Source organism: Nocardia aurantia, from assembly GCF_009604425.1.
Taxonomy (GTDB): domain Bacteria; phylum Actinomycetota; class Actinomycetes; order Mycobacteriales; family Mycobacteriaceae; genus Nocardia; species Nocardia aurantia.
This window is the reverse complement of record NZ_WEGI01000008.1, coordinates 115,344-173,014: the sequence shown is the minus strand read 5'-3', so window position 1 is coordinate 173,014 and position 57,671 is coordinate 115,344. Positions and strand designations below refer to the sequence as shown.

Below are 57,671 nucleotides of genomic sequence, written 5' to 3'. Positions count from 1 at the left end.
CGGGAGCGGGACACCGTAGGCCCGTCGATAGAATTCGCGCCGACGATGCAGCGTGATGACCTGATCGGCCCAGCGCCGCACCGGGTTCCGGGCCTCGGGACCGGCAACCCACACCAGCACGGCGGTGTTCTCGCCGGCCTCGTCGGCCGCCTGCCGCAGCGCGGATCGCACCGCGTCCGCGGGGACGTTCGGGGCCGCCGGATCGACGATCAGCACACGCAGCCGGGGCGCCCGCTCGAGGTCACCGTAGGCCAGCGCGGTACCGCCGCCTGCGTCCAGCGCGTACAGGGAACCGGGCGTGGCGCTGTTCCGGTTCTCCTCGGAGAGCACATGATTCGCCAGAGCGACCTGTCCCGGCAGCATCCGCGCCGCCGACTCGATGTCGCCGTGGTCGGCAGAGGTGAGAATCGATCGGAGGTGGGATTCCAGCAGCAGTCCTCGGACATCCACGGAATCGCTTGCGCTCCACGACCGTTGCGGCCACACTTCGTCGTCGTCCATCGCCGCGAACGCGGCGACGGCGTATGAAAGCCGTTGGTGCAGAACGCGATCGCGCCACCCGGCCGGCAGCATGTCCAGCACCCAGTCGGGCGCGTCGCGCGCGAACACCGCACGGCCGGCCTCGTCGAGGTTGAGAAACGCACGGAGGGTGTGCCATTCGTCCTCCGGACCGGCGGCCTCCGGCACCGGCTCGTGACGCCATCGATGGCCCGGCAGCTCGGCCCGTTGCCCCGCCGGCAGCGCACTGGACCGGATCGCCGCCAGCGCGGCGGGCCAGTCCGCCGGGGGCGCACCCTGCGCCCGAGCCAGTGCCGCGCGGATCGTGCGCAGCCACCGTGTCCGCTGCGCATCGGACACGGACAGCCACATCCGCGCGTCGTGGTCCCGCAGATCGCCGAGCAGCCGGTCGACCTCGGCGGCGGACCCGGCGCGGGCGACGAGTTGCGCGGTACAAGCCACCACCATGGCCGCGTCGCGCGGATCCATCGCCCAGTCGGCCAACCGGAGCCGGGTGGCGCGCTCGACCGACTCACGCCGCCGGCCGCGCAGCAATTCGGGATGTTCCCGTCGGAGCGAATCGAGCAGGTCCGGCGCGACGGCACCGGAATCACGCAGGATTTCGTCCAATCGGTCCATCGCCCGGTACAGCGAGTCGTACCCCGGTTCGCGCGCGGTCGCGGCCCCGTCGGCGAAATCGCTTGCCTGCCATTCGGTGAGGTGGATGGAACCGTCGGCGTCGACGTCCACCCGCTGATGGACGATGCGCCGAACCCCGTTACGGGCCAGGCCCGGCAATGCGGCGGCCGGGAACAGGTCCCAGGCCGCGGCCCGCGGCGCGACCACCCGCAGCGTGCCGTCCTCGGTCAGCGCGGCGAAGCGCGACGTCCACACCGGTGGATGTTCCGCCACGGACACCCGCAGCAATCGCGCGGCCTCGACCATCGCCGCCATCGTCCGCGACGGACCGCGGGCATCCAGGAGCGCCTCCAGTTCGGCCAATTCCAGCCGGACCGTGCGCTGCTCCGCGGTTGTCCAATGCTCCGGACTCGGCAAGCCGGCGCGGATCCGGCGCACCCGTTCCGCGACCGTGCGCAGGGTGTCCTCGAGGATCGTCACCTGCGCCGACCGCGGCGCGACGGGCCCGGCGGGGCGGCCGTCCGACCGTGTCCAGAACTCCGTGCCGTCGGGTGGCGGTGCCGCGCGGCCGAATTCGGGAACCCCACCGGATTCGGCCGCGCGCACCGAGCTGTAGAGGCGAGCCCATTGATCTCGCTGGAACAGCAGCAGATTCGCCAGGGCGGTTTCGGACGTCGCCGCGGGCACGGTCCGGATCTCGCCGTTCTCGATCCGCACCTGGTACACGATGACAGACAGTCCCCGCACGGCCAGCGTCTCCAGCAATTCCGCGTGGGTGCCGTCCGGCGCACCGGCGGTGTACACCTCGAGCCGGGGTGTACCGGCGACGAACACCCAGCTGTCGGCCGTACCGGAGTCGATCGGAATGCCGCCGCGCCGGGCGGCGGCGACCGCCACCGCCGCCCGCGGATCGCTGGAAACGTCTGCGGCGAGCCCGGTTTCGGCACCCGCTCCGGGCTCGGGAAATTCGCGGTTCAGATCCTCGCGCAGTGCCCCGAACCAGGCCGCGGACTCCATTTCCGGCAAGGCGCCGTACGTGGCATCGGTCTCGTCCCAGAGGTCGGCGGCAGTGCGCCCGGCCGCTTCGCCGATTTCGGTGACCACCGTCCACAGGACGGCGTGCAGTTCCGGCCGCATCGAGTCGATCGCCGCGCTGCCGGCGCGGGTCGCCCGCGCGGCGACTTCGCGTTGCGCGGTCTCCAGATACTTGTCCCGTACGCCGCGGCGGGAGCGGAGTTGCCGGTCCGGACGGGGGAGGCCGTGGCGGTGGACGCGGTCGAGATGCGGTGCCAGGATCTCGTCCAGCCGCCGACCGGCGCCGGCGCGGTCGAGTGCCGGTGCCGCGGCCGGAACGTCACTGTCCCATTCGGTGATCCGCACCGTGCCGTCCGCTGCCACGTCCGTGCGGGTGAATTCGATCCGCCGAATTCCGTAGGCCGCCAAGCTCGCTCGCGCGGCAGCGGTGGTGAACACGATCCACGGGTACGCCAGCGGTACGGACACGCGCAGTACGCCGTCCGCGGTGATATGCGTGAAACGGGCGCCCGGCGCGTCCAGCACGGTCCCGGCGGCGGCCGCCGCGGCCTGCGTCCGCGCCTCGACGCGATACCGCTGCAACGTCTCCAGGCGATGCAGCAGTTCCCGGCTCCGGCGCTCCTGCGTGAGCGACCACGACGGCGCCGCGAGCAGATCGTCCAGCGTCGCACCGTATTCGGTGATGAAGGAGCGAATCCCGTTCTCCACGGCGACGACCCACGCCGCGCGCGCCGGATCGACGTGACCGGGCGCTGCGGGCGATTCGGTCCATTCGCCGGAGGCGGTCGATTCGGTGCTCTCCCAAGGCATTCGATCGAGCTGTTCCCGAGCCCGGGTCAGCCGCCGCACCTGTTCCCGCTGCCGGATGTGGGTCGCCGGATCGTCGGACACCAGTACCCGGCCGCGGCCGTCGCCGTCGAACCGGATGTCGATCCGGCGCTCCACCACCTCGAATCCGTTCTCGGCGAGACGTTCCCGGGCCCGGCCGGACAGCGGTGACGCCACGCCGACGGGCACGAACATCTCCAGCCGGGGCGAGACCCCGTCGGCGAGCACCCATCCGGGCCGCAGCTGTCGGCCGCCCTGTTCCACCGTCGCCGCCACCAGCTCCGCCGCCGCGCGCTCGGCGACCAAACGCCGTGCGGCCGAAGCTGATTCCGTGCTCTGTCCGGCCACATGCCGGAGGGCGGCGACCGCGTCGGCCAGCTCCGCGGACGGTTCGAACTCGCTCCACCCGTCCGGCATCTCCGAACCGGAGACCGGTGTTCCCCCGTCGTCACCGCCGCCTCCGGCGCCGGACCGCGGCGGGCTGGCGTCCGAATCGGCCTGTTCCGCAGCCGATCCGGGCCCCACCGGATCCGGTTCCGCCGCGCGGGCATCGTCCGCCGCCGCGGACACCGAGGAGCCCGCCAGCGCCGCCGCGATATCGCCGAAGATCCCCCCGCCGGTGATCACCGGCGGCCGGCCGGTGATCTTGCCTTCGCGTGGTCTCGCACCCGAGTCGGATCGGTACTCGCTCGGTACGAGATTGTCCTCGTCGTCGACGGTGAAGTAGGCGACGAAGGCCTCTTCGATGTGCCCGAAGGATTGTTTCCACGGGATGTGTGCCTCCGCGCCCTCCTCGCCCTCCGCGCCCTCCGCGCCGGCTCCCGCGAGCGGGTCGTGGATGCGGACTCGCGGAATGCGACGTGGTTCGTCCGCGGCGGCGTCGCGGTCTCCGGAGGCGGCACGCTCGGGTTCCTCGACATTGGTATCGAAGACGACGACCTCGTCTGCCACCCTGGTGACGAAATACGAATGCATGGTGTCACCGTGCTCGACGCCGCTGTCGAGCAGGACGACAGCGGCCTCCGCGTGACCGGCCCGGACCTCCTCGATGATGTGGGCGAGCGGGTCGGGACCGGGACGCAGGTCGGTCGCGATGAATCGGGCGCGGGTGGCGAGCTCGGCGCCGGGTGTGAGAGCGTTCCGGAGATGGCGCCAATTGTCTTGCCCCGGTTCCAGTTTCGCCGCACCGCGGATACCGACCGCGGCTGCCACCTCCGCGACCTGCTCCATACAGGTCAGCAATGCCTCGGTGATCTTCCGCCGCCGGCGGAACAGGCTCCGGAGACGCTCCGCCACCTGGTATTGCCGTGCCATGGTGGCCGCCGCGACGGTGCCGAAGGTCGCGGCGATGGTCCAGCCCACCGGCTGGGCGCCCATGATCGACAGCATGGCGCCGGCGAAGCCGCCGCCCACCGCCGCGGCGGCCCGGTTGCCCACGGTGTTGAGGGCAGTTGCCCGCCCCCACACCTCCGCCGGGATGGCGGTGGCGCGGTAGGTACTCACGGCGACACCGCCCGCGCCGAGCGTCATCCACCCGGCGCTCAGCGCTCCCGCGGCCAACCAGGGATTCGTGGTGGTCGCCTGTGTCACGGCCGTCCCCACCAAGCCGAGCAGTCGGACGGACATCATCGTCCGGATCGAGGCCTTCGCCAGCCACTTCGTCGGTACCGAGCTCCCGGCCAGACCTCCGACGGGAATCAGCAGCAATGCCGCCCCGACCTGCCAACCGGGAATGCCGGAATTCGTTATCGTCGAGTTCAGGTAGAGCGATCCCATTCCCAGGTACAGATTGGAAACGGTCTGGTTGATGCTGGTGTCCTGCAGCACCCGGTTGCTGCGAATGGTTTCGGCGCCGACGCGAAGACTGTTACGGAAACCGGTCCAGAGTTTCTCGCTGTCGGGCCTGCTCGCGACCGGAATACTTCGCAAATTCGCCAACGTTGCCAGATTCCATACGTAGGACGCCCCGTTGAGCACGAAGGGAAGATAGTTGGCCGCCCGCAGCAGGATGGGGCCGAGACTCGTCCCCGCGATTCGCGTCAGTTCCTGCTGGTTGTAGATGAAGCGAGCGTGACCCCGCTGTAGTTCCTCGTCCTCGCCCAGAATCGCTTTGCGAGCCCGGGAGGCACCGGCGGTATAGAGAGTGGTGGCGAACGCCTCGACAATTCCCGTGCCGACAAGTATCGGGACCATGTACGCAGAACCGGTGGCCACAGCGGTGATGGCTGTCGACGTGGCCGCCAGTCCCATCAGCTGACTGGCACGCAGCGTCCGCCGGATCTCGTAGAAATCCACCGCATATCCGGAGACCGGCGCGGCGAACATATGCGCGAACTGGTTCGCCATCGCGACCGCGCCGGCCACCCCCGGACCGGCCTGCTCCAGGAGCAGCAACGGCATGGACGTCTCCATGATCCGGTCACCCGCATCCGTGACCAGGCCCGCACTCAAGAGCCGGCGGAAGTTCCGGTCGCTCCGCACGAAACGCCGGAACGCCGAACCGCCTTCCGAATCGGGCGCCCCCGCGATCGTGCTGATCTCCGGTTCACGGATTCGCGGTACGAACTCCCCTTCCCGCTCGGGAACATGAGCGAGCACACCGTCGGTGGTCCGGTAGCGGGCGACGAAGGCATTCCGGAAATTCCGGTAACGAGGTTGCCAGGCATCCTCACCCGTCTCGCCACCGTCGTAGTCGCGGACGCTCGGGATGTCCGGATCCGGCCGATCGATGAGGGTGTCGAAAACCAGCAGGGCGCCCTCGGCGTTCGTGATGACGTAGGCGTGGGCTTTCCGGCCGTCGTCGACGACGATGACGGCGGTGTCCGCGCCGTCCTTCCCCGCCCGGATGTCCTCCGCGATACCGGCCATCGGATCGGCACTACCGGGCCGCGGCCGCAACCCGACCTCCGCGAGCTGAGCACCGATACCGGCCTCGAAGATCCGCCAGTTACCGTCCGCGGCCCACGCGGGATCGGTGTCATCGGGTTCGGGCGTGGTGAGGGCCGTGCCGTGCAGGGCACGCAGCACCCGGGCGACCTGGATCGCGCAATTCCGGACGACCTCCGCCGACACCGGGGCCGCCTGTTCCCGATACAACGGAGGCAGCCGATCCAGGCTCAGATGGCCGCCGGCGATCGCCGCCAGAACGGATTGATGCCCGTTGCGGGTGCCGAGCGTCGTCCTGATCTTCCGCAGTCTGTGCTGGGCGGACAGCCCGAGCCGCGTGTCGATGGCGGCGGCCGGCCAGCCGCGGGCGAGCAGCCCGAGGACAGCCAGATCGGATTCCGAGAGCGGCGTCCCGGGCTGCGCGGCCGGGACGGACTCCCCCGGTGAACCCGGAAGCGCCGGCGCGCTCACCTCGAGCAGCCCCAGCCGCAGGGCTTCCACCACCATCGCGGTCCGTCCCGGGGCGCCGAGTTTCGTGGCGACGCGTTCCGAGACGGAACGGACGGCCCGCGTGGTGGTGCCGAACCGGGTCGCGATCTGCGCGAAGGTCAGATCCTCGGCCACCAGCCGGAGAAACTCGATCTCCGGCTCGGACAGCAGCGGATCGGGTGTTCCCTCGCGGCGCACGGACACCGTCGGCGGCGCGGTGGCGGAATCGGATGTCCCGGCGGGCGATTCCGCCGGGTCGCTCAGTTCGAGCAGGTCCCAGCTGAGGGCGGTCAGCACCGCGGCGGTGCGGTTCTCCGTGCCCAGCCTTTCCGAGATACGGGTGAAATGCCGGGTCACGGTCTTCCACGCGAGGCCGAGCTGTGCCCCGATCTCCTTGTTCGACATGCCGCGGCCCGCCAGCGCGATGACTTCGAGTTCGCGATCGGAAGGAATCGCGCCCCGGTCGGCGGGGCGATGTCCGTAGAGCGAGCGGAGGTACTCCACGTCGATGATCTGCCAGCGCAGAGCCTCGACGACCACGGCCGTCCGGTCACGGGTCCGCAGGATCTCGAAGATGGTCGACATGCGCGACTTCACCGTCTCGCGCGAGATCTGGAGTTCGCGAGCGATATCGGAATTGGGCATCCCCTGCGCCAGCAACTCGATCACCTCGATGTGCTTGCGCGTGAGGCCGACCGGCGAAGCGGCCGGCACCGCACCGCCCAGCCGATTCGCTACGTCCTCGATCGCCTGTTTCCGCAGCGCATCGATCACGTCGCGATCGTCGGCGGCGACCGATTCATCGATCCTCCGGCGCGTCACCTCGTCCAGATCGGCGAAAGTCCGCAGCCAGTCCTCGAAATCCGCCGCTTGCAGGACCTCGACGCGCGGATCCACCCGATAATGCGCGAGGAATCGCGCGAAGACGGGCTCCGATTTCGATGCCAGATTCCGTACGGCGCGAGGCCGGATCGTCTCCGTGGCGACCAGATGGGCCAGCACCAATCGCCGCCGCTGCCACCGGAACTTCCGCTCGGCCGCGCCCATCGCCGACTCCGTCGCCGCCGGTATATCGTCCGGGCCGAAGTATCCCGTATTCATCGCGACGTATACCGCCGCCGCCCGGTTGTGTACGCCGAGCTTGTGGAAGGCGCTCTTCAGCAGCGTCCGCACCGCACGCTCCGACAGATCGCCCAGCCACGCGACGACCACGGTCTCGTGCCCCGCGGCGATCAGGCGAAGCAGGCCGGCTTCGGCATCGGTCAGCTGCCCCTCGGCGGGTATCGGGCGGTGTTCGAGTTCCAGATATCCGCGGCGTACGGAAGCCACCACGGCGGCCGCCCGGTTGGGGACATCCAATTTCGCGAAGATGCGGCGGAGATTCTGATGGACGAAAACCGGAGTGACCCCGAGCATCTCGCTCATGGCCATTCTCGTCACGCCGGTGGCGAGCAACCGGATCATCCGGATCTCGGGCGCGGACAGATTGGTGTCCCGGAACAGGGGAGCGCCGTCCGCGTCGAGATAGCCCAGGGCCTTCGCCACCGCCACCGCCGCGGCCGGGCTCAGCACACCCAGGCGTTCCGAGATTCGCCGGAGCCGGCCGTGGACCTCGGGCACCGGGATTCCGAGCAGCGCGCCGATCTGTTCCGGGGTCCGCCCCGACGCGTACGCGCTCAACGCCTCGATCTGAGAGTTGCGCAATTCACCGACCTCGTCGGTATCGGACGGACCGGCGGTATCCGCCTGCCCGCCCCGCACGAGTTCGACCAACGCGTCCAGTGCGGCTCGCTGCGACTCGTCCGCCGCCCGGCCCTCGGCGGCCGCGCGTTCGAGCGCGGCGCGCTGCCGCCGGTCCAGCGCGGCATACGCCTCGTAGAGGGTCGATTCGGCGACCGCCGACAAGAGCTGTGCCGTCGTCGCGAGGTCACCGGCGGTCACCGTCGCGAGCACCGCACGGAACTCGGTGTCCGCCGAATCCGGTGCGAGCAGTGCCTCGTCCACCGGCACACCGTTGCCCACGAGATACGCGAGGGTGATCCCGCGCCGCCGTCGGCGGAATTCGTGGTCGGCGGTGCCGGCATACGTGGCGTCGCCGGCGTCCGCCGATTCCGGTTCCACCCCGCGCGCGCTCCCCAGCGCTCCGGACTCCGGCCTGTCGGCATCCGCCGCATGCGCCAGCGCCCACGGTGGGATGTTCCTCGGCAGCACGGCGACCGCCGGGTTCAGCATTCCCGCGATTCTGCTGATCTCCGGATCACCACGGCGCGGCTCGAATTCCCCGGGCCGCTCGGCGACGTGCGTGAGTTTCCCGCCGGTGGTCCGGTAGCGGGCGACGTAGGCTTTCCCGGCCCCGGCATGGCGGGGCTGCCAGGCGTTGTCCCCGTTACCGTCACCGTCGTAACTTCGGACGCGTGGGATGTCCGGATCGGGCGCGTCGATGAGGGTGTCGAAAACCAGCAGGGCGCCCTCGGCGTTCGTGATGACGTAGGCGTGGGCTTTCCGGCCGTCGTCGACGACGATGACGGCGGTGTCCGCGCCGTCCTTCCCGGCCCGGATGTCCTCGGCGATACCGGCCATCGGATCGGTGCTACCCGGGCGCGGGCGCAACCCGACCTCCGCGAGCTGAGCACCGATACCGGCCTCGAAGATCCGCCAGTTACCGTCCGCGGCCCAGGCGGGATCGGTGTCATCGGGTTCGGGCGTGGTGAGGGCCGTGCCGTGCAGGGCACGCAGCACCCGGGCGACCTGGATCGCGCAATTCCGGACGACCTCCGGCGACACCGGGCCGGAGCTCCGCGCGTTGTCGCCGGGAGGGACCTCTCTCGAATTCGACTCTCCGGCAGACACTGTCGACTCGACGGAACCTACCCGGGTACCGGCGGGCAGTTTCCGGGTCGTCGCGGCCAGGCGCTCCCGGACGGTTTCGGCGACTGCTCCGAGTTGCTCCGCGACCTCTGCCGCGGTCATGTCCTGTGCGGCCATGGCCAGGATCACGAAATCCGCTGCGGGCAGCGCCTCGATGACCGGGCGGGCCGTCTCCGACGCGTGCACGTGCAGCAGACCCCGTGCCAACGTGGCGGCGGCCGCGGCGGGGCGGTCGGGTGACCCCCCGAGTTCGCGGGTCGCCGCCGCCAGCATGCTCGGCAGGGCGGCGATCGTCGCCGACGGGTCCGGAGCGGATCGGGTCTGCGCCGTGGCCTGTTCGGGGGCGGGCAGTAGCCCGTCGAAGAGACCGGCGGCGGCGGTGACGGCGACCGAATGCACCAGGTGCCGGGTTTCCAGCTTCCGCTCGATCTCGGCCGTGTGGGCCCGGAGCAGCTGCGGAGAGGTACCGAGCGCCCGCGCCACCTCCGCGCCGGACGCGCCCTGGGCGAACATCGCCAGAATCGCGAATTCCTCGGCGGACAGTTCCTGGGCGGCCCGGCGTGTCGGCTCCGGCACCGCGACGTGCAGGCGGCCGCGTTGTACCGCGGCGGCGGCTAGCGCGGGGCGGGTGGGGCGGGTACCGAGCCGGTAGGCGAACGACTCGATGATGTTGCGCAGTTCGGCGAGGGTTATTCCCAGCTGTGCCGCCAGCTCGGTGTCCTGGGTGGGTTCCAGGAGCGCGCCGAGGATTTCGAGGTCGGCGATCGGCGACGTCTCGACCGGCACACCGGCGGGTGCGTTGCCGATCAGGGTCGAAACATCGACAGCGGCACCGGCTTCCGGGTCGTCCGGATGCGCCCCGTCCGGCTCGGCCGGGACACCGGTAGCGGCGACCACCGTGTCCTCCGGTGCGGATGTGTCCACCACCAGCCGGAAATCCCCCGGACCGGTACCCGCCGTCACGGTGATCCGAGGTCCGCCGGGCTGTGCGAGGTCCGCCGCGGCGGCTTCGAGCGTGGCCGGAATTTGTTCGGGCGCATCGCGTTCCGGAGTTTCCGATTCGGGCGTCGGCTCACCGGACGCGGGCAACGCGGACGTGGCCGTTGTGCCCGTGGTCAGCGCTGTCGGATCATCTTTCGGCGCGGCATTCGAAACTTGCTGTGCCGCACTATCCAGGGGTTCACCGAGCCGGCCGGTACCGTGCTCGGCTCGTGGGTCCGGCGACCCGGGGTTCTCGACCTCGCCGTTCGGGCTGCCCGAGTTCGCTGCGAACGCATCGGTTTCCGGTCGGCCCGCCACCGTCGGCGATGTGTCCCGGACCGCTTGCGCACCGGGTACCGGGGTTCCGCTGTTCGCCGACATATTGTGCGGCACAGCCGATTCCGTCGATTCGTCCGCTCGATCCGGAACGGCGGCAGCGGACGTCACGGGCGGCGGGGTCGGGAGTTGCCGATCGGTCACCGGGGCAGCGGGTGTCGCGATCGGCGGCGCGTTGGGTTGTCGTGGATCGGTCACGGCGGCAGCGGGTGTCGCGGTCGGTGGCGCGTTGGGTTGTTGCCGGTCGGCTCCGGTGAGCAGCGGAAGTGTGTGCTCGACATCCGGATTGATCGTCGGCACCAGCTTCCGCACGCCGAGTTCCCCCGCTTCCAGGCCTTGGCGGGCCTCCCGGGTCGGATCGACGGCGTATTCCGTTGCCGCGTCGGCGTATCGGATGACCGCCACCTGCACGTTCGGGTCGGGAGACAGGTACAGATCCTCCTTCGACATGTACACCTGCACGCTGCCGTTGCCCCCGTTGCGCGCGGTGCGGTAGGCGGCCTGGATGAAATTCGTCTTGGCGAGCACCGGGTCGGTGGCCGACCAGCTGGTGATCATCACGTGCAGCCCGCCGAGCGCGTTCACCTCGGCGGACACCGGGATGTCCACCCCGCGCGCGCCCTGCAGGTTGATGATCAGGACCTTGCCCCGGCCACCGGCCTCGTCGAAGATCGCCTGCAGATCCGTTTCCCAGGTGGCGTGGTGCTCGAGGAACCAGTCGCCGTCGACGGCGACGCTCTCCACGCCCAGCGCGTCGAGTCCCGACTTGTACCTCGCGACATCGCTGTTGCGCGGGCAGATCGCCAGGATCGGCCGATCGCTCTCGTGCATGAGCTGGATGTCGGCGGTGACGAGAGCTGTTTTCTCCGCGTGCGTCTCGACCGCCCACGGCACCGCCTCCAGCAGCTGGGAGGCCTGATGCGCGGGGATCTTGACGACATCCTTGGTGCCGTAGTCGTTCACGAGGTTCGGCTGCACGTCCTCGTTCGTGCCCGATGCCCCCACCTTCGTCTCCATGCGCGCCATCAACTCGGGCACCGTACGGCTCTGCGAGGATTCGGAATCGGCCCGGATCTGCACGCCGGCGGCGCTCTCCTCGGCCTCGACCGCCTGCGCCAGCCCGTTGTTCCATCGGCTCTCGGAGGATTTCGCGACATCGATCATCGGTTTGCCGGACTCGTTCAGGATGACGATCATCTTGCCGCGTTCCGGATGGTCGAACACCAGGTAGTGGTCGCCCTTCACGAACTCCCATTTGGCCGAGGCGGCCATCGCCAGCCGATGCTGCTCGGCCGGGGTCATCTCCCGCCCGAGGTGTTCCTCGACCTTGGCGGTGCCCTCCGGGGTCAGCCGGGCGGGACCACCCACCTGTCCCGGCGCGCGCCCGAAATCGGCCTCGGTCAGGATCTTCTCGGCGTTCGGGGTCCGCGCGCCGTCCGCGTCGTTGCCGAGCAATTGCTCCAGGAACTTCCTGGCCGTCACCACCTGATGCTTCGTCGCCGCGTCGGCCTGCGCGCCGACCCCCTCGGAGATGATGAAGCTGGATCGGCTGTGTACCAGCGCCGCGTCCATCTCATCGATCAGGACATGTTCGCCGGAGACCGGATAACCCTTCATCTCGGCGAACGCCAGTTCCTCGAGCAGGCCGATGACGATGCCCGGATGTCCTTCCCGGGGTGCGACATTGGGCGCGTCGCTCTGCATCCGCGAGACGTCGAAGCCGTATTTGCCCAGGACGCGGGCGAAATGCTGGAAGTCCCGGCCGGCCAGGGAATCCAGGGTGGTGTACACGTGCACGAATCCGGTCCGCCGGGCCGTCATCGCCCCGGCCGCCAGGAACACCAGCGATTTGCCCTCGCCGGCCCGCATGTCGATGGGGTGCCCGTCCACCATCGCGAGCGTGCCCATCACCTGGGTCCATCGCAGCACCTTGCCGTCCTCGCGCCGGATGGCCTCCAGGACGGCCAGCATCGCCTCGTGCTCGTCGCCGTGCAGCAGCATGTCGGACAACTGTTCGTCGGACACCGACTCCCAGTCCCGCGCGCCGAACTCCTCGAGCACCTCTTCGGCCCGCTGCCGGTAGTGGTCGGCGAGCGCTTCGGGCGAACCCGGCTCGTCCGGATCCGGGTGGTCGCCCGGGACCGTCCCGGTCTCGGAATCGGCCCGCTCGTGCTCCGGACTCGTCGGCTCCTCGGGTTGGTTCCGCGGCGAACCGACATCGGCCGTACCGTCATCCCGCCCCCCGGCATGCTCCGGATGCGTTCGGGCGCCGGGGGTTTCGTCGCCACCGGAGCCGGCGTGGCCGTGCCCGGGATCGGAACCGCTCTCGTGCCCGGGCCGCACACCGGGATTCTCCGGGCCGGGGGTGCGTGGCCGAGCCGCCGCGACCTCGTGACCGAGCGCACCGTCCTCGACGCGGACCGGGTCGGCGCCCCCGCCCGTCACCGGTGGGGCATCACCGGCCGCCGCGACCCGGTCGCGCGCCGGCGCCGGGTTGTGCGGATCGCCGGCCGTCTCCGCGCCCACTCCGGCCGGAACGCGTTGCCGCTCCGAAACCTCTGCCCGCGTGCGTGTTTCGACGGCCGACTGAGCCTCTACGGCGGACCGAGCGGGCTTCGCCGGGCGCTGTTCGCTCAGCCCGGCCGATCGCTCCGCGTCGGATACCAGGACCGCCGCCGCGGGCACCCGCCCGGCCTCGTCGGCATCGCCCACCGGATGTTCGCGGCCGTTCTCCTCGGAACCCGGCCGCGGCCCACGAGTCGGCGCCACACCGTCGTCCTCGGTCCTGGTGTGCTGGGCCGGCAGATCGGGATCGCCGCGCCGCGCCCCGGCATCCGGCGGGACGGACGCCTCGCCCACCTCTTCGGCCGGTGCGGTGGAGGGCGACTTTTCCTGCGGGACAGCGACATTCGTATCCCGGTCGGCGGACCGAAGAGCCGCCGCGCCGTCTCGCACGACATCCGCGTCTGGCACGACCTCTCCGGCCCGGCTACCCGGCGGTATCGAATCGGTTGTCGTGGAACCACTTTCGCGCTCACTCGGCGGAACCCGGGCGAAGAAACCCTCGTCGATCGACGACTCGTCCGGGATCGTGATCCGTCCGCCGGCCGGTTCCGAACCCCGCGCCGCCACCGTCGCCGGGACACTCGCCGCGTCCGTGGAATCGGCCGTGCCCCGGGCACTCACGGGAATCGCGGTGCCGCCGTCGCCCGCGCTCGCCGTATGTGCCGCACCCCCGGCGTGCACCGAGGCACCGACCACACCGCCGGCGAAGCCGGTCATCAGCAGGTGCAGCGTCTCCTTGCTCCAGAAGGATTCGAGCTGCCCGGTCTTCACCTCGACCGCCGCCATCGCGACCGCACCACCGACACCGCCGAGGGCCGCCACCATCAGCGTCGACAGCACCGTCGCGAGCACCGGGCGCTCGATCCGGCTCGCCACGAGGCGCATCAGGGTCGGTCCCGCCAGCATGCCCACCGCCGCGCCGCCGAGGCCGCCCGCGGCGCCGGCGAGCATTCCCTGCCAGACCGGCTTCATGTCCAGGTGGTCGCGGTGCCCCTCCAGGATCTGGATCTCCTCCGCGCCCAGTTGGACCGCGCCCATCCAGACTCCGCCGGCCACCGTGGCGTGCACGAGCATGCCCGCGCGGGTGGCCTGGTAGGTCAGCCCTTTGCCGAAGATCCGATCCAGTAGCTGTACGAGGAATCGCTGCCAACCGGCCCGGGCCGCCGCGCGATCGGCCTGCGCTTTCAGCACGCCCGCGTTCAGCATCAGCGCGTCGACCGCCAGGTTGGTGACGATCACGATCGCCATACCGTCCCAGGTCAGCAGGCCGAATTCGATATCGGTGGCGGTCTCGTAGCATTGCCTCGCCATGCTGTCGGCATAGTCGGCGAGTGTGCGGATCTCCCGCGCCTGCTGCCGGGCCGTCGAGGCGATCGCGGTCACCGTGTCACCCGTGCCCGCCGAGGTCACCGCGGCGGCCGCGGATTCCAGCTCCTCGGCGTGCGCCTTCAGCGACTCCGCCGAGGCCGACCACCCGTCGCCCACTCCCCGGAGCCCGTTCGGGTGCCCGTGCAGCCGCGGCCCCAGCACCGCCTCCGCCAGATCCATCGGGAAATCGGCGGGCATGGTCATGGCGAGTCGATCGGTGCGCGCCCGATCAGGCTGCGACAGTGGCGAACTGGGAGGCGAGATTGGTCGCGTTCGCCATCCGCTGATTACGCGAGGTGCCGGCGCTGCGTTCGTAGTACTGGTCGAAGGCGGCCGCGGCGGCCGCGGGTGTACCCGCCGACTGCAATGCCGACCACGCCTGCGATTCGCCGCCGTGCATCTCGCTCATCATGAAATCCACCTGGGTCTTCATATCGGTGATCGGCTGGTTGTGCGCCTTGGCATAGGCCTTCAGCGCGGTCAGCCGGCCGCCCTCCCACTGGCACAGGCCCAGCGCGCCCTCCCTGGAATTCCACGCACCGGTGTTGAAACTGGATTCGGTCTGCATATTGCCGACGATGCCCGCCGCCTGCGCGGGTGTCAGATGGTAGTGGTCGATCAGGTAGTCGTAGATCGCCTTGGCCGTGACCTTCTGCCCGCCGGAGATCTCCTCGGCGGTGACCGGACCGCCCGTCGGTGCACCCGAGGCGTCCACGGGCGGCGCCGGGGAGCCGCCGTGGCTCTCGGGGTTGGCGTCGGCCATGGCCTGGGCGTACGCCTGGAATTTGTTCCAGGCGGTGTCGAGATCGTCGGAGACATCCGTGACACACGTGAGCAAGGCGGTCTGCAGCTTCGTCTCGGTCGAAACCGGCAGGTACCACTTGTGCGAGTCCGGGTCCTGCACCATCTCGTTGTTCTTCGGATCGCCCAGGATGCCCTGCAGGTGATCGATCCGGCCCTTGATCGTCGTCCAGGTGTCGTTCGCGATCTGCCCGGCCTCGTAGGTCTTGGTGCGGACCCCGTTGTCGTCGGCCGTCATCTTGTCGGCCAGTTCCGTGAGCTTCGTGTTCTTGTCGCCGTAGTCACTGGCCATCTGGGCCTGCCCGGCGCTCTCGGTCGCCAGCTTCTTGTCCACGAGATCCCCGATGAGATCCGGGGGTTTCCTCGGTTCGTCGCGGCCGAGCAGGTCGACCGCATCCTGCAGCCATACCTGCACCAGGTGGGTCAGCGACTTCAGACCCGCCGACGCGTGCGACGGCGGCACGAGCTTCACCTCGTGAAAGTGCGGATCGTTCGCACCCATCCGCGCAACACCCACCTTCGCCGAGTCGTCCCGTTCAGACCGAGTATCGGCCATTCCCAAGCCTGGGGAATTCCCCTGCATTGAACCTACATTCGATGTACCGTTACCTGACGGCACGATGAACGGCTCGGGAACACCGATTCCGAGCCCGGCCGGCACCGCACGAGGAAGAAGCAGTCATGGCCCTCTCGAACAGAGCCAAGAAAATCGCAGTCGCCACCGCCATCGCCGGTTCCCTGGTGATCGTTCCCGCCGGCTTCAAGGGCGTTTCGTTCGCCACCGGGGGTTTCGGGGGCGGACACGGCAACGTGGGCAACAGTGGCGGCTACAGCGTGGGCGACAGCCACGGCAACAGCCACGCTGTCGGCGACAGCAACGGCAACAGCCACACCGTGGGTGACAGCAACGGCAACAGCCACGTGATCGGCGACAGCAACGGCACCGTCCACGGCGGTGGCGTCGGCAACCGCGACCGCAGCACGGCCGGTCACGGCACCGGCAACGGCTACGACAACGGCCAGCCGGTCGTCCCGCAGCCGGTCGCCCCGCCCCCGCCGCCGAGCAATCCGGTCGACGCGGCGCTGAACAACCTCCACGAGTTCTTTCTCGGCAACCACTGACGGCGGGGTAGCGGGTGCTAGCCGGTCCCGGCGCGCCGGGTACCCCGGCGGGGCCGGCGCTGCGCCTCCAGCCGCATCCGCTCGGCCAGATCCGCGGGCACATATCCCACGATCTCGGTGCGCGAGTTGATCATCAGCTTCTGCCGGATGGTGGCCACCTGAGCGTCGACCGTGCGCACGGAGCTGCGGCGGCGGGCCGCGATGGCGCTGTTGGACCAGCCCGCCGCGGCCAGGATCGCGACATCGCGCTCGGCCCGGGACAGCACCGTCCAGCGGGTGGGCTCGTCGGGGGTGAACGTCTCGTCGGCGGACTGCGCCTGCAGCCCGTACTGCCGCAGCTGGTCGAATTCCGGCCGCAGCCGGGCGCCCTGATTCTCCGCCGCCGCGTAGGCCGGCGCGCCGAGCAGTGCCGCGGAAACCTGTGCGGCCAGCTCGATTTCGATCGAGAGCAACGGGATCTGATCGATCGCCACACCCATCACCCGATGGCAGGTGCGCAGTGCGCCCACCAGCTGGGCCACCCGGGCCGCCACCCGCAGCGCCTCCGGCCCGCCGCCGTCGCCGGCCGACAGATGACCCGCCAGCCGGGCCGTCATCGCCGCGATGCGCGCGCCGACCGCGAGGCTGGCCGTCCACATGTCGCCCTCGATCAGATGGTGTTCCAGGACGTCGCCGGTGAGTTCGAAAGCCTCGTCGGTGCGGCCGTTCTTGGCCAGTGCGATCGCGCGGGCCAGCATCGCCCACGCCCGGGTCAGATCCGAGCCCGACGACCGTGACCGCTCCAGATAGTTCGCGGTGGCCGCCAGCGCCACCGGGCCCTCGGCGGTGAAGGCCGAGGCGATGGCGACCAGCATGGCGCTGACCTCGGACCCGGTCCGGTCGCCGGACACCGTGAACTTGTCCCGGGCCCGGGCGAGCACCGCGACGGCCCGCGGATCGCGGCGGGTGAGCATCAGCTCGGTGCCCCACATCCACTCCACCGGCGCGGGCAGGCCCATGTCCCGTTCGGGCGCCTCGCGCCAGTCCGGCGGCAGCGGCCCGCAGGCCGCGGCGGCCGCGTCGAGCAACCGGCCCGCGGCGCCGACCCGGCCCTCCCACAACGCGATCCAGCCCAGCACGGCCATCGCGCCGAGCCGCAGATCCAGCGACGCCAGGCCGGCCGGCGCGGTCGCGGTCAGGGCGTGCTCGGTGAGCCGGGTGAGCGCCGGGCCGTCGACCGTCACGAACGGCACCCACATCCACAGCAGTGCGGTGGCTATCTCCAGCCCGACCACCGCCTCGACCGGATCGGACAGTCCGCTCTCGACGGCCACGAAGATGTCGTCCCAGCCGGACTGCGAGCGGTCGAGCCAGGTCTGATCCTGTGGCTTGTCCCAGACAAACTGTCCCGCAACGAGTTTGTCGCGCCAGTAGCGGCGGTGCCGGGCGGCGGTGCGGGCGACGTCGTCCGGGTCGCGCCGGGACATCCGGTCCCGTGCGAACACTCGCACGCTCTCCACCAGATACCACTGCGCGACATCGGAACTCAGATGCGTGGACAGCAGCGAACATTCGGCGAGCCGTTCCAGCAGCGACTGCACCACCGCCGCGGGCAGGTCCGCGTCCGCGCACACCGCGATGGCGGCGTCGGCGGTGATGCCGTTGCGCAGGGTCTGCTCGTCGTCGGTGACGTATCCGGCCGCGAAGGTCGACAACCGTTCCAGCAGCAGCTGTTCCTGCGGACCGCACAGGTCGAAGGACCAGGCCACCACGTCGTAGACGCCGCGATGCCGGGGCTCGACCCCCAGCCGCGGCCCGTGCGACCAGCGCAACCGCTGATCGTCGCGATCGCCGCTGAGTTCGCGCAGCACCGTCTGCGGCGGCTGATAGCGCAGCCGGGCCGCGGCGAGCCGGATGAACAGCGGATTGTGATCGACGCGGCGGCAGATCTCCTCGATGATCTCCCACTGGTCCTCGTCGGTGACGGTGCGGCCGGTGAGCTGCATCCGCTGCTGGAACAACTGCACCGAATGCGGAACCGACAACGGCGGCACCGCGACCAGATACTCGTCGACCCAGCCGATCGGCTCCCGGCTGGTGGCCAGCACGGTCAGGCCGGGCACCGCCTCCAGCAGCGCGGTGATGGTCGCGCCGACCTCGTAGAGGACGTGTTCGCAGTTGTCCAGCACCAGGATTCGATGATCCTCGGGGTCGCCGCCGGTGACCGACGGGACACCGGACTCCATCCGATGCCCGGCCGCGGGATCGATGGACGCCGCCGAGCGCACCGTCTCCTCGATGCCGGCGCCGGCCACGAGTTCGGCCAGCGCGGCCCAGAACACGGGGACGTGATCGCGCCGGTGTAACCGGCCCGCGGCCTCCGCGGCCAGCCGGGTCTTGCCGATGCCGCCGGGGCCGGTGAGGGTGATCAGCCGGGCGCCCCCGGACAGCAGGGCGTCGACCCGGTCCAATTCCGGTCTCCTGCCGATGAATCCACCGGTCGCCGCCGAGGGAATGTCATCACCACCTACTGCCACAACTAACCGAAGTTAGTCGACGCGCGACCCGCACGCCCGCGAATAGTCGTTTCACACCACGCCTTCCGACCGGCCGCGCCGCGGGGCCACAGTGATCATCCAGCCGTTCCGGCCGCCGTACCGGTGCCCGCGGCCCGATCCGGGCGACGGCCGAGAACCGCTATGCCGCGGAAACCGGCTGCCGATAGTGCATTCCGACCACCGCGCTGTCGAAGGTGGTGACGTCGACGAGCCGCAAACCGGTGGTGTCGACGGTGGACGGGAACAGCGGCACCCCACCGCCGAGCCGGATCGGGTGGACGAACAGCCGGTACTCGTCGACCAGGCCGTGCCGCAGGAACACCGAGGCGATCTCGGCGCCGCCGAACAGCACCATCCGCAGATCGGATTCGGCCCGCAGCGCCGCCACCTCCGCCACCGGCCGGTCGGCGACGATCCGGGTGTTCCACTCCGCCCGGCGCAGGGTGCGGGAGAACACGATCTTCGGCTTCTGCTTCCAGCACCGGGCGAAATCGACGTAGAACGGGGAGATCGCGGGGTCCTGGTCGGCCGTGGGCCAGAAGCCCGCCATGATGTCGAAGGTCTTACGGCCGTAGAGGAACAGATCGGCGGCGCGCAATTCGTCCAGATGCGATGCGCACAGTTCCTCGTCGACGACGGGCCAGTGCACCTGCTGGTCGGCGCCCTCCGCGAAACCGTCGAGCGACATCTGCATCCAGAGTGTTACGCATCCCATCGATCGCAGCCCGTCTTCCCCGAGTCGGAAAGACGATTGTGCCTCTTCCGGGCCGGGTGTGCATCCGCAACCGGCGGCGAACCTACTTAAGTAGGTTCGCCGCCGGGAATTCGCCGGGCGAATCCGCGCTCTGCGGAGCGGATTCTCACTACAGCGGAGCGGATTCTCGCTACATCAGGATGCCGTCCACACAGGACCGGCCGCTCCACCACCGGTACTGGTGCGAGCCACCGTCGGACCACTGGTTGATGCCGCCGACCGCGCGCCAGAACACGCTGTTGTTGAACGGCACCGCCTCGAAGACGTAGTCGGCGCCGGACATCACCGAATCGGCGACGCAGTAGTCGAAGAAGGAGGTACCCGGCTGCCAGGCGCCGAGGCTGAATCCGTTGGCCGCGTACTCGTCGGCGCCCGGATTCGGCACGGTGCTGCGGTGTCCGGGCGCGGGGGTGCGGTTCCACCGCACGTACGGGAACGCCACCCCGCAGGTGAAGGACCAGCCACCGGCGTAGACGGTGTCGCCCTGGTCGTAGTTCTGGCCGGCCCACTGGCAGGGAATGCCGTCCGCGGCGGCGCGGGTCGACATGCCACCGAGGCCGAGGCCGACGCCGAGTACGGACGCGACGACCGCTACCAGCAGTGTCAGGACGCGAAGACTGGAAAAGGATCGTCGGATGAAGGTCGGGCCTGCGGTGTGATTGCTCATCGGGGACTCCGTGTCGATCTGGGGGCCTCCGTGTGCCGTTACCCGTCAGGCCGTCACGGAGGTTGTACCCGATTAATGTACCGCTACTCAGCGGCACGTTGTCGACGGAATTTTCCCAATGCTGGGAGTCCGGGCGGGGGGTCCCGGAATCGCCGCGGGTCAGGCCCCGGCGAGGGTGTCCGCGACCTCGCTGTCCTGTCGCAGATAGTGCGCGAGCAAGCGGCCCGTCAGGTCGGATCCGGCCTGGACCGGCGCGGCCCGGATCACCTCCAGTTGCGCCTCCAGGATCGCGCGGTCGGTCGGTCCGCGATCGGACTGCTGGAAGGCGGCCCAGCCGGTGCGGTGGAACAGGTCCGCGAACCGCCGGGCCACCCGGTCGCAGTCGGCGTAGAGCTTCTCGAGCTCGAGCAGCGCCTCGGCGACCGGGACGCCCACGTCGACCATGCGGTCCAGGGCGCGGGTCAGCGGCGGGTCGGCCACCCGGTACGTCGTGGCGTCCACCGGTTCGTACAGCCCCAGCGCGACCACCCGGGCCAGCGCGCTGGGCACGCCGAGATAGCGCTGCTCCAGTTCGGTGGCGGCGATCGTGCCGTTGTCCGGCGTGACGGTCGGTGCCGGCGTGTCGGCGACCCCGAGGATGTGGCCGAGATCGTCGCCCCGGTCCCACGCGTTGAGCAGTTCCTTGATGCCGTTCAGTTTGATGCCGCGGTCCAGCAGCCGGCTGATGGTGCGCACCCGGTTCAGATGATCCGGCCCGTAGAAACCCGTCCGCCCCTTCACCTGAGGCGGCGGTAGCACGCCGCGCTCGTGGTAGACCCGCACACTGCGGACCGTCGTCCCGGCGGCCCGCGCGAGTTCATCGATCGTGTATTCGTCACCCCGCTGCATACCTACAGGAAACCACACCGAAACTGGTGTCGGCCATCGGCGAACCATGGACGAGAACCGCCGTCCTCGCACTTCGGTTTTTCATCACGGAAATTGCGCGCGGAATTCGCCGGAGCCGGACTTCCCGTCCGTGGAAATGCGCTCGATCGGGCCGGCGGCGCGGTCCGTCTACGCTTTTTCGCATGACCGAGCTGCCGAGCGTACGGGTGAGCGTCACGGAACGGGAACGCGCGCTCCGGGAACTGTCCCAGCATTTCAGCGCGGGCCGGCTCGCGTTGCCGGAATTCGACCGCCGGGCCGCGCTGGCGGCCGCGGCGGACACCCGGGCGGACCTGGCGCCGCTGTTCGCCGATCTGCCGGCGCCGGAGGCTCCCCCACCGGCGCCGCACGCGCAGGGTAATCCCCTGCCGGCGGCCGCGGCGTCGGTCGCGGCCGTCGTGGTGCTCGCGATCGTGCTGGCCACGGTGTTCGGCAGCGCCTACTGGCTGTTGCTGGTGCTGTTCGCCGCGCCACCGGTGGTGGCGCTGATCACCCGGTTACGACAGCGCGACGATCCCGCGCGCCTCTGACGGCCGTACGCCGCCGGTATCCGCGACGGCGATCACAGCGGTTCGGCCGCGCCGGTCACCAGCGGGTGCGCGGCCGCACCTGATTCGCCAGGTCGACGAGCCGGTAGCGATGCGCCGGCTCCGGCACCGTCCGTGCCAGCGAGCGCAGGCAGGTCTCCAGGCCGCGGCGCAGTTCCGGCAGGCTGAACCGGAAGCCCAGCAGGCTCGCGTCCGGCCGGGACGGCTGACCGCCGGCGCGCACCCATTCCAGGGCCGCGCCCACGACCACCACTCGCAGCGGCACCGTCCGCAACTCGCCCGGCAGTGATGCCAGCCGCGCCGCGGCGGCCGCGATGTCGCCCTCGGTGATCTCCGTGACCGGCCGCGAGACCAGCAGCAACGAACCGGTGAGGTGAGCCACGGCGTAATGCCGCGACGACGAGGGCACCCGGTCCAGCACCGCGACGGCGCCGAGCAGATCGCCGTCGGCCGCGAGCCGCCGCGCCAGCCCGAAGGCCGCGCTGACCACCCCGTGGTTGATCTGCCACACCCGCCGGTAGCTGTCCACGGCCACGGCGTGCCAGTCCGCGGCGTCGGTCGCGCCGCGATCGGCGCGTTCCTGCAGGGTCAGCTCGGCGCTGGCCGCCAGGGCCAGGGTCGGGGCGATCTCACCGGGCAGCATCGTCTGGACCGTGTCGAAGTGCCGGTAGGCGCGGTCGTGGTGGCCGTCGATCAGCGCCGCGATGCCGACGAACCACTCGATGCGCCAGTCCGCGCCGTACTTGGGCCGCAGGTCGGCCAGCAGCGCGCACGCCTGCATGGTCTGACCGAGGTCCAGATGCGCGCGCACCGCGGTCAGGGTGCCCTCCAGCTCGAACGACGCCGGCTCCGCGATGGTGCCGGTGACGATCCGATCCGCGGTGCGGCGCAAGGAATCCAGCGCGTGCCGGGGGTCGCTGTGCAGCAGGGTGGACAGCAGCGCGGCGCTCGGATCGTCCGGCGAGATCAGCGGCACCGGCAGCGCCGCGGCCACGGCGAACGCGTCCAGTTCCGGGGCTGCCTCGCTGCCGTCGAGCATCCGGTCGGTGCCGTCGATCAGCGTCTCGACGCCGAAATCGCCTCGCATGGTGCCGAATTCGATGGAGGCCTGGGGGTGCTCGCGGCCGGTGTCGATGGCGAGCACCGCGCGCAGCACGCCCGCCAGCTGGGAATGCATCGAATAGGCCGACGGGAACCGGCGGCCCGGATCCGGGTCGGTGGCCCGCCGCAGGCAGCGGTACAGCGCCGGATAGCGTTGCAGCAGCGGTTGTTCCGCCGGGTCGGGCAGGCCGGGCAGGAAGTTGCCGTTGGGGTCCCGGGGCAGGTCCAGCACCAGGGCCGCGAGGGTACGGCCGACGGTGTAGATGTCGGACGCGATGGTCGGCCCGGTCTCGATGATCTCCGGCGCCTGATAACCCGGTGTGCCGTAGATGCTTCCGTAGGACTCGACGGCGGCGACCGCCCCCAGATCGATCAGCTTCACCTCGTCCTCGCCGACCATGATGTTGTCCGGCTTCAGATCGTTGTAGGCGAGCCCGAAGGAATGCAGATAATCGAGTGCCGGCAGGATTTCCATTGTATAGGCAATGGCCTCCGCCACCGGAATTCGATGGTCGCCATGTTCGTCGAGCATCGTCTTCAGCGATCGGCCGCCGACGTATTCCATGACGATATAACCGTCGGCCCCGTCGCGTACCGACCGGTGTTTCACAAAGTTGTGGATCTTCACGATCCCGCTGTGCGTCACTTCCGAAAGGAATTGACGTTCGGCGACCTCGACGACGTGCGCCTCGAAATCCTGTGGATTCTGCAATCCCTTGAGGACCACCCACCGATCGCTCACATTGCGATCGACCGCGAGATAGATCCAGCCGAGCCCGCCGTGCGCGAGACAGCCCTGCACCTCGTACTGCTCGGCCACCAGATCGCCGGGCCGCAGCGCGGGCCGGAAATTGAAGGAGGCGTGGCAGCTCGCGCACTCGCCGGTGACCGGGCCGGGCCCGTGCCCGTCGGTGCGGCCCACCGGCGCCTGACATCGCCAGCAGAACCGCTTGTCCTCGGGCACTTCGGGATTCGGCAGCACCGCCGCGCGCGGCGACACCGCCGGCACCCGCGGGAGCTCCACGAGTCCGGCGCCGAGCCGCCAGGCGCCGGCCCGGGCCCGGGTGACCCGGGCCGAGTTCCCGTCCTCGTCCAGCAATTCCGCTGCGTCGCCGAACAATTCGGCCATGTCCGCCATCACGGCCGCCGCCGGTTCGGCGAGCAGCGCCGCGGGCCCGCGGCCGATGTGCTCGGTGGGACCGGCGTCCACGACGACGCGGCGCGACCAGGGATGCGCCTGGGCCGCGGCGTCCGGCTGGTATCGGGGCACCCAGGTCGTCGGATCGTTCGCGGCCACCTCGGTGCCGCGCATCCGCCGATCACCCCACGGATGCGCTTGCGCCACCGTGTGATCGGATGATTGGTCCGGCATAGGAACCTCTCGAGCCCGGTACCGTTGAGTGGAGCCCTCATTCTGGTCTTCGGCAGTCCGCTGCGCACCCGCATGATTTCCCCGCGATGGGAACAGGTCCGCCCCGCGGGACGCGGGGCGGATCGGACGACGGTTACCGCCGGCGGAAGCCGGCGGCGTACCCCTTATTCGTGGTCCTCCTCGGCGAGCGGACGCTCGGCCAGGACCGGGAACTGGCCGGTGTAGCCGACCCGCTCGTTCGCGATGGCCTGCACCCGCTTGCGGGCGAAGAACCAGCCGATCACGAAGGCCGGGACCACCACCACGACCATCGCGATCACCGCACCGCGCTGCACGTCGTCGTCGCTGGTGGCCATGAGCACCACCACGCCGGCGAGGAACAGCAGGGTCGCGATGCTGGTGTACGGCGCGCCGATCAGGCGGAACGAGGGACGCTCGGCCCGTCCGGTGCGCGACCAGCGCCACAGCTGCAGCTGGCAGACGATGATCGCGGTCCAGGCGGCGATGGTGCCCAGCGCCGACATGTTCAGCACGATCTCGAACGCCTTGTCCGGCACCATCGCGTTGAGGCCGACACCGAGCAGCGCGATCGCGCCGGTGGCGAGGATGCCGACGTACGGCACACCCGTGCTCGACATCCGCGAGGCGATCTTCGGCGCGCTGCCGTTCATCGACATCGACCGCAGGATCCGGCCCGTGGAGTACAGGCCCGCGTTGAGGCTGGAGAACGCAGCGGTCAGGACCACCAGGTTCATGATCGAGCCGGCGCCGTGCAGTCCGAGCTTCGAGAAGAAGGTGACGAACGGGCTCTCGCCGGACTTGAACATGGTGTACGGCAGCAGCAGCGCCAGCAGCACCAGCGAGCCGACGTAGAACAGCGCGATCCGGGCGATCACGGAGTTGATCGCGCGGGGCATGATCTTCTCCGGGTTCTCCGTCTCACCGGCCGCCGTGCCGACCAATTCCACTGCGGCGTAGGCGAATACGACACCGGTGGTGACGGTCACCAGGGGCAGCAGCCCGGTCGGGAACAGGCCGCCGTGGTCCGATATCACCGAGGGCCCGGTGATCTGGCCGTCGAGCTTGAACCGGCCCGCGAGGAACACCACGCCGATGACGAGGAAGGCCACCAGCGCGACGACCTTGATCAGCGCGGCCCAGAACTCCAGCTCGCCGAACCACTTCACCGAGATCAGGTTGATGCTGACCACGATGGCCAGCGCGATCAACGCGATCACCCACTGCGGTATCACATGCGTCGCACCCCAGAAGTGCACGTAGGTGGCGATCGCCGTGATGTCGACGATGCCGGTCATGCACCAGTGGAAGAAGTACATCCAGCCCACGGCGAAAGCCAGCTTCTCCCCGAAGAACTCGCGTGCGTAGGACACGAACGAGCCGGAGGACGGGCGGTGCAGCACCAGCTCGCCGAGTGCCCGCAGGATGAAGAACACGAAGATGCCGCACACCGCGTACACGATGAACAGGCCGGGGCCCGCACTGTGCAGCCGGGCGGCCGAGCCGAGGAACAGGCCGGTGCCGATCGCACCGCCGATGGCGATCATCTGCAGCTGACGCGGACGCAGCGCCTTGTGGTAGCCGGCGTCCTCGGCGGCGAGCGAGTCGGCCGGAGCCGCCGCCGCTGCGGTCGAGTCGGGGGGTCGAACTGTGGTCATGACGTGAACCTTTCACGTGACGGCGATCATATCTGTCATGAATGTACCGTCAAACAACGGCACATTCAATACCGGGCCACAAACGAAACACACTGGAAACGTGCAGGTGGGTGTCCCCGTGAGCGGGAACGCATCCCGTTGATAGTGCCAATGAATATCGGTACGCTCGCCCGGTTACAGGTCGGCCACGCCGGGCGCGACGGCGGGGCCGCACGACGAGGGAGGCGCGCATGGCCTGGTTCGAGCGGGAGTTCATCGCCGTTCCCGACGAGCGCAAACACCAGCTGATCTACAAGTGGCCGGACCAGAATCTGCGCCGCTTCAGCCGCGCACAGGTCGACGCCGACCAGCTGGCGCTGTTCGTGAAGTCCGGCCGGGTGATGGCCAGTATGGGACCGGGCCGGCACCGTATCGACGCCGAGGAGCTTCCGGTGCTCGGCGCGCTGGTCGACGGCCTCACCGGCGGCAACTTCTACCGTGCCGAACTGTATTTCGTCTCCACCCGCGAATTCCCGGGCGTCAAGTTCGGCGGACGGCTGGCCGACATCACCGATCCGGTCAGCGAGCAGGTGGTGACGTTGCGAGTGTTCGGCGAATTCGCGCTCGCGGTGCGCGATCCCGAGCAGCTGATCTCGACGCTGACCGGCACCACCGATCTGGCCGATCCCGGCGCATTACAGTCCTGGGCCGCCGAGATGCTGATGAAGTCGATGAAAGTCGCCGTCACCCAGGGCATCTCGAAGGGCGACTGGCAGGTGCTCGGCCTGTCCGGGTTCCTGCAGCCGATCGAGGCCGCGGTGCTGCACCAGACCAACATCACGCTCTACGAGTACGGACTGCGCATCCCCCGGATGGGCAATTTCGACATCACCCTGGCCCCCGAGGACGCCGACCGGCTCAAGCGACTGGCCAAGGACGTCACCTACATTCGGCTCGCGGGCGGGTTCCAGCCCTATGCCGCGGGCGAACTGGCGCTCGGCGCGGGTCAGGGACTGGCGCACGGCGGCGGCGCGGCGGCGCCCGGATTCCTCGGCGCCGCACTGGGTTTGAACGCGATCCAGCCGCAGGTGCAGACCGCGGCCCCCGCACAGGCCGCCGGTCCGGTATGCGGTGGCTGCCGCACCACCAACCCCCCGGGCGCCAAATTCTGTATGCACTGCGGCAATTCACTGCTCGCCGCCCTGCCCCGGCACTGCACCGACTGCGGCGCCGAACTCACCGCCGGCGCCCGATTCTGCGGCAACTGCGGCACCCCCGCGGCGGGGCGCTGAGGCTCCCACCGCGCCGGGCCCCTCATCCCCGGTGTGGTGGCGTACGGCCCGGGTGACCGATTGTGGTCACCCGGACCGATTATCGTTCGGGCCGAACATCTTCGAGTCCGCCGAGCCGCCAGGCACGTGGCCGGCGCGGCCGCTCGTTCCGCCCGGCCCGCGACCGGTCCGCCCCGGCTACCACCGGAGCGCCTGCCCGGATCCGCCCGGGATCGGCCCGGCCGACGCGAAGCCGGCCGGGCCGTCCAGCTCAGACCACCGCGACCTCGGCGCCGCCGACCATGCCCCGCACCTGCCGGGCCGCTACCGACAGGGTGGCCAGATCGTAGTGATCGAGGGCGAAGATCTGGGCCAGCGCGGCCCGGGAGCGCGCCAGCCGCGAGCGGCTGATGGACTCCCAGTAGGTGATCTTCTCGGCCGCCGACTCACCGGAATCGGTGGCGGACAACACGTCCAGGGTCAGCGAGCGCAGCGAGCCGTACAGGTCGTCGCGGACCGCGAGTCCGGCCAGGGTATGCCAGCGGTCGCCGTGCTCCACCGCGTCGGCCGCGTCGATCAGGCGCTGGATCTCGAAGTGCGCGTCGAGGGCGAAGTACAGGTCCGCCACCTCGGCGGCGTCGCGGTCGGCGATCTCGGCGAGGTCCAGGACGTCCAGCAGGACGGTGCGGTACAGCAGTCCGGCCACTTCTCCGGCCAACGCCTCGGGTGCGCCGCGCCGGATCCAGTCGGCCCGGCGGCGTTGCGCGTCACCGCGTTCGGCGGGTACCCGGCCGGCCAGGGTCCGCACGCCGTCGCGGTAGCGGGCGATGTCGGCGGCGACGGCGATCGGCTGCGGCCGGTTGGCGAGCAGCCAGCGCGCGGTGCGATCCAGGGTCCGGATCGTCTCGGCCGCCAGCGTGTAGCGCGCAGGTTCGGGCATCGCGGTGGTCCGGATCCGCGACCACAGGTCGCGCAGATCGTGGATCTCGACCGCCGCGGTGTACGCGCGCACCACGTCCGCGGTGTCGGCACCCGTGTCCTCGGCCAGCCGGAAGGCGAATGTGATGCCGCCGTGGTCGACCAGATCGTTGATCACCGAGGTCGCGGCGATCTGCCGGCGCAGCGGATGCCGGTCGATCCCGGCGGCGAACCGATCCCGCAGGGGCGCCGGGAAATACGCGGCCGGCACCCCGGCGAAGGCCGCGCCGTCGAGCAGGTCCCCGGTGAGCAGATCGGCCTTCAGCGCCAGCTTCACGTGCGCCAGGATCGTGCTCAGTTCCGGTGAGGTGAGCCCGATTCCGGCCGCGACGCGACGTTCCAGCTCGGCGTCGGCGGGCAGCGCCTCCAGCCGGCGATCGAGGCCGTGCCGCTGTTCCAGTTCGGTCAGCACCCGGCGGTACACCGGGGCCTGTTCCACCGCGCCGGCCCGGGACAGCCCGAGCCGGTGATTCTGGGAGATGTTGTCGCGCAACACGAGTCCGGCGACCTCGTCGGTCATCGAGGCCAGCAGGCCGGTCCGCTCGGCGGCGGGGAGTTCACCGGCGGCCACCGCGCCGTCGAGCAGGATCTTGATGTTGACCTCGTGGTCGGAGCAGTCGACACCGGCGGAGTTGTCGATGGCGTCGGTGTTGCACTTGCCGCCGTGCGCGCAGAACTCGATGCGGCCCAACGGAGTCACACCGAGGTTGCCGCCCTCGCCGATGACCCGCACCCGCAGCCGATCGGCGTTCACCCGGACCGCGTCGTTGGACTTGTCACCCACCTCGGCGTTGGTCTCGGCGTCCGCCTTGATGTAGGTGCCGATGCCGCCGTTCCAGAACAGGTCGGCCGGGGCGAGCAGGATCGCCCGGATCAGTTCCGGCGGGGACAGTTCGGTGGTGCCGACCGGAAGATCCAGCGCGGCACGCACTTCGGGGCTCACCGGGATCGACTTGGCGGTGCGCGGCCAGACGCCACCGCCCGCGCTGATCAGCGCGGGGTCGTAGTCCGCCCACGACGACCGCGGCAGAGCGAACAACCGCTGCCGCTCCCGGAACGAACTCGCCGCCACCGGATCCGGATCCACGAAGATATGCCGATGATCGAACGCCGCCACCAGGCGAATGTGCTCCGACAACAACATCCCGTTACCGAACACATCACCGGACATGTCACCGACACCCACGACCGTGAAGTCCTGGGTCTGGGTATCCACGCCCAACTCCGCGAAATGCCGCTTGACACTCTCCCACGCACCACGCGCGGTGATCCCCATCGCCTTGTGGTCGTAGCCGATCGAGCCACCGGAGGCGAAGGCGTCGCCGAGCCAGAAGCCGTATTGCCCGGCAACATCATTGGCGATATCCGAGAAGGTCGCGGTGCCCTTGTCCGCGGCGACCACCAGATATGTGTCGTCACCGTCGCGGCGCACCACCCGCGCCGGCGGCACCGTCTGTCCCGTGGCGCGGTCGATGTTGTCGGTGAGGTCGAGCAGTCCGGAGATGAAGGTGCGGTAGCAGGCGATGCCCTCGGCCTGGAGCGCCTGGCGGTCGGCGGCGGCGTCACCGGTGGCCGCGGGGGGCTGCTTCACCACGAAACCACCCTTCGCACCCACCGGCACGATCACCGCGTTCTTCACCGCCTGCGCCTTCACCAGACCCAGAATCTCCGTCCGGAAATCCTCCAGCCGATCCGACCACCGCAACCCACCACGCGCCACCGCACCGAACCGCAGATGCACACCCTCCACCCGCGGCGAATACACGAAAATCTCGAACTGCGGACGCGGCCTGGGCAATTCGGCGATCTGCCGCGGATCGAACTTGAAGGACAGGTACTCGGGCCGGTTCCCGGCCGCGTCGCGGCGGAAGTAGTTGGTCCGCAACGTCGCGGCGATCAGGCCGTGCACCGCGCGCAGGATGCGGTCGGCGTCCAGGCCGACCACCGCGTCGATCTCGGCGGAAACCTGTTCCGACAGCGCCGCCGCGGACTCCGCGGCCCGCTCGGGGTCGGCGTCCGGGTCGAATCGCGCGGCGAACAGGTCGGCGAACGAGCGGGTCACCGCCGCGTGCGCGAGCAGCACCCGGGTGACGGTCGCACCGGCGTAGGTGAATCCGGCCTGCCGCAGGTATTTCACGTAGGCGCGCAGAATCGCGATCCGATGCCAGGCCAGCCCGGCGCGCAGCACCAGCTCGTTGAGTCCGTCGATCTCGCTGTGGCCGAACCACATCGCCTGGAATGCCGCCGAAACCAGCTGCCGCACCTCGTCTTCGGCGCCGTCGCTCGGTGCCGAGGACAACCGCAGGCCGAAATCGTAGATCCAGCGCGGTACGCCGTCGGGATGACCGATCCGGTAGGGCCGCTCGTCCAGCACCTCCACCCCGAGGCTGTGCAGGACCGGCAGCACCCGGCTCAACGAGACCTCCGCGCCGGCCACGTACAGCGTGAACCGCCAGCGGTCGGCCGGATCGCCCGGCAGGTGGTGCAGTTCGGTGTCGATCCCGCCCGCGGCCAGCCGGTGCAGCCGCACCGCGTCGGCCAGGCCCCGCGCCGGCTCGTGCTCCTGCTGATAGCCGAGCGGGAAGCCGTCGGCGTACTGCCGCATCACCGACGCGGACAACGCGCCGGAGGCGGTGCGGCGGGAGCGGTCGGCGAAGCGGTCCACCCAGGTCGTGATGGCGCCGAACAGCTCGCCCTGCAACCGATCCCGGCGCGCCTCGGACACGTCGACCGGACCGGCGCCGGGCAGGCGGTGCACCGTGAACAGCAGTGCGGCCAGGTCGGAATCGGTGACCCGGGCCGAGTAGGTCACCTGCTCGCCGGCGAACTCGGCGAGCAGGATGTCCTGCATGCGCCGCCGGGTCTCGGTGGAGTACCTGTCCCGCGGCAGATACACCAGGCAGTACACCGCGCCGGTGCGCGCGTCCCGGCGCAGGAACAGCCGGATCCCGCGCGAGCGGCCGAGATTCATGACGGCGGTGACGGTGTCGGACAACCGGCGCGCGTCGGCGGCGAACAGCTCGCTGCGCGGAAAGGTCTGCAGCAGTTCCAGCATCGCCTGACCCGAGAACGAATCCAGCTCGTACCCGGCGTGTTCGATGACCTGCCGGACCCGGCGCGAGATGACCGGGATGTCGAGGATGTCCTCGTGCTGTCCGGTCACCGTCAGCGAGCCGATGAACACGTGCTGTCCCCGCACCCGGCCCGGCTCACCGGAATCCGATGTGGCGGAGATTGTTTCGAGGTCGGCCACGCCGATCGCGTACAGCTCGGCGGAGACCGGCAGCCCCGACTCCCCCGCCGCGGTCATCCGCAGCACCGGGCGCTGCGCGCCCAGCGCCGGGATCGCGACGTCGGCCGCCGCGTCGCGCAGCACTCCGAGCCCGGTGCCCGGCACCTGCCAGGTACCGGCGTCGTCGGTCGCCCCCACCGGGCGGCAGTAGTAGCCGTAGCCGAGCACGGTGAAGTGCCCGTCCGCCAGCCAGCGCAGCAGCCGGGCCGATTCGGGCAGTTCGGCGCCCACGACAGTGCCGGCGGTGTCGAAAGTGCCGGCGCCGCCGGCGGTGTCGAACGTGCCGGCGCCGCCGGCGGTGTCGAGGCGGTCGGCCACCGATCCGACGGCCGCGAGCATCGCGGAGGTGTCGTCGGCGACGCGCCGGACCGCGTCCAGCACGCCGCTCAGCTCGCGCTCGAGCTCGGCGGCCACCGTACCGGCGGGCCAGCCGCCCAGCTGCACATGCATCCAGGATTCCCGCACGCTGCGGGCGCCGGTGGACCGGTTCGGCGCCGCGCCGCGCTGCTCGTCGCCGAGCACCACCGCCCGCAACCGCCCGCGCGCCGCGCGCACCACGTCGAACACCGGGTGCACCACGTCGGCGACGGTCAGGCCGCGGCGGCGCAGCGTGGCCGTCACCGCGTCGACCAGCAGCGGCATATCGTCGTTGATGATCTGGACCGCGGCGTCGAGACCGGTGCCGTCGCCGGGCGCGTACACCCGGACCGCGGCCGTGCCCGGTTCCCGCGACTGCGCCAGATCACGGTGCGCCGCGAAGATTTCGGCGGCGCGCGCGGTGATCGCCGGCGCGGCCCCGGGCCGGATGCCGCGGAAGTAGGCCGCCTCCAGATCGGTGGGATCGTCGCGGAACACGGTCCCTGTCGTCGAGTGCCCAGTACCTGCCGCCATCGATCCATACCTTCCCGAGTGCCCGGAACCTTCGCGCCCCAATGCTACAACGAATAACGTACCGTTGTTCAGCGGCTCATTGGAAGTTAGATTCGTCACGGACGGGAATACGGGACCACCGCGGCGCGGTGGCGGGAATCACTGCACCAGGCCGGTGCGGTTCAGAAAGGTCTGCGCCGCCGCGCGACCGGCGAACGTCGAGGTCTCGATGCGGATCCCGGTGCGGGCGTCGGCGTAGCGGACGGTGGCCGAGGGCCCGATCCCGGCGAACACGGTCCCGTCGGCCAGCACCACGCCACCGCCGGCGCGCCAGCCGGCGACGGTGGCGGACAACTGATCCGGGCGTTGCACCTGCAGCGAGAAACTCAGCTCCTGGCCGGCGGTCAGCGCACCGGCGAGCAGCGTACTGGTCGCCGGGATCGTGCACCGGGCGCCGGCGTTCTCACCCGGCAGCGACGCGCACGAGGCGGCGGTGTGCAACGCGACCGGCAACGCCTCCACCGCCGAAACCTGGCCCACCACGGGCATGTTCAGCGATGAGCAGCCCCGCATCAGCAGCAGGGCCGCCACCAGCAGCACGGCCAGGACGACCGCGACCGCGGGCCAGCCCAGGTTCTCCAGCCGGCGCTCGATCAGCGCCTCGAGCCGGTTGCCCGGCGCCGGCTCGGCCTTGCCGGGCGATTTCTCCTGCGGCACCAGCGAATGCGCCAGCATGCCGGCCTCGCGGGCCAACCGGCTCGCCCCGGCGGCCCCGGCCTCGCGCGGCAGGCGGCGGACGTCCTCGACCTCGTGGGCGACGGCCGCGGCGTCCCGGATCCCGGTGGCGGCCTCACGGACGAGGGTCGCGGCCAGCGGCGCACCGCAATGCGCGCACCGCGATTCGGCACTCCCGTTGCGATGTGCGCAGTACTGGCAGATCAATTCGCCGATCATCAGTGCCCCGTGATCACGATCGAGGAGATGGCGACGGTGTTGGCGGTGGGGTCGCCCTTCGACTCCAGCACGGTCAGCACCACCTTGGAGGCGGTCAGCGGCGAGCTCATCTTGGTGACCACCAGACCGCGCTGATCCAGCGTCTGCTGGGTGTACACGGTGTTGGACGCGTCGTTGAACTTGTACGAAACCCGGCTCGCCGTACGATATTTCGTCCACTGGTCGACACCGTCGGTGCCGACGCTGTCCCAGCCCGGCACGATCCCGATCGAGTCGATCTGGTACGTGCGACCGAGGTCGATGATCAGCACCTGCCCGTCGACCTTGAAGGCCCGCACACACGACCACGCCTTGCCCTGACCCGCGAACGCGTCCATCCCGGGTGTGCTGCCCGGCGGGCAGTGCGCGGTGGCGGACTTCGCCGTGAGCGCCGAGGAGGCCACCGAGGTCGGTGCGGGCGCCGCCGACGACGGAGCCTGTGCCGCACCGGAAGTGGCCACGTAGACCGGACCGGAGGGTTGCGAGCCGCCGCCGGAGGTGGTGACGAGCGCGATGATGAAGGCCACCGCCACCACCGCGACGAGAATCAGGGCGACCTTCGGCCTGCGGAGCTGGGTGATGATCGTCTGTCCGGGCCCGGGAGCCGCCGCCGCGGACCGATTCGTCTCGGCCGGATCGGGTTTCGGCGGATCCGCCGGCTCCGCCTCCGGCGTGGACGTCGCGCCGTAGTGCTGCGAGAACTCGGTCCCGAGATTCATCGCCGAACTGCCGTTGTCCGGCGTGGTTCCGTTGAGCAGCGCCAGGATTCGCTCGCTCGCCTTCGGCCCGTCCGGCGTGCGCGGGGGCAGCAGCGCGTTCGCCGCGTCCGGATCGATCACCGGCTCCCCGGCGACCGGCGCGGCGAACAACGGACCGGAGATCGCACCGGACCCTCCCGGCGGCGGGACCGCCGCGGGCATCGAACCGGGGGCGACCACCGCACCGGAGACCGGGCGGGAGGAGGGCCCCGAGACCGGGTCGGACGCCGCCGTGGGCCCCAGGGCGGGATCGGACAGCAGCGCGTCCAGGACCACGTCCCGGTGGCGGATAAAAACGTCTCCCGACGCGTCGGCGGGCATGCTCCGGATCGTATCCGGCGAGCGCTGCGAAACGGTGAATTACATTCCCAGCAGCGGGAAGTCGATTAACTCGCGGAACGCGTCAGCGCTTTTTCTCGGCAGTCACGAAATACTCGGGCGGCACGTCGAACACACGAGCCAGCGCGATGATCAAATCGAGCCGCGGTATCGCCTCTCCGTGAATGAGCCGATACAGACCCGATTGCGAGACAGGCACATCCGGGTAGGCCAGCTCCAGATGCTGAGCCAGCGAATACAACGTCAGCGATCGGGTCGAACCGTCCTCGGTGGACACCACCGATTCGGCGATCAATTCCGAGAGGCGACTGGAGAATACGGCGGCAGCAGCCTGCCGAGGACTGAGTGCGTCTGCGCCGCCGCGATTCTCGAGGACACCGGGCGAATCATCCAGTGCGCCTTCCGGCTGCGAGAATTCGGATTCCACATTGATCAACATTACTGTCCCATCACCCGTGCCGGCGGGCGGTCGGCGAGCGGTACGGTCGGCGCACTTCCCAGTGCGGGCGGAAAGCCCTCGGCAGTGGGCTGTCCCGCACCCGGCCCGGCGCCCGAGTCGAAATAGCGTGTCTCGCCGTGCGGTTCGATCAGATCCACCCGCACGGTGCGCATCGGGATGCGCACGTCCACGGCGGTCCGGTCGACCTGGGTGATCAGCAGATCGGCCGCCCGCCGCGGCGGGGTGCCGGGATCGCTGATGGTCACCGTGGTCTGTGCCCCCGACGTGCGCGGGGTCATCTGATCGAAGACGGTGATCGTCGGCGGCTCGAAGCCGTCCGAGTTCCCGCTCCGCGCCGGATCGGGGGCCAGGCGCAGGGCACTGGGATCCCCCACCGCGGACACCATCTGCCACCATCGCTGCGGCCGGGCGGAGTGCACCTCGACCTCCGCGCCGACGATCATCGCCCGCAACACGATCTGTTGTGCCACTTGCAGTTCCGCGTGCACATCGATCGAGCGGCGGCGCGGGTTGAACCGGGACGGATCGTACAGCGGCAGCGCCAGCGTATGCCGCGGATGGCCGCTGATCGCGCCGAGGATCTGCCCGTTCGGCCCGATCGGGATCAGCAGTTCCGGCAGGACGTCGTCCGGGATGATGTCGGCCCCGGACTCGTCGCGCGGCAGGTCCCGCACCGAGACGGTGGTCGGCAGCGTGGCCCGCAACGCCTGCGACTGCTGCCCGCGCAGGGGCCGCAGGTAGTCCGGCAGTTCGTCCAGCGGCGGGCCGACATAGCGCACGAGCACCCGCGGCGCCGCCTCCGCGCCGCCGGCCGGCAGGCTGATCACCACGGTGGTCCAGCCCCGGTTCCAGGTCCAGCAGTCCTCCAGCCCCAGGCCGCCGAGCCGCTGCCAGTCGACCACACCGGTGGTCACGACGCGGTTCGGTATCGGCGCGTCCAGCCGGCTCCAGCGCTCGTGCAGGTCCGAGGGTTCGATCCCGGCGTGCAGCAGCCGCGTCGCGTCGCGCAGTTCGTCGGCGGGCAGCTGTTGCGCGGCGATACCGTGCTCGCGCAACCGCGACGCGATCCGGACGGCCGCGGTGGCCAGTGTCTTGGGCGCCACGGTCGCCACCGGCCCGCGCCGGGACAGGGCGGCAAGATTCCGTTCCTGGTCCAGGCGCACGACCAGCCAGGTCAGCCGGTGCCCGATCACCGGCTGCGCGCCGATCAGCTGGTCGTACAGCATGCTGTAACTACCCGTCGGCCGGACGCGCCGGCCGGTGGTCACGATGTCGATGTCGAGTTCGATGCCGTACTGCTCGCGCAGCGGCAGCAGCAGATCCACCGGCACCGTGTCCTCGGTATAGATGGTCTCCTCGGCGATCACCGTGGGCAGATCCAGATCCGGCGCCAGCTGGACCATCGCGACGAGCACATCGCCGTCGGCGCCGATTCCGCAGGTGCCGGCCGCGACCTCGACATCCCACAGCCGCGGTGGCGTGGCGCGGGCGGCCGCGCGGGCCTGGAGGCCGAACCGGAACGCGGCCCGGTCGAGCAGCCAGCGCAAGGTCGTGCGCCCGGCGATCGGAACCGTCACCAGGAGCACGGCCACACCCACCACGGCCGGCCCGATGTACCACAGCGGCCGGCCCCACATCGCCGTGATCACCAGGCTGCCGGCCAGCACCACCACCGCGAACGGCAATCGCTCGCCGGTACGCGGACTCGCGGAACTCAACGCGCCCACCTCCGCTGCCACCGGCCCACACCGAGACCGACGACCAGGGCCGCGAGCGCCACCGCGGCGGACACCGCGAGCGGCCGCCGATCCGGTGGCCGGGGCGGCGTCGGAAGTGACAGCAGCTCACCACGATTCAGGCCCGCGGGCGGCTGCGGCGGAGTGCGGTAGCTCAGCGCCGCCACCGGATCGATGATGCCCGTGCCGACGGTGTTGTCGATGCCGCGCGCCGGCGCGTGCGCGCTGGCCTCCAGCCGCGCGACGATCTCGGTGGGGCTCTCGCTGGGATAGCGCGAGCGCAGCAGCGCCGCCACCCCGGCGACATAGGCGGCGGCGAACGACGCGCCGCCGACCGGGACCAGCTTGTCCCCGCCCCCGACCGCGTTGATCAGGCCACCGCCGCCGGGGCCGAGCGATTCGATGCCGGTGCCGGGCGCGGCGACCGCCACCCACGGCCCGGTCAGCGTATCCGGCACGGCCGAGCCGGTTGCCGTGGTGAATCCGACGGTGAGCACATCGGAATAGAACCAGCCGGGCGCCGAGAGGGTCTTCACCCCCATCCAGTTGCGCCGGTCGGTGGGACGACTCGGATCGATGTCCGGATTCTGTTCGCAGCCACTGCTTCCCGTGTTGCCGGCGCCGGCGACGATCAGCGCCCCGCGCAATCTGCTCGCGTAACCGAGGGCGGCGGCCAGCACCGACTGGTCCACCGGCAGCGCGGCGCCCACACAGACCGGTAGCGACACCGTGATCACCTGGGCGCCGAGGTTCGCCGCGTGGGTGACCGCCCTGGCCAGGGTCCGGATGTCCATCGAAAGCTGCTGGGCCGGATCGGAACCCGAGGGTTGCTCGAGGCTGAAGGCGCCGGACCGGTAGCGGATGGAGATGAGCGCGGCGTCCGGAGCCACTCCGCTGAATCCGTCGGAGGGATCCGTTCCGGCGCCGATGATTCCGGCCACCAGCGTGCCGTGCGCATCGCAGTCGGACAGCCCGTCGCCGCCGGCCGCGACATAGTCGCCGCCGCCGACCAGATTGGGCAGCCGGGGATTCGGGCCGACGCCGGTGTCGATCACCGCGACGGTGACGCCCGCCCCGCGCGACAGTGCCCGGGCCTGCGCGAGATTCAGCATCCGCTCCGGCGGCGGGGCCTGTTGCAGATCGCTGTCCGGCAGCACGCCGGTGACCAGGCAACCCTTGTCCTGCTTCGTCGGCTGTTCGGGACCGGGCGCACCGTCGGGCGGGATCACGCCCACCACCACCTGTGGCGGGTTCACCGCGAGCGCGGGCGCGGTGGCGACCGTGACCAGCGCGCACGCGGCCGTCGTGCACACGGCCACACGCAGGCCGTGACCTGTTCTCATCAGATGGCTCGCATGGCGGTGTAGACGCCCATGATCCAGAACGCGAGCGCGGGAACCACCAGGATCAGCGTGTATTCCACGAGGTCGATGGCGCGACGGGTCACCGGGGACAGTCTGCGGCCCGGAAGACCCACCGCGGCAAGGCATCCCAGGGCCGCGAGCCCGGCCACCACGAACGCCACGGCCAACCGGGCCGCGGGGGTGTGATAAGCGCCGACCAGGACGAATCCGGTTCCGATCGTGGCGATCGCGGCGCCGACGATCAGCGCCACGGCCTGCACCCGATCCGGATGCCAGCGGGCCCGCAGGGTGAGGGCCCCGGCCACCGCGCCGGCCAGCACGATCTCCCGGATACCGCCGGGGCTCGCCGCGGCGGCCACCACGGCGCCCGCCGAGACCGCCGTCGCCATCCCGATGATCAAGCCGCGCAACGTGGTCACCGCGGTGCGCGCCCGGCTCTCGATGGTCTCGGCCGGCAGCACCTGGTCGTCCTCGGCCGGATCGACGCCGGTCTGCGCGTCGAAGATGTCGGTCAGCGTCGCGGGCGCCACCTCCGCGCCGGGATCGGGCAGGTCAGGTGGCCGAATCCGGGCCGCTACCACCGCGAGTCGCGGCGCCGCGGTCAGCAGCACCAGCGCCACGAAGACCACCCCGGCGGCCACCTGGCGGACGGAGACGTCGAGATAGGCCGCGGGCGAGACGGCGACCGCGAGGATCACGCCCAGGGTCGCCACGGCCACCAGCACCGTGGTGCCGATCCGCACCAGTCGCAACATCGTCAACGCGGCCACCGCCGCGACCACCAGTCCGGCGGCCAGATTCGCGGGCGCCAGCGGGCCGGGCCGGCCGTAGGCGGGCGGCACCAGCGTCGCGGCGCCGGCGAACAGCAACGGCAACGCCGACAACGCCAGCCCGAGACCCAGCCGGGCCGAATTCTCCCGCCGCTGCACCGGTACCGCCGCGATCCAGCACACGAGACCCAGCAGCAGCGTCGGGAGACCGCACCACAACCAGGATCCGGTCCGGGTCCACGACCAGCACATCATCGCGGCCACGGCCAGCGAGGCGACCCCGAGCACCGAGACTCCGGCGGTCTGCACCGTCTCGGCGTCGAATTCGGCGAATTCGCGTTCGTTGATCAGCGCCAGCGCGTCGGTGATGTCCTCGACCACCGGGGTGAAGATCTCGGCCGACTCCACCACCGACAGCGTCAGCACGGCGCCGTCGGTGATCTCGTGATCCTCCAGGCTGCGCCAGCGCGGAATCGCGGCCTCGCCCGGTCGAGCGAGGCTCCACTGCCCGACCGGCGGTGTGAAATCGACGTTCTCGTCGTCGACCGCGCCGGCCAGCACACCGATCAGATCGTCGATGAAGGTCTCGATGGCGAATTTCGTCGGTACCACCACATCGATCTGATACGTGGCGACCATGATCGCGATGCGGGCCCGGGCCACCTCCGCCGACGGTGCGGGCGCCGTCGCGGCTGCGGCGGTGGGCGCGAAGGCGGTGCTCATCGCCATCCTCCTCGGTCGGCGCCGTTCAGATACGAGTTCGGGAAGCCATCGGACAACCCGGCCGCGAGTTCCTCGAACGCCAGCAACGTGTCTTTGTCGAGCAGCCGGAGGTCGATCTCGCCCCCCTCGGCCAGGTGGGGATCGTAGGGAATCAACGCCGTCGGGCGCTGCGCGGTCTGGAACAGCTTCTCGATCGCCTCGATCTCGACGATGGGCTTGGTCGGCTGCTGATGCACGATCGCCACCACGGATTTGGCTATCAGTTGGCTCAGCCCGTGCGTGTTCAACCAGTTCAACGTGGCCACAGCGCCTTTCACCCCGCCGACGGTAGCGGGTGTCACCACCACCACCGCATCGCTGGTGCGCAGCACCGAGGTGGTCACGGAGTCCAGCACACCGGTGCCGCAGTCCACCATCAACAAGTTGTAGTGCCGGCGCAGCACATCCATCGCGGCCATGTACTCGCCCCCGGACAGGGCCTCCACCGCCTCGGAGTTCCACGGCGAGGCGACGACGGCCAGATCCGCGGAATTGATCGACATGAACGACTGCACGGTCGCGAACGCGTCCAGATTCGACGCCTGGGCCAGATCACGCAGTGACAGGCCGTACGGGTGCGGGGCGGTACGCGACGGGAGATCGCCGAAGTCGGGATTGGCGTCGATGGCCACGACCCGGTCCGGCCGCAGCGCGGAAAAGGTCGAGCCGAGGGTCGCGGCCAGGGTGGTGCGGCCGACGCCGCCCTTCACGCTGATCACCGCGATCTGATAGGTGGTGAGCAACTGCTTCCGGATCCGGGCGCGGCGATCCTCCACCCGCTGCTCGGCCGGCGACAGCCCGAGATTGAAGCCGACCTTGTTGAGCGCGCCGCGCACTCCCGTGGCGGACTTCAGCTTGGCACGGTTGGCGGCCGAGATGTCGGCCAGCAGATCCGCGGACGTCAACGCGGCCGGCAGCACCTCGATGAAGGGGGCGTTCTCCGCGGCCTGCTGATAGCGCTCGACGCCGCGGACGGACGGGTCGGCGGCCTGGGTGGTTGCGCGCTGCTGCCAGGCCGCCGGAGGCGCGGACTCGGCGGCCCGGAACTCCACGGTCTGCGAAACGGTTTGCCCGGCAGCCGCTTCGGCGGCCGCGGCCTGCTGCGCGGCGGCCTGCTGCGCCGCGGCGTACTGGGCGGCGGCATACTGCCCCGGGGCGGCATACTGCGCCGCGGCGTACTGCCCGGTGTACCCGCCGGACGCGGCCCCCGCCCAGGGACCGGCCGTGGGCGCGGCGGGATAGCCGGTGGGGTAGCCCTGCGGCGCTGCCTGAGCGGAATCGGCTTGTGGCGCGGCATATTCCGTGCCGCGCTGCGCGTATTCCGCTGCGGCGCCGGCAGCATCGGTGCCGTAGTTGCCGGGGCCGGGCCGGTGCGCGGCGGTCGACCGCGCACCCGGCGCGAATCGTTCGACCCGACCCGTGGCCGCCTCGGCGGCGGGCGGCGAGGCCGGTGGGTTCGACCCTGCACCGGAATGCGTGGCGCCCGACGGGTTCGGCCCTGCACCGGAATGCGCCGCGGCCGACGAATTCGGCCCTGCACCGGAATGCGCCGCGGCCGACGGGTTCGACCCCACACCGGAATGCGCCGCGGCCGACGGGTTCGACACCGCGCCGGGATGCGCGGCGGCCGGCGAATTCGGCTGTGGCGCCGACCCCGACGGTGCGCCCGGCCCGGCCGACCGGCCCGTTCCGGCGGACCGATCCCTGTGCCCGGTCCCGCTCGGCGCGGCGGCCGGATCCGGCCGGCCGGATTGCCCGGCGGCGCTGCCCGGTGCCGCGGCCTGACCGGCTCGATTCGAGGTGCCGGCGGGGCGCGCGGAATCGGCGGACGGCTCGGCCGCACCGGATTGCGCGGCGCGGGCGGCGGCCTGGGCGGCGGCGGCTCGCGCGGCCGCCGCGCGCAGCGCCGCGGCACGGAGTTCGTCGGCGGTCGCGTTCGGGGTGTCGGAGCGTTCCGATTGGGCCGCACCCGATTGCGGCGGGGTGACGGCGGTTCGCGGACCGGTGCGCTGCACCGCGCGCGACCCGGCCGCGGAGGAGGACGCGGGCCGAGATTCGGCGGGAGCCGCAGTGGCGGTACGCGATTCGATCACGCCGTACCCGGGGGAATCCGGGCTCGACGGCTTCGGCCCGGCGGCCGCGGGTTCGGAATTCTGATGGGGCGCAACGGGTTCCCCGGACTCGGTCGTGGATCCCCCGGGGGCCGCACCGAGTGCGGCCGGGCCGCCCTCCGGCGGCGCGGCGGCGGCCTGCCGGGCGCGCCGCCAGGTGGCGGTGGTGTTCGACGATCGGGCGGGTACGGGTGGTGTGGGAGTGGCCTGCTCCGACTCGCGCTGCACCGCGACGGTCCCGGAGCGGGGCTCGGCGGTGGCGGCCGGTGGGAAAGACGACTGTGGCGACCCGGATTCCGGGTCGCCGATTGTGGGGGACGAAGAGCCTGGTGGCGGACTCGTCCCCGGCGGAGGCGGTTCCGCGACACTGTGGTTCGCCGAACTGTCGACACTCTGGTTCGCCGAACCGTCGTCGCCGAAGAATGCGTCGTACCCACCCCGGGTCCGGACGCTCCGGACCGAGTTGCCGTTCGTGCCCGGCGCTCGGTTCATATCCCTCAATCCTCTCGAAAAGCGCAGCACCCCAGGCGTCGAGCCTCCGGCTCAGTCGGACCTGCTGGTACCGAACCAACTCCGTCCGGGCAGCAACTCGACCAATGCCACGAGGCCCGCGTGCAACGCGGTGCCGTCACCCGGCCCGTAGGTCGACCAGCGCTCGCCGTCGAGCGCGACGCTGGGCGTCACGACGATCCGGCCGGATTCGGTGTCCATCACATTCATGGCCACCGATGGTTCCATCGTGCCACCATCACGATGTTCGATCATCACCACTTCCGCTTTTCGCACCAACCGGTCGAATGCTCTGGTGAGCACGCTCGCAGTATGCGCCACCGCGCCCAGCTCCACCAGCGCTCGATGCCGCTCCTCCCGATCGGACGGCACCTCGGCCAGTAGCTGATCGGTCACCCGCATCGGCTCGAATTGCACTGCGGGCCAAGGGCCGAGCGTCGCGGCGAGGGCAGCCGTGATGGTCTCGAGGCGGTCCTGTGATTCGAAGACCTGCTGGATGACGATCTCGTCCGCGCAGCGGAGCGCGAGCACATGGGTGTCACCGGTGCGCACCAGCGACATCTGCAACAACGCCCGAAGCTCGCCGTCCGGCTCCGGATCCGGATCCACGACGAGCGCGCACAGTTCGACGTCCGGCCGGTCCAGACAGTGCAACCAGTGCTCGACCACCGGGTGCACACGGCCGTCGACGAGAACGCCCACCTCGGTGAGCCGCTCCGCGACGGCTGCGCGCACCCGGTCCGGATCTTCGAGCAGATAATGGTTCGACAGTATGGTCAATACTGTCGGGTAGCCGCCGATGCCGACCATGTCCTGCAGTAACAGGGCGGCATCGACGTCCAACTCGATCGCAACCGGATCGTTGTCCACATCCTCGCCGGAACCCGGCTCAGCGGGGGCAGTCCGGCCGCGCCGATCCGACGTCGACGGAGCGGGCTGAGACTGCACGATCGCGAAACTCTCAGATCGCCAGGAACATATTGCCGTTGGCGGTGTCGGTCGAGTGCACCAGACCCTGGGTACCACCGACGCTCTGGATCGAGGTCTTCAGGTTGCCCAGCGTCGTGATGTACGCGTCGTTGTCCCGCTTCAGCCGGGCCATGATGTCCTCGTAGCCGGTCGCACCGGCACCGGCGAACTCCTGCATCAGTTCGTTGCGGATGGCCTCGATCTGGTGCGCGTTCGTCTCCATGCTGGAGACGAGCTGGTTCATGGTGGCCGCATGGATGTCAACTTCGTTGAAGTCGAATTTCATGATGTGTCAATCCTTTTCAGTGATAAATGTCGAGATTCGTACCGCCGGAAGCGATCCGGTCAGAAGTTGGTGTCGACCTTCCCGTCCCCACCGCCGGCCGCGTAGACCTTCGACGCGCCCTGGAGGTCCTGGTCATCGATCTTCACGCCCGCCGTCCGCAGCGCGTTGACGATGTCGTTCAGGGTGTTGGCGAGCTTGGTGCCGGCGGTACCCGCATCGCTGAGCGAATGCTGGATGGCCGCACCGGTCGCCGGGCTCTGTACGGCGGACTGCAACCCGCTCTGCGAGGCGGCCAGGGTGCGCAGGTAGGTCTCCAGCTCGCCCAGGCAGATCGAGGTGTCCTGGGCGCCGGTGTGCAGCTTGGACGGATCGGCGATCATCATACTGGCGGTGGCCATGTGAAGTTCCTTTCTAAACGGTCATTTCCTCGGCCTCGGTACTACTTCACCGAGAACGTTCATCGGTCGACGACCAGTCGTCGTCGTGATCCAGGACCCCGATCAGATCGGCGTCATCCTCCGAGGACTCGTCCCACAGCGGATCGAGGTCGTACTCGAGCACGCCGATCGCGGGCGGCTGCTCCAGTTCCGGCACCTCGTCGAATTCGCCGGGTACGAATACCTTCCCGGACACCTTGACGGACTTGCGCTTCTCCTCTTCCTCGCGCTTGCGCCGCTTCTGCGCCTGGGGCGCGGTGACGCCGCGGCGCTGCAACGCCGGCTCGGGTTCGGCGAGACCGGTTCCGGCGCCGAAGGCCCGGCCGCCGGTCATCCGGCCCCAGTTCGACGGCATCCGGAATCCGGTGGCGGACCCGGCCATCGAGCCGAGCCCGCCACCGGACATGCTGTAGGCGGCATACGCGCCCAGGCCGGTCCCGAGCTCGGACGTGTCGCCCGAGTACGAGGAGTCCGCGAGATCGCCCCGATCGAGCGGGAACCCGTTGTCCGGGCCACCCATCTCGTTGTCCGGCAACGAGTCCTGGACATCGGCCGGCTGCTGCGGGTCGGTGCCGGTGGGGTTGTCGCCGGTGTCGCCGGGCTGCTGGGTGCCGGTCTGCGTCGGATCCGAAGTCGATTGCGTGGGATCGGTTCCCGGTTTGCTGGTGCCGCCCGGGTCGTTGGCGCCGCCGGGATCGGTGGAACCGCCCGGGTCGGTCTTCCCCGGCGTCGAACCGGGACCGCTGGGACCGGGGCCGGGACCACCGGGACCGGGGCCCGGCCCGGGACCGTCGGGACCGGGCCGGGTCGTGTTGACGATCGACGGAGCCGGTTGCGGGATCTCGGGCAGCCCGCCCACGATGTCGCCGATCGCCGCGGCGTACCCGCTGTAAGCCGAGACCGCCTGCGCGTTCAGCGCGCCCAGTGCACCGACGGCCCCGATGAGGACCGGCGTGGTGGCGGGCGTCGGATTGGCCGCCAGACCGGTGATGAGCGTGCGCAGTCCGGAGAACGACTCCGGGGGCGGTGTGAGTGCCAGTGTGATGTTGAACGACTCGGCCGCCATCGCCGCCTGATTCGCCGCGGTGTACGAGTTCAGCGCCTGCTGGCGCACCCAGGTCGCATGGTTGCGGAACGCGGCCTCCGCCCGGTTCGCGGACGGACCCTTCCAGATGTTCTGCATCCCGTCCATCGTGCCGTCGGAGTTGGCCGCGCCGTTGCTCAGCGCCTCGGCCAGAGTCGAGTACGCGGTGGACGTGTCCACCATCGGACCGGATCCGATGCCGGAGTGCAGCTGGATGGCGAGCGTCTCCCCCGGACCGATCAGAGGGTCGATTGGCATGGCTGTGTCACCTCCGACGAATCACACCGAGTCTGTCGAACCGGCTACCGGCTAGATCGGCACGATCCCCGCGGCGGCCCCGGTGACATAACCGCCGCCGGACTCGTCGCTGCCGGCGTAGTCGCTCGCGATCGGGACGAGAACCTGGGAACCGTGCAGGATGTTCGTGAAGCCCGGCGCCGCCTGGGCATAGAAGTGAGCGTGGTAGACGGCGAATGCCTTCGCCGCCGCCTGGCTCACCAGGTCGGACGCCGCCGCGGTCGGATTCGCCGCGATCGAGGTACCTTCCAGCGCACCCATCAGATCGGTGTGGATCGTCGACAGCGTCGCCGAGAGGGCGGGGAAGTCTTCCGGGATTACTTCGAGAGCCATGGGATGTCTCCTCGCGACTGGTGGGAACTCGAAGGGTGGTACAGGGGAAACGTTAAGTCATTCCCAACTTTGGGAAAGGGACATAGGTTGTCCTGGAATCACTGTGCTACCGCCGGGATCCGGATCACTGCGGCGCCTCCGGAATCCACGCCGCCTGGACCAGATCCTTGCGGGACAGCAGCGGCTCGACCAGGATGCCCCGTCCCACCGGCTGTTTCGTCGCCTTCACGTCGGAGATGAGGATGCCGTCGAGTTTCGAGCCGTCCATGACGAAGCCGGACGAGTTGAGGTTCTTCATCTGCCCGAGCACGTTGTCGTACAGGGCGCCGTCGGCCTGTGCGATGTTGCGGGCCGCGATGATGTGCAGGCCGGTGTCGCGGCCGTCGACGATGATGTCCTTGATGGGATCGAGCGGATTCAGCATGCCGCGCTGCGCCACCATGTGATAGTCGTCGATCACCACGAAGATCTCCGGCCCGGACCACCAGGAGCGCTCCCGCAGCTGCCGGGAGGTCACGCCGTCGGGCGGCCTTCGGGTCCGCATCTTCGCGGCGAACGGGGGCAGCCCATCGGTGAGATCCCGTTCGCTGGTGAGGTACCCGATCGACATCTCGGGCGGCAGCGCGTCCATGTGCTGCCGCCGGTAATCGATCAGCAGCACCCTGGCCTGCTCCGGGGTGAACTGCCGCCGGATCGACTCGAGCAGTGCCGCGAGCACGGTCGACTTCCCCGAACCGGACGAGCCCACCACGATGAAATGCGTCGAGACGCCGAAGTCGATGGCGGCGGGACTGAGATCCGACTCGCGCATGCCGAACGGCAGGACCAGTCGCTGGGCCGGCGTGACGGGGCCCGGCCGGCCGGCGAGGATCTGCTCGAGGGTGACCTGCGCCGGCAGCAGCTTGACCTCCGGAGCCCGCCGATCCCCGTAGGTGCGGCGGAGCTGCTCGACGGCGGCCGCGGTACCCGCGCCCAGCGAATCCGATTCGCTCACACCGTCGGTCCGCGGCAACGCGGTGAGCATGTGCAGACCGTCGGTCGAGATGCCGCGGCCCGGCCGGTTCGCCGGAATGGAAGCGACGATGGGCCGATGCGTGGTGAAGACGGTGTCCGTCAGATCACCGAGCCGCAGTTCCAGCCGGGTCTGCAGCAGATCCTTGATGGCCGGCCGGATCGCCGCCCAGCGCGAGCTGCTGACCACCAGGTGGATGCCGTAGTTCAGCCCTTGCAGGGCGATGGCTTCCATCATCGGCAGATATTCGTCGAAATACGGTCCGGTGACCGCGAATCCGATGTCCCAGCCGTCGACGATGAGGAAGACGTCGCCGTGCGTGTCGCCCCGGGCGGTCAGCTCCGCGGACTCCCGCGGTGCGCCGCGGCGCCGCCGGAACTCGCGGATGCTGTCGATCCCGAGTTCGGTGAACAACGCCTGCCGGTGCGCGATCAGGTTGTTGATCAGCGCGAAGGTACGCCGGATCCGATCGCCGTCGCGCGCCGAGGCCACCGATCCCACGTGCGGCAGGTTGCGGATGCCGGACAGGCCGCCGGAGAAGTCCAGGCAGTAGAACTGGATCTGCTCCGGGGTGTGCGTCAGCGCCGCGGCCATCATCAGGGATTGCAGCGCCGTCGATTTACCGGACTGCGGGCCGCCGACCACGGCTACGTGGCCGCCCGCGCCGGACAGATCCACCGACCAGACGTCCTGGCGTTGCTGCCGCGGCATATCGATGATCGCCCACGGCACCCGCAGACTGCCCGGCTGGGCGGCCTGGATGAGCCGATCCAGGGTGGCCGGAACGCTCAACGGCGGCAACCACATCTGATGCGCGGGACGGCCGTGCCCGGCCAGTTGCTGCAGCACCGTCTCCATGACGGTCACGGCCTCGCTGTCCGGTGTCTCCGGGGCATCCGGGGCGACGACCTCGGGCTCGATCACCGTCGGCCGGACATCGGAGATGTGCGCCGCGGTGAACAGCTGCGGCGGCCGGTAACCACCACCGGCCCGGCGCGCCCGGCGCGCGTCCGCCACGGTCGTCTGCGCGGGCGCGATGTAGGTCGAGCCGACGTAGGCGGCCTGGAAGCGCTGCAGGTCGCCCGCGCCCACCCGCAGGTATCCCGCGCCCGGCTTCTTGGGCAGGTGGTACGCGTCGGCGGTGCCGATGGCGTCGCGCGAGTCGCTGGTCTGGTTGGTGCGCAACGCGATCCGGTACGACAGGTGGGCTTCGAGTTCGCCCATCCGGTTGGCCGGGACCTTCTGCGAGGCCAGCAGCAGGTGGATCCGGAGCGAGCGGCCGAGGCGGCCGATGGCGACGAACAGCTTCGAGAAATTCGGGTGCTGCTCCAGCAGTTCGGCGAACTCGTCCAGGATGATCAGCAGCGTCGGCATCGGGGCCAGGTTGGCGCCCTGCTCCCGGGCCCGCTCGTAGTCGGCGACACTGGCGAAGTTGCCGGCATCGCGCAGAATGCGTTGCCGCCGGCCCATTTCGCCGTTGATCACGTCCTCCATTCGGGTGACGAGATCGGCCTCCTCCTCCATGTTGGTGACGACCGCGGTGACATGCGACAACCGGTCGAAGCCCAGGAAGGTCGCGCCGCCCTTGAAGTCGACGAGCAGCAGGTTCAGTACGTCCGGCGGGTGCGTCGCCACCGCCGAGAGGACAAGGGTCCGAAGGAATTCCGATTTACCGGAGCCGGTGGCGCCGATGCACATGCCGTGCGGGCCCATGCCCTCCTCGGCGGATTCCTTGATGTCCAGATAGACCACCTGGCCGGCCGGATCGTGGCCGAAGGGGATGTTCAGCCGGGTGCGGTCGGCGTCGCGGCGGGCAGGCCACTGCTGCTCCACCCGGATCGTGCCCGGGTCCGCCAGGTGGACCAGTTCCTCCCACGAGGTGCCCACGCCGGACTGCTCGGCGACCACGGCCTCCACGACCGTGGACAGCCGATAGGGCGAGATGCCGCGCGCCAGCGCCGTCACCCCGGCCACCGACATGGTGTCGGCGACACCGATCCGCCGGACGCCGCGGCTGGTGGTCTCCCGCAGCGAATGATCCGCGCCCACTTCGAATTTCAGTGCGCGCGGCAGTGCCTGTTCGGTGTGCCCGAGGCGCAGCCAGGTACAGCCGTCGATGCCCGAGATATCGCGATCCGCGGCGGTGCCGGTGATGTCGACGATCAGCAGGAAGTGCTTGCGTTCCAGACTCGGTTCGCTGTTGGCGGAGAACGGGCCGCGGTTCAGTCCGGCGAGCACCTTGGCGCGCAATTCGGCGACGTTGCGGTACACCATGCGCGCCGAGCCGATGCCGTCGGTATCGCTGGCGTGCTGGGTGTGTGGCAGCCATTTCAACCAGGACCATTGCGGCGCATCGGGTTCCGACAGCACCGCGGCCACCGCGACCTGGTCCGGGCCGTGCAGCACCGCCACCTCGGCGATCATCGCCCGGACCAGCCCGGCCACCGCGTCCGGATCACCGTCGAAGCCGACCTGCGGGGTGGACAGCAGATTGATGGCCACCGGCATGCCGCCGACGGTGGAGTACGCCTTGGCGAAGCGGGTGAGCTCGACCACGCCCACCGGATCCAGATCCGACGTCGGCGCGGCCTCCGGCACGATCACCCGGACCTGGTTGGCGATGCGGCCGCGGCCGATGCGCACCCGGAGGAACTGCGGCGCCGCGACCTGTACCTCCCACATCCGCTTGCCGCCCACCAGCCGGGGCAGTTCGGCCGGCCCGGGATGGGTGTAGCGAAGGTAGTCGAAGAGTTCGGTTTCGGCGTCGCGCACCTGTTTCCGGTTCTCGGCGAGGCTGCGCAGATAGTCCTTGCGGTCCTCGTTGAGGCTCGCGGAATTGTTGCCGCCGCCGAACGACCCACCGATCATGCCGAACATCGACACGACCATCATCATCGGGAACATCAGGGTGGTCGGGGAGAATCCGCCGCTGGAGCGGATCATGATCACCATCATGCCGCCCATACCGGCCATCATGACCACCGGCATGATCATCTTGACCCGCGACGGCGGAACGGGTTTCGGCAGTTCGGTCGGCGGCTGCAAGCGCAGTTCCGTGACGGCCGGCGCCTTCGGGCCCCGGACCATCCGGGCCGGACGGACGAAGCGACGGGTACTGGTCACCTGCTACCAACCGATCTCACTGGGTACCGCCGAAGCCGATCACCGTGCGATCGGGCGCGATACCGTCGTGCGCGATCCGGGCGTCGCGCTGGGACAGCGTGGGCCCGACCGCGAACAACGACACGATGCTCCACGGCGCGGGAACCGGGTTGCGCAACGCGAGCGCGGTCACCGTCGGATCCTGGCCGTTCTGCCCGGGTTGCACGTCGACGCCGTAGCGCACGCCGGTATCCGAGATCCAGAACATCGACTCGCGCCGCGCCGAGGACGGATCCGCGCCGGTGGCCTGGACGAACCGGCCGGCGCCGCCGGCCAGATACGCCGCGTCGGCGGTGGCGCCGTGCGACAGCTGCGCGGTGACCAAGTCGACGGTCCGGTTCTGCTGGTCCGCCGGCAGTGGCAGCTGCCGGCCGACCAGCAGGGTGGTGGACGCGTTCTGCGCCGTGGGCGTGCGCGACCACTCGTAACACGTCACCAGGAACCGGGCCGGATCGACGACCCGCAGCGCGCGGGTGGGATAGCTCTCCGTGCCGGGCCAGCCGCCGGGGCGGAGATTGGTCGCGATCACGTCCGGACCGACCGATTGACTCGACACCGTGCCCCGGGCGTTCGCGTTGCGGATCATCGCGGCCAGCACCGGCCCGATCTGTACGACCCCCGACTGCGAGACCACGTAGTACGACGCGCCCCGGTCCGGGGTGTTGCCGGTCAGCACCGCGCCGACGGTCACGGTGAGCCCGGAATTGAGCGTGACGGTGCTGCCGGCGCCGGGGATCTCGGGCACCCGGATCGGCGGTACCTCGGGGATCGCCCCGATCAGGCCCTTGGACGCGGCGGGCACCTGGATGGTCGAGTCGATGCCCAGCGCCAGCATCACGGCGGTGTCGCTGGTGCTGACCGCGGCCCGCACCGCGCCCTTCCCGGCATCGTTGTAGACCAGCCAGGTCGTGGCGTCGTCGCGCAGCAACCGGGCCTCGCCCTCGCCCAGCGGACGGATGAGGTCACCGCCGTCGACGGACAGCGTGCCGCCGATCACCGTGGTGCGCATGGCCGCCCGGGCCACCGTGGGCAGTCCGGTCCGCGGATCGACCGGCGCCGCGGCGCCGGTCTGCGAGGTGTCGCAGACGGTCCAGGTCGAGTCCCGAGCGCCGGCGTCGACGATGCTGTTGGGCGCGCCGGGGATGCCGACCAGCGGACCGCGCGGGTATTTCGCGAGTTCGTCGTGGGACACCGGCACCGGGGTATCCGCGCTGCCGACGATCAGCCGGGCCGAGGTGAGATTCAGCGCCGGGTACAACCGGTTGCCCAGATGCACATACAGCGCCCCGGTGTCCTTCTCGGACACGATCTTCGACGAACCCACCATCTTGGCGGGCTTGAAGAAACCCAGCACGGCCGCGCCCGCGATCACCAGACAGGCCAGCGCGATACCGACCGACAGTGCCGTGGACCGCCCGCGCTGCGGATCGTCGAGCATCGACGCGTCGCGCCGGACCAGCGCATGTTCGATGCGGCGCAACAGGAATCGCCATCCGGAGATCTGGTGCCTGGTCACCACCCGGAAACGTGCCACGGCGATACCCGGTGTCAGGCCACGCCGGCGCTGCGGCTGAGGCTGTCGAGCGCCGCGGTGATGTCGGATTCGGAGATGGTCATCAGCTCCTCGTCGGTGAGCGACAGCACATCGACGTTGTCGCGGGTGAAACGGTAATCCCGTTCGGACTCCGCCGATTCTACGACGTTACGGACGAACCGGCCGTTGCCCACCAGATCGATCATCTTGCGGCCGTTGCGCATCTGGCCGCACAGCCGATCGCAGTGCGCGCGCAGCACCTCGCGGGTGTCGTAGGCGAGGATCGAATCCTTCTTCTTCGCAATGAATTCCGCGATCTGCACCAGCTCTTCGGGATCGTAGCTGGAGAACCGCACCCGCTTGGTGAAGCGCGAGGCCAGACCGTCGTTGGAGGTCAGGAAGCGGTCGATCTGATCCTCGTAACCGGCGATGATCACCACGAGCTTGTCGCGGTCGTTCTCCATCCGGGCCAGCAGGGTGTCGACGGCCTCCTTGCCGAAGGCGTCGCCGCCGGACAGTCCCTCCTGCACCAGGGTGTACGCCTCGTCGATGAACAGCACGCCACCGAGCGCGGAGTCGATGAGCGCGTTGGTCTTCGGCGCGGTGTGGCCGAGATGCGTGCCCACCATGTCGTTGCGGGACGCCTCGACCACCTCCGCGTTCTCGACGACGCCGAGGCCGGCGAAGATCTTCGCGATCACGCGCGCGATAGTGGTCTTACCGGTACCGGGCGGCCCGGAGAAGATCAGGTGGTGCGAGCGGGAATCCACGGCGAGGCCGCGCTTGGCCCGCACCTGGTCCATCAGCACACCGGACTTGAGCCGGTCCACCTGCTCCTTGACCGACGCCATGCCGATCTGGGACGACAGCAGCTCCGAGGCCTCGGCCAGCAGCGCCTCGCGCTCGGTGCGGGCGGCGGTGGCGGCCACCTCGCTCGGGTCGTCGCCCGAACGCGGATCCCACCGGTTGGTGCGGGAGGCGATGACCTCCGCGGTGGCGACCTCGAGCCGGTAGGTCTTGTCCTTGACCGCGTTCTGCCACTCCTCGCGCTGCGGCCACAGCGCGGACCCTTGCAGGCCCTTCAGGATTCGCTCGGCCGCCTCGTGATCACCGTTGTGCCGCAGCACCATTCCGAGCAGGAAGTGCGCGTCGGCCCAGATGTAGGAGAGATTGCCCGAGGCGCTGTCCTCGACGATCCGCTGGGCGCGCGGCAGGGCCTCGCCGAATCGGCCCAGATGCGCCAGCGAGCGCGCGGCCATGAGTTCGGCGGCGATGTCGAGCAGGCCGTCCTCGATGATCGGCTTGGCGAGGCGGGCCTCGAGCACGTCGTTCCAGCGCTTGGTGCGGAAGTACAGGGTCATCCGGACGAAATCGGAGATGTCGTCGTGCGGTACCTGATCGAGGATCGCGACGGCCTCCTCCCATTCGCCGCCCTCGGCGTACTGGCAGGCCTGCGCCACGGCGATCTGGTCGCGGTCGGCCATCGCCACCCGCAGCCCGTACATGCCGATCTCGACCTGGCACCACAGGGTCCGGTCCACCAGGCCGGCCCGCTGCTGATCGCGATAGAGATTGTGCACGGAACGATAAGCGCCGTACACCACTTCGGAATTGACCTCACCGGCCATGGCGCGGCCGAGCCACGCATCACACATGTCGGGATCCAGATTGGTCGCCGCCCGGAACGCGGCCAGCGCATGCTGTTCGTTCCGCACACCACCGGCCACCAACCCGAGACACTGCACACCCGTATAGAACGCGTCCTCGGCCGCTGACAACTCGGATTCCTTCCACCTCGCGCCTGCTCGAACGATAGACACTCCGGCCCTTTGATCGTTGGCGAGTGTTCCCCCGGCTGGGAAGTCCCGTCCGGAGACCGGACCGGATATTTCCTGCGAATACGTTACTTCGGTCCACCAATTGTCGGCCCGTTACATGACGGGACATTTACCGGCCCGGGATAAATCGCGACGCGGCGCGGACCGCGCGATCGGATCGCTCGATTGTCGAGCACCGATCTCGAGCGGATCGACCGTCGAGCAGGCCGGTCGCCGAGCGGGCCGACCGTCGAGCGGGTCGGTCGCCGAGGACGCCGATCGGCGAGCAGACCGCCCGGCGAGCGCCGGGCGGCTCAGCGACGGTCGGGGGCCGACTCGATGGAGTTCGGTCCGGCGGACGACGGTGGGTGTTGCGGCGCAGCGGCATCAGCGTCGCCGACATCCGCCGACGGCGTGGCTCCGATCTCATCGGACCGGGGCGGGCCGACAACGGGCTCACCGGATTTCGGTGCGCGATCGGTCGTTTCGGGCGCGAAGACCTGCCGCTGGGCGTCCGTGGCCGGAACCGGCTCGGCGCGACGGGGTTTCGACCACGGCGTGCCGGAACGCCGACCGTCCGCGGCGACACCCGCACGACCCGGCGCCGGTCCGGCTTCCTCGACGGGTTCGGGTGCGGGCTCTGGGGCAGGCGCCGGCCCGGTGCGACGAGGCCCCCGCCATGGGCCGACGCGTCCTCTCGGGACGCCGCCGCGCGGGGGGCTTCCCCCAGCCGGTTGCTGCTCCGCGGGCGCGGCGGCACCCGCATCGCGGGCCGCTGCCTCGTCGGCGGGGCCGGAACCGGCGCCTGCCGCGGTGGACTCGTGGGCCCCGGCGGACGCGACGGCCGGCTCCCCGGCGTGTGACGGAACATGTTGCGCTGCGGTGGATTCCGCATTCGGCCCGGCAGTTGTCGCCGGTGCGGGCGCGGCGTGCTCGCCGGTCCACGGGCGGACGGCCCCGGTGTCCCCCGGCTCGGCCGAGTGCCGGTCGGCGGCGGAATCCGGAATCGAGGATCCGGCGTCCGCCGGATGCGGTACGGCCAGGGAATGCGTCGCCGGAGCGGCAGCCGCGCCCGGCGCACCCACGCCGTGATCGGCCGTCGCCGTACCGTGCCGTCCGTGATCGGCCGTCGCCGCGCCGTGCGGTCCGGAATCACCTGGGGCCTGTCCCGGCGCCGAATGCGTTGCCGGAGCGGCGGAGTCGGCCGGGCCGGTGGTACCGGCCGGGGCCGTCGCCGAATGCGGATCGGCCGGGTGACTCACCGAAGAGCTCTGCGGCACAGCCGGTCCGGCCGCGGCCGGCGCGGACTCGGCGGGTTGCGCCGGTGCCGGCGACGGTTGCACCGAGCCGGTGACCGGATCCGCCGGCGGATCGCCGCCGGTGGTCGGGGTGCTGAAATCCATCCCGCCGACGGTGTTCGCGAAATCGTTCGCGTGCTTCAGCATGTCGTCGGCGTACTTGTCCAGCAGCGCGGCGTAGCGCAGCACCTCGTCCGGCTCGATGTGCAGGGGCATCGCCGTGGAACTGCTCGGCGGTGGCAGGCCCAGCAGATCCTCGACGGCGTGGTGCAGCGCCCCGCCGACCATCTCTTCGACGACGTGCTCGAGCGGCTCGATGGCCTTCTCGACCACCTCCATCAGGAGGTAGGCCACCAGGTACTGCTCCAGGGCGAAGAGAATCCGCTTCGCGGCGTCCTGGATCGCGAGCGCGATCGCCGCGGACAATCCCCCGGTCGCGAACGTGGCCGACAATGTCGCGAAATACGAGGCGGCCAGCGCCGCCAACTCGCCCAGCACGGCGACCTTCGCGACCGTGATGACCTCCGCGGCGATATCCAGCGCCCGGCCCACCGCCTTGCACGCCGTATCCAGATCGCGCATGTGGCCCGCGCTCATCCGGCCCCACGCCGCCAGCATCTGCTCGTACGAATATCCCGAGTAGACCGAGTTCATATCCTTGATGGCGCCGGTCGCCTGCGAATGGGTATTCGAAACATTGGTCGCGAAATTCTCGACCTCCCGGCCGAGTCTCCGCACATCGTCCTCGTTGATATCCGGATACGGGACGCCCATGTAATTGAGGAACAGTGCGACATCGTGCGGGATTTCGATGGGCACGACGGACCCCGGATCAGAGAACCCGTACGACCACGGCGTTGCCCGGCATCCGGGACCACCGCACGTTCGCACCGGAGTGCGGCGCCTCGATCACCATGCCGTTTCCGGCCGCGAGTTGCACGTGCTCGGGCCCGCGCGCGCTGAACGAACTCGCCGGGAATACGAGATCTCCCGGCCGGACGTCCGAAACCGGCACCCGCACACCGCTGTAGATCTGCTCGTAGGTGGTGCGCGGCAGCACGACGTGCCCGCCGGAGGCCTGCGCCACCGCGTACTGAGTGAGCCCGGAGCAGTCGAAGCCACCGCCGCTGGGCCCCCGGGCTCCGCCGCCGCCCCAGACGTACGGCGTACCGACCGCGGCGTTCGCGGCCCGCACGGCCGAGCCGCCCGCGGTGCCGTCGGAGGGCAGGTTGCGCCGCCGGGAGCGGGATCGCCGGGGGCGGGTGGCCGCGACGGTGTGCACCCGTGCGGGTGTCGCGGCCGGTGGCATGATCTGTGCCGCGTGTTTGCGCGCGGCCGCCACATCCGCGTTCACCTGGTCGGCGGCGCGGCCGATCGTGTGCTGCGCGGCGTCGAGCAGGGCGGCTCCGGTGAACGGAGTGTCGCCGAGTGAGGTGATCGCCCGTGCCTGGCTACGGAAGTCGGCGATCTGAGCCGCCAGTCGGCCCCGGCCCGCGACGGTGCCGTCGGCGGCCGCGCCGACGGCCTTCGCGACGATCGCGTCCTTCTGCCCGTGCCCGTCGGCGGCCGTGGACTGCACGCCCCGGGTATCGGTGTAGCCGTTGATCGACCGGCCGGAATGCGCGCTCAAATCCCCGGAAATCGTATTCATTGCAAGTGCTTCGACCGAACTGGGCGCAGCCTGCCCGTAGAGATCGACCAGCGACTGGAGCACGCCGTTCAGATCATCGGCCAGTGCCGGCGCCATTCGACCTCCCGTTCTCGCGGCCCCACTCGAATTGTCCCTGCGGAAGATCTCATTGTGACGCCTGGCAGCTTTCGTACCGTTCCCAATCCTGGGGCGGGTCCACCGAACAGCATCGTGACCACTCGGTTCGGACCGCTTCCCAAGTTCGGGAAGACTACACAATGAGGGAGGTCGACAGGGAGGCGGTGAAACACGGATGACGACAGCGACCGGGGTGGGCAAGCACTACGCAACGGTGACGCTCGTCCGGCCGCCCGGTGGCTCCGCGGCCCTGAAGAGCCTCATTTCGATGGCGGAATCCGCCATTCAGACCGCCGTCGATCTGCTGGGCCGCGGCACCACCGTCGCCCCGCCCCAGGTCGACGATCTCCTCACCACCGTCCAATATCACGACCTCGAGCAGAGCGAGACCACCAAGGCCTACAAGGCGGTGCTCGCGGCGGTCCGGTCCCGCCGGAGCGCCCTGCTGACCTACGACGACACCGTGTTGCAGGCGGCCATCGTGATGTCCGCCGACAAGGACACCACGCTGGCCGCCATCAAGTCCGTGATCTCCGAATTGAACGCCTTGTTGACCGGCGTCGGGAAAGCGAAGCTCACCCACGCTCAGGAATCGACGCTGATGACCGAGATCGGCCGGGCGGTGGACGCCGTGTACGAGAAGGTCACGGCGGTCGCGGAACAGAACGCGGCGATGGCGGGTTCCGGCAGCGGTTCCTCGGACGGCGGTTCCTCGGGCGCATCGTCCGACGGAAGTTCCTCCGGCGGTGGGTCTTCCGACAGTGGGTCGTCCGGCGAGGGCGCCGGCAGCGGCAGTGCCTCCGGCAGCGGTTCGGCCACCGGCGCCACCGCTGCCGATTCGTCCGGCGGCGGGTTGTCCGCGCTGCTGCCCCTGCTGATGATGATTCCGATGGGCGCGATGGAACTCGCGCCGATCGGGATGGAACTCCTGAAACGGCAGCAGGACGCGCAGGCGGAGCAGAAGGAACACGACGAGCAGGCCGCCGGCACCGGCGGACCGCCCGGACCCGGCGTACCGGCATCGGAACAGTCCGCCGGCGCTTCCGTCGAGGACACCGCGACGGGCTCGGAATCCGGAAGCGTCACAGCGCCGCCCGAACCGCCCCCCGCGCCGGCGACGCAGAATCCCAGCACGACAACGCCGTCCGGCGACTCCGGTCGCACGGGCGCCGCCCCGCCACCGCCGAGCGGCGCTCCGCCGACCGGAACCGTTCCGGCGCCGGATGATTCGGGTAATCCCCGCCGGCAGGCCCGGCCGCCGCAGACCGTCCCCATCCCGGCGGTCGCCGGGACCGGTGATCAGGACTATGTCGACGCCGGACAGTATCCGGGCGAGGCCGGCTCGGGGATCTGACCCCCTGGCGCCGGATCGGAAGCCCGGTCCGGCTCCCGAATCCGGCCCCGGCAGGGGAGCACAGCGCGACACCTGCGACGCGGGCACTCCGAATACCGTTGCGGCGCGATCGAATCCGGTCCCGCTAGG

The 57,671-nt window shown here is 70.1% G+C and carries 31 protein-coding genes (2 of these 31 cut by a window edge); 4 read left to right on the top strand and 27 right to left on the bottom strand.

Annotated elements, in window-relative coordinates:
- Both NRB56_RS19125 and NRB56_RS19120 read right to left on the bottom strand, forming a co-directional pair.
- Positions 1-14,697: the 5' end (the start) of a LuxR C-terminal-related transcriptional regulator gene (locus tag NRB56_RS19125; protein ID WP_153344097.1), read on the bottom strand. It extends 40,983 nt beyond the left edge of the window; 14,697 of the gene's 55,680 nt are visible here — the first part of the coding sequence; its start codon is at positions 14,695-14,697; its stop codon lies off the left edge, out of view.
- A gap of 25 nt (positions 14,698-14,722) precedes the next feature.
- Positions 14,723-15,796 carry a phage tail tip lysozyme gene (locus NRB56_RS19120; protein ID WP_153344091.1) on the bottom strand — a complete coding sequence of 358 codons (1,074 nt, stop codon included), beginning with the start codon at positions 15,794-15,796 and terminating at the stop codon, positions 14,723-14,725.
- Positions 15,797-15,975: 179 nt separating this feature from the next.
- Between NRB56_RS19120 and NRB56_RS19115 the strand changes: the two genes are divergently transcribed.
- Positions 15,976-16,416 carry a hypothetical protein gene (locus NRB56_RS19115; RefSeq protein ID WP_153344089.1) on the top strand — a complete coding sequence of 147 codons (441 nt, stop codon included), beginning with the start codon at positions 15,976-15,978 and terminating at the stop codon, positions 16,414-16,416.
- A 17-nt stretch (positions 16,417-16,433) separates the two neighbouring features.
- Here the strand turns inward: NRB56_RS19115 and NRB56_RS40185 are convergent, their stop codons facing one another.
- The 4 genes from NRB56_RS40185 to NRB56_RS19095 form a co-directional block, all read right to left on the bottom strand.
- The gene (locus NRB56_RS40185) at positions 16,434-18,932 is read right to left on the bottom strand and encodes an ATP-binding protein (RefSeq protein WP_194290908.1); all 2,499 of its coding nucleotides are present in this window, start codon (positions 18,930-18,932) and stop codon (positions 16,434-16,436) included.
- 160 nt (positions 18,933-19,092) lie between these two features.
- Positions 19,093-19,668, bottom strand: a complete 576-nt coding sequence (locus NRB56_RS19105) for a dihydrofolate reductase family protein (RefSeq protein ID WP_264767046.1) — start codon at positions 19,666-19,668, stop codon at positions 19,093-19,095.
- Between the two features lie 169 nt (positions 19,669-19,837).
- Positions 19,838-20,374 (bottom strand): hypothetical protein, encoded by a 537-nt coding sequence (locus NRB56_RS19100; protein ID WP_153344083.1) that lies wholly within the window; start codon positions 20,372-20,374, stop codon positions 19,838-19,840.
- Between the two features lie 159 nt (positions 20,375-20,533).
- A complete protein-coding gene (locus NRB56_RS19095; RefSeq protein WP_153344081.1) occupies positions 20,534-21,262 on the bottom strand; it encodes a MerR family transcriptional regulator in 729 nt (242 codons plus the stop codon).
- Positions 21,263-21,444: 182 nt separating this feature from the next.
- Between NRB56_RS19095 and NRB56_RS19090 the strand changes: the two genes are divergently transcribed.
- Positions 21,445-21,831: a DUF1707 domain-containing protein gene (locus NRB56_RS19090; RefSeq protein WP_153344080.1), complete on the top strand. Its 387-nt coding sequence runs from the start codon at positions 21,445-21,447 to the stop codon at positions 21,829-21,831.
- A 55-nt stretch (positions 21,832-21,886) separates the two neighbouring features.
- On the opposite strand, the gene NRB56_RS19085 is transcribed toward NRB56_RS19090, so the two are convergent.
- Both NRB56_RS19085 and NRB56_RS19080 read right to left on the bottom strand, forming a co-directional pair.
- A complete protein-coding gene (locus tag NRB56_RS19085) occupies positions 21,887-24,322 on the bottom strand; it encodes a serine/threonine-protein kinase (RefSeq protein ID WP_153344078.1) in 2,436 nt (811 codons plus the stop codon).
- A 164-nt stretch (positions 24,323-24,486) separates the two neighbouring features.
- Positions 24,487-25,998, bottom strand: a complete 1,512-nt coding sequence (locus NRB56_RS19080; protein WP_153344076.1) for an amino acid permease — start codon at positions 25,996-25,998, stop codon at positions 24,487-24,489.
- 230 nt (positions 25,999-26,228) lie between these two features.
- On the opposite strand from NRB56_RS19080, the gene NRB56_RS19075 reads away from it, so the two are divergent.
- Positions 26,229-27,269 carry an SPFH domain-containing protein gene (locus NRB56_RS19075; protein ID WP_153344074.1) on the top strand — a complete coding sequence of 347 codons (1,041 nt, stop codon included), beginning with the start codon at positions 26,229-26,231 and terminating at the stop codon, positions 27,267-27,269.
- A 250-nt stretch (positions 27,270-27,519) separates the two neighbouring features.
- Here NRB56_RS19075 and NRB56_RS19070 read toward each other — a convergent pair whose 3' ends face one another.
- The 18 genes from NRB56_RS19070 to NRB56_RS18985 form a co-directional block, all read right to left on the bottom strand.
- Entirely contained in the window at positions 27,520-32,409 is a 4,890-nt protein-coding gene (locus tag NRB56_RS19070) for an NAD-glutamate dehydrogenase (RefSeq protein ID WP_153344072.1), read from the bottom strand.
- 138 nt (positions 32,410-32,547) lie between these two features.
- Positions 32,548-33,342, bottom strand: coding sequence for a hypothetical protein (locus NRB56_RS19065; RefSeq protein WP_153344070.1), 795 nt, complete (start codon positions 33,340-33,342; stop codon positions 32,548-32,550).
- On the bottom strand, positions 33,342-34,460 hold the full coding sequence (locus tag NRB56_RS19060) for a hypothetical protein (protein ID WP_153344068.1): 1,119 nt from the start codon (positions 34,458-34,460) through the stop codon (positions 33,342-33,344). The genes NRB56_RS19065 and NRB56_RS19060 overlap by 1 nt, the downstream gene beginning before the upstream one ends.
- A gap of 82 nt (positions 34,461-34,542) precedes the next feature.
- On the bottom strand, positions 34,543-34,905 hold the full coding sequence (locus NRB56_RS19055) for a helix-turn-helix domain-containing protein (RefSeq protein WP_231387130.1): 363 nt from the start codon (positions 34,903-34,905) through the stop codon (positions 34,543-34,545).
- Between the two features lie 11 nt (positions 34,906-34,916).
- Positions 34,917-36,665 (bottom strand): type VII secretion protein EccE, encoded by a 1,749-nt coding sequence (eccE, locus tag NRB56_RS19050; protein WP_319943253.1) that lies wholly within the window; start codon positions 36,663-36,665, stop codon positions 34,917-34,919.
- A complete protein-coding gene (gene mycP / locus NRB56_RS19045) occupies positions 36,653-38,017 on the bottom strand; it encodes a type VII secretion-associated serine protease mycosin (RefSeq protein ID WP_153344064.1) in 1,365 nt (454 codons plus the stop codon). Before mycP ends, eccE begins: the two co-directional genes overlap by 13 nt.
- Positions 38,017-39,531, bottom strand: a complete 1,515-nt coding sequence (eccD, locus tag NRB56_RS19040; RefSeq protein ID WP_227838001.1) for a type VII secretion integral membrane protein EccD — start codon at positions 39,529-39,531, stop codon at positions 38,017-38,019. Before eccD ends, mycP begins: the two co-directional genes overlap by 1 nt.
- Positions 39,528-41,909: an AAA family ATPase gene (locus NRB56_RS39770; RefSeq protein WP_319943206.1), complete on the bottom strand. Its 2,382-nt coding sequence runs from the start codon at positions 41,907-41,909 to the stop codon at positions 39,528-39,530. The genes eccD and NRB56_RS39770 overlap by 4 nt, the downstream gene beginning before the upstream one ends.
- A gap of 315 nt (positions 41,910-42,224) precedes the next feature.
- The gene (locus NRB56_RS19030; protein ID WP_319943205.1) at positions 42,225-43,139 is read right to left on the bottom strand and encodes an ESX secretion-associated protein EspG; all 915 of its coding nucleotides are present in this window, start codon (positions 43,137-43,139) and stop codon (positions 42,225-42,227) included.
- A gap of 13 nt (positions 43,140-43,152) precedes the next feature.
- Positions 43,153-43,446: a WXG100 family type VII secretion target gene (locus NRB56_RS19025; protein ID WP_153344060.1), complete on the bottom strand. Its 294-nt coding sequence runs from the start codon at positions 43,444-43,446 to the stop codon at positions 43,153-43,155.
- A 59-nt stretch (positions 43,447-43,505) separates the two neighbouring features.
- Positions 43,506-43,844, bottom strand: a complete 339-nt coding sequence (locus NRB56_RS19020) for a hypothetical protein (protein WP_153344057.1) — start codon at positions 43,842-43,844, stop codon at positions 43,506-43,508.
- 46 nt (positions 43,845-43,890) lie between these two features.
- Positions 43,891-45,225: a PPE domain-containing protein gene (locus tag NRB56_RS19015; protein WP_153344055.1), complete on the bottom strand. Its 1,335-nt coding sequence runs from the start codon at positions 45,223-45,225 to the stop codon at positions 43,891-43,893.
- 51 nt (positions 45,226-45,276) lie between these two features.
- Positions 45,277-45,597, bottom strand: coding sequence for a PE domain-containing protein (locus tag NRB56_RS19010; protein ID WP_153344053.1), 321 nt, complete (start codon positions 45,595-45,597; stop codon positions 45,277-45,279).
- Between the two features lie 124 nt (positions 45,598-45,721).
- Positions 45,722-49,732: a type VII secretion protein EccCa gene (gene eccCa, locus NRB56_RS19005; protein ID WP_319943204.1), complete on the bottom strand. Its 4,011-nt coding sequence runs from the start codon at positions 49,730-49,732 to the stop codon at positions 45,722-45,724.
- Between the two features lie 16 nt (positions 49,733-49,748).
- Positions 49,749-51,287 carry a type VII secretion protein EccB gene (eccB, locus tag NRB56_RS19000; RefSeq protein ID WP_319943203.1) on the bottom strand — a complete coding sequence of 513 codons (1,539 nt, stop codon included), beginning with the start codon at positions 51,285-51,287 and terminating at the stop codon, positions 49,749-49,751.
- A 32-nt stretch (positions 51,288-51,319) separates the two neighbouring features.
- Entirely contained in the window at positions 51,320-53,083 is a 1,764-nt protein-coding gene (eccA, locus tag NRB56_RS18995) for a type VII secretion AAA-ATPase EccA (RefSeq protein WP_153344049.1), read from the bottom strand.
- A gap of 353 nt (positions 53,084-53,436) precedes the next feature.
- Positions 53,437-55,239, bottom strand: coding sequence for a WXG100-like domain-containing protein (locus NRB56_RS18990; RefSeq protein ID WP_153344047.1), 1,803 nt, complete (start codon positions 55,237-55,239; stop codon positions 53,437-53,439).
- A 13-nt stretch (positions 55,240-55,252) separates the two neighbouring features.
- On the bottom strand, positions 55,253-56,167 hold the full coding sequence (locus NRB56_RS18985; protein WP_153344045.1) for a C40 family peptidase: 915 nt from the start codon (positions 56,165-56,167) through the stop codon (positions 55,253-55,255).
- 196 nt (positions 56,168-56,363) lie between these two features.
- Here NRB56_RS18985 and NRB56_RS18980 point away from each other — a divergent pair, with 196 nt between their 5' ends.
- Positions 56,364-57,542: a hypothetical protein gene (locus tag NRB56_RS18980; RefSeq protein ID WP_153344043.1), complete on the top strand. Its 1,179-nt coding sequence runs from the start codon at positions 56,364-56,366 to the stop codon at positions 57,540-57,542.
- Between the two features lie 124 nt (positions 57,543-57,666).
- Here the strand turns inward: NRB56_RS18980 and NRB56_RS18975 are convergent, their stop codons facing one another.
- Positions 57,667-57,671 carry the final stretch of a hypothetical protein gene (locus NRB56_RS18975; RefSeq protein WP_153344041.1) on the bottom strand. It continues 1,789 nt past the right edge of the window, so the window shows 5 of its 1,794 coding nt (coding positions 1,790-1,794); its start codon lies off the right edge, out of view; its stop codon occupies positions 57,667-57,669.

What these genes read in the sequence shown, in the direction of transcription:
- NRB56_RS19085 (WP_153344078.1), bottom strand. Translation starts at nt 24,322, where the DNA reads ATGCCGGACCAATCATCCGATCACACGGTGGCGCAAGCGCATCCGTGG.
- NRB56_RS19100 (WP_153344083.1), bottom strand. Translation starts at nt 20,374, where the DNA reads ATGAGCAATCACACCGCAGGCCCGACCTTCATCCGACGATCCTTTTCC.
- NRB56_RS19095 (WP_153344081.1), bottom strand. Translation starts at nt 21,262, where the DNA reads ATGCAGCGGGGTGACGAATACACGATCGATGAACTCGCGCGGGCCGCC.
- NRB56_RS19010 (WP_153344053.1), bottom strand. Translation starts at nt 45,597, where the DNA reads ATGGCTCTCGAAGTAATCCCGGAAGACTTCCCCGCCCTCTCGGCGACG.
- NRB56_RS19025 (WP_153344060.1), bottom strand. Translation starts at nt 43,446, where the DNA reads ATGAAATTCGACTTCAACGAAGTTGACATCCATGCGGCCACCATGAAC.
- NRB56_RS19080 (WP_153344076.1), bottom strand. Translation starts at nt 25,998, where the DNA reads ATGACCACAGTTCGACCCCCCGACTCGACCGCAGCGGCGGCGGCTCCG.
- NRB56_RS19090 (WP_153344080.1), top strand. Translation starts at nt 21,445, where the DNA reads ATGACCGAGCTGCCGAGCGTACGGGTGAGCGTCACGGAACGGGAACGC.
- eccD (WP_227838001.1), bottom strand. Translation starts at nt 39,531, where the DNA reads ATGAGCACCGCCTTCGCGCCCACCGCCGCAGCCGCGACGGCGCCCGCA.
- NRB56_RS19105 (WP_264767046.1), bottom strand. Translation starts at nt 19,668, where the DNA reads ATGGGATGCGTAACACTCTGGATGCAGATGTCGCTCGACGGTTTCGCG.
- NRB56_RS19020 (WP_153344057.1), bottom strand. Translation starts at nt 43,844, where the DNA reads ATGGCCACCGCCAGTATGATGATCGCCGATCCGTCCAAGCTGCACACC.
- NRB56_RS19070 (WP_153344072.1), bottom strand. Translation starts at nt 32,409, where the DNA reads ATGGCGGCAGGTACTGGGCACTCGACGACAGGGACCGTGTTCCGCGAC.
- NRB56_RS19120 (WP_153344091.1), bottom strand. Translation starts at nt 15,796, where the DNA reads ATGGGTGCGAACGATCCGCACTTTCACGAGGTGAAGCTCGTGCCGCCG.
- NRB56_RS19115 (WP_153344089.1), top strand. Translation starts at nt 15,976, where the DNA reads ATGGCCCTCTCGAACAGAGCCAAGAAAATCGCAGTCGCCACCGCCATC.
- NRB56_RS18985 (WP_153344045.1), bottom strand. Translation starts at nt 56,167, where the DNA reads ATGGCGCCGGCACTGGCCGATGATCTGAACGGCGTGCTCCAGTCGCTG.
- NRB56_RS19015 (WP_153344055.1), bottom strand. Translation starts at nt 45,225, where the DNA reads ATGCCAATCGACCCTCTGATCGGTCCGGGGGAGACGCTCGCCATCCAG.
- NRB56_RS19065 (WP_153344070.1), bottom strand. Translation starts at nt 33,342, where the DNA reads ATGATCGGCGAATTGATCTGCCAGTACTGCGCACATCGCAACGGGAGT.
- mycP (WP_153344064.1), bottom strand. Translation starts at nt 38,017, where the DNA reads ATGAGAACAGGTCACGGCCTGCGTGTGGCCGTGTGCACGACGGCCGCG.
- NRB56_RS18980 (WP_153344043.1), top strand. Translation starts at nt 56,364, where the DNA reads ATGACGACAGCGACCGGGGTGGGCAAGCACTACGCAACGGTGACGCTC.
- NRB56_RS19075 (WP_153344074.1), top strand. Translation starts at nt 26,229, where the DNA reads ATGGCCTGGTTCGAGCGGGAGTTCATCGCCGTTCCCGACGAGCGCAAA.
- NRB56_RS19060 (WP_153344068.1), bottom strand. Translation starts at nt 34,460, where the DNA reads ATGCCCGCCGACGCGTCGGGAGACGTTTTTATCCGCCACCGGGACGTG.